The organism is Paraburkholderia humisilvae, assembly GCF_902859855.1.
GTDB classification, from domain to species: Bacteria; Pseudomonadota; Gammaproteobacteria; order Burkholderiales; family Burkholderiaceae; genus Paraburkholderia; species Paraburkholderia humisilvae.
Genome location: NZ_CADIKH010000007.1, coordinates 172340 through 230010, shown reverse-complemented (window position 1 = coordinate 230010; position 57671 = coordinate 172340). Strand labels below are relative to the sequence as shown.

The 57671-nt window shown below is 63.8% G+C and carries 53 protein-coding genes (2 of these 53 running past the window's edge); 40 read left to right on the top strand and 13 right to left on the bottom strand.

Features of this window, described 5'->3' with window-relative positions; translation table 11 throughout:
• Nucleotides 1-518 carry the final stretch of an amidase gene (locus tag HV796_RS09485; protein WP_175226214.1) on the top strand. The gene continues 988 nt to the left of window position 1, outside the view, so 518 of the gene's 1506 nt are visible here — the last part of the coding sequence; the start codon falls outside the window, past its left edge; the stop codon is at nt 516-518.
• Between the two features lie 173 nt (nt 519-691).
• Here the strand turns inward: HV796_RS09485 and HV796_RS09480 are convergent, their stop codons facing one another.
• From HV796_RS09480 to HV796_RS09470, 3 genes are all read right to left on the bottom strand, one after another.
• Nucleotides 692-1003 (bottom strand): high-potential iron-sulfur protein, encoded by a 312-nt coding sequence (locus tag HV796_RS09480; protein WP_175226213.1) that lies wholly within the window; start codon nt 1001-1003, stop codon nt 692-694.
• A gap of 199 nt (nt 1004-1202) precedes the next feature.
• Nucleotides 1203-2309: an NAD(P)/FAD-dependent oxidoreductase gene (locus HV796_RS09475; RefSeq protein ID WP_175226212.1), complete on the bottom strand. Its 1107-nt coding sequence runs from the start codon at nt 2307-2309 to the stop codon at nt 1203-1205.
• A gap of 482 nt (nt 2310-2791) precedes the next feature.
• Nucleotides 2792-3769 (bottom strand): AAA family ATPase, encoded by a 978-nt coding sequence (locus HV796_RS09470; RefSeq protein ID WP_175226211.1) that lies wholly within the window; start codon nt 3767-3769, stop codon nt 2792-2794.
• Nucleotides 3770-4044: 275 nt separating this feature from the next.
• Here HV796_RS09470 and HV796_RS09465 point away from each other — a divergent pair, with 275 nt between their 5' ends.
• The 17 genes from HV796_RS09465 (at nt 4045) to HV796_RS09385 (ending at nt 22440) form a co-directional block, all read left to right on the top strand.
• Complete coding sequence (locus tag HV796_RS09465) at nt 4045-4557, top strand: hypothetical protein (RefSeq protein WP_246355779.1); 513 nt, start codon at nt 4045-4047, stop codon at nt 4555-4557.
• Between the two features lie 19 nt (nt 4558-4576).
• Nucleotides 4577-5449 (top strand): endonuclease/exonuclease/phosphatase family protein, encoded by an 873-nt coding sequence (locus HV796_RS09460; RefSeq protein ID WP_246355778.1) that lies wholly within the window; start codon nt 4577-4579, stop codon nt 5447-5449.
• Nucleotides 5450-5526: 77 nt separating this feature from the next.
• Entirely contained in the window at nt 5527-6192 is a 666-nt protein-coding gene (locus HV796_RS09455; protein ID WP_175226210.1) for a LysE family translocator, read from the top strand.
• Between the two features lie 590 nt (nt 6193-6782).
• Nucleotides 6783-7553 carry a ferredoxin--NADP reductase gene (locus tag HV796_RS09450; protein WP_175226209.1) on the top strand — a complete coding sequence of 257 codons (771 nt, stop codon included), beginning with the start codon at nt 6783-6785 and terminating at the stop codon, nt 7551-7553.
• Between the two features lie 535 nt (nt 7554-8088).
• The gene (locus tag HV796_RS09445) at nt 8089-9015 is read left to right on the top strand and encodes a sensor histidine kinase (RefSeq protein ID WP_175226208.1); all 927 of its coding nucleotides are present in this window, start codon (nt 8089-8091) and stop codon (nt 9013-9015) included.
• Nucleotides 9016-9035: 20 nt separating this feature from the next.
• Nucleotides 9036-9692: a response regulator transcription factor RqpR gene (rqpR, locus tag HV796_RS09440; protein WP_175226207.1), complete on the top strand. Its 657-nt coding sequence runs from the start codon at nt 9036-9038 to the stop codon at nt 9690-9692.
• 215 nt (nt 9693-9907) lie between these two features.
• A complete protein-coding gene (bcaP, locus tag HV796_RS09435) occupies nt 9908-11311 on the top strand; it encodes a branched-chain amino acid transporter BcaP (protein WP_175226206.1) in 1404 nt (467 codons plus the stop codon).
• A 364-nt stretch (nt 11312-11675) separates the two neighbouring features.
• On the top strand, nt 11676-12185 hold the full coding sequence (locus tag HV796_RS09430; protein WP_175226205.1) for a (2Fe-2S)-binding protein: 510 nt from the start codon (nt 11676-11678) through the stop codon (nt 12183-12185).
• Nucleotides 12186-12196: 11 nt separating this feature from the next.
• Nucleotides 12197-14587 carry a xanthine dehydrogenase family protein molybdopterin-binding subunit gene (locus tag HV796_RS09425; RefSeq protein WP_175226204.1) on the top strand — a complete coding sequence of 797 codons (2391 nt, stop codon included), beginning with the start codon at nt 12197-12199 and terminating at the stop codon, nt 14585-14587.
• 14 nt (nt 14588-14601) lie between these two features.
• On the top strand, nt 14602-15399 hold the full coding sequence (locus HV796_RS09420; protein ID WP_175226203.1) for an FAD binding domain-containing protein: 798 nt from the start codon (nt 14602-14604) through the stop codon (nt 15397-15399).
• A 91-nt stretch (nt 15400-15490) separates the two neighbouring features.
• On the top strand, nt 15491-16378 hold the full coding sequence (locus HV796_RS09415; RefSeq protein WP_175226202.1) for an AAA family ATPase: 888 nt from the start codon (nt 15491-15493) through the stop codon (nt 16376-16378).
• 131 nt (nt 16379-16509) lie between these two features.
• Nucleotides 16510-17739, top strand: a complete 1230-nt coding sequence (locus HV796_RS09410) for a vWA domain-containing protein (protein ID WP_246355783.1) — start codon at nt 16510-16512, stop codon at nt 17737-17739.
• Nucleotides 17730-18320 carry an SRPBCC family protein gene (locus HV796_RS09405; protein WP_175226200.1) on the top strand — a complete coding sequence of 197 codons (591 nt, stop codon included), beginning with the start codon at nt 17730-17732 and terminating at the stop codon, nt 18318-18320. The genes HV796_RS09410 and HV796_RS09405 overlap by 10 nt, the downstream gene beginning before the upstream one ends.
• Entirely contained in the window at nt 18293-19342 is a 1050-nt protein-coding gene (locus tag HV796_RS09400; protein WP_175226199.1) for an XdhC family protein, read from the top strand. The genes HV796_RS09405 and HV796_RS09400 overlap by 28 nt, the downstream gene beginning before the upstream one ends.
• 213 nt (nt 19343-19555) lie before the next feature.
• The gene (locus tag HV796_RS09395; protein ID WP_175226198.1) at nt 19556-19933 is read left to right on the top strand and encodes a type II toxin-antitoxin system RelE/ParE family toxin; all 378 of its coding nucleotides are present in this window, start codon (nt 19556-19558) and stop codon (nt 19931-19933) included.
• Nucleotides 19914-20234, top strand: a complete 321-nt coding sequence (locus HV796_RS09390; RefSeq protein ID WP_175226197.1) for a helix-turn-helix domain-containing protein — start codon at nt 19914-19916, stop codon at nt 20232-20234. Before HV796_RS09395 ends, HV796_RS09390 begins: the two co-directional genes overlap by 20 nt.
• A 160-nt stretch (nt 20235-20394) precedes the next feature.
• Nucleotides 20395-22440, top strand: coding sequence for a DUF3857 domain-containing transglutaminase family protein (locus HV796_RS09385; RefSeq protein ID WP_175226196.1), 2046 nt, complete (start codon nt 20395-20397; stop codon nt 22438-22440).
• 34 nt (nt 22441-22474) lie between these two features.
• Here the strand turns inward: HV796_RS09385 and HV796_RS09380 are convergent, their stop codons facing one another.
• Both HV796_RS09380 and HV796_RS09375 read right to left on the bottom strand, forming a co-directional pair.
• Nucleotides 22475-23497 carry a serine/threonine protein kinase gene (locus HV796_RS09380; RefSeq protein WP_175226195.1) on the bottom strand — a complete coding sequence of 341 codons (1023 nt, stop codon included), beginning with the start codon at nt 23495-23497 and terminating at the stop codon, nt 22475-22477.
• 247 nt (nt 23498-23744) lie between these two features.
• Nucleotides 23745-23957: a hypothetical protein gene (locus HV796_RS09375; protein ID WP_175226252.1), complete on the bottom strand. Its 213-nt coding sequence runs from the start codon at nt 23955-23957 to the stop codon at nt 23745-23747.
• A gap of 389 nt (nt 23958-24346) precedes the next feature.
• Between HV796_RS09375 and HV796_RS09370 the strand changes: the two genes are divergently transcribed.
• The 4 genes from HV796_RS09370 to HV796_RS09355 all read left to right on the top strand — a co-directional run bounded on the left by HV796_RS09370 (nt 24347) and on the right by HV796_RS09355 (nt 31113).
• Nucleotides 24347-27529: an efflux RND transporter permease subunit gene (locus HV796_RS09370; protein WP_175226194.1), complete on the top strand. Its 3183-nt coding sequence runs from the start codon at nt 24347-24349 to the stop codon at nt 27527-27529.
• 37 nt (nt 27530-27566) lie between these two features.
• Nucleotides 27567-28835 (top strand): efflux RND transporter periplasmic adaptor subunit, encoded by a 1269-nt coding sequence (locus tag HV796_RS09365; RefSeq protein WP_175226193.1) that lies wholly within the window; start codon nt 27567-27569, stop codon nt 28833-28835.
• Between the two features lie 5 nt (nt 28836-28840).
• Nucleotides 28841-30436, top strand: coding sequence for an efflux transporter outer membrane subunit (locus HV796_RS09360; RefSeq protein WP_175226192.1), 1596 nt, complete (start codon nt 28841-28843; stop codon nt 30434-30436).
• Nucleotides 30437-30930: 494 nt separating this feature from the next.
• Nucleotides 30931-31113, top strand: coding sequence for a hypothetical protein (locus HV796_RS09355; RefSeq protein ID WP_175226191.1), 183 nt, complete (start codon nt 30931-30933; stop codon nt 31111-31113).
• 78 nt (nt 31114-31191) lie between these two features.
• Here the strand turns inward: HV796_RS09355 and mgrA are convergent, their stop codons facing one another.
• On the bottom strand, nt 31192-32235 hold the full coding sequence (mgrA, locus tag HV796_RS09350) for an L-glyceraldehyde 3-phosphate reductase (RefSeq protein ID WP_175226190.1): 1044 nt from the start codon (nt 32233-32235) through the stop codon (nt 31192-31194).
• 250 nt (nt 32236-32485) lie between these two features.
• Between mgrA and HV796_RS09345 the strand changes: the two genes are divergently transcribed.
• A complete protein-coding gene (locus HV796_RS09345; RefSeq protein ID WP_175226189.1) occupies nt 32486-32689 on the top strand; it encodes a DUF3185 family protein in 204 nt (67 codons plus the stop codon).
• Between the two features lie 101 nt (nt 32690-32790).
• On the opposite strand, the gene HV796_RS09340 is transcribed toward HV796_RS09345, so the two are convergent.
• Nucleotides 32791-33552 (bottom strand): phytanoyl-CoA dioxygenase family protein, encoded by a 762-nt coding sequence (locus tag HV796_RS09340; protein WP_175226188.1) that lies wholly within the window; start codon nt 33550-33552, stop codon nt 32791-32793.
• 453 nt (nt 33553-34005) lie between these two features.
• On the opposite strand from HV796_RS09340, the gene HV796_RS09335 reads away from it, so the two are divergent.
• A complete protein-coding gene (locus HV796_RS09335) occupies nt 34006-34380 on the top strand; it encodes a hypothetical protein (RefSeq protein ID WP_175226187.1) in 375 nt (124 codons plus the stop codon).
• 195 nt (nt 34381-34575) lie between these two features.
• On the opposite strand, the gene metK is transcribed toward HV796_RS09335, so the two are convergent.
• Nucleotides 34576-35763, bottom strand: coding sequence for a methionine adenosyltransferase (metK, locus tag HV796_RS09330; protein ID WP_175226186.1), 1188 nt, complete (start codon nt 35761-35763; stop codon nt 34576-34578).
• A gap of 274 nt (nt 35764-36037) precedes the next feature.
• On the opposite strand from metK, the gene HV796_RS09325 reads away from it, so the two are divergent.
• The 9 genes from HV796_RS09325 (at nt 36038) to hslU (ending at nt 45811) form a co-directional block, all read left to right on the top strand.
• Nucleotides 36038-36922, top strand: a complete 885-nt coding sequence (locus HV796_RS09325; RefSeq protein ID WP_175226185.1) for a lipid A biosynthesis lauroyl acyltransferase — start codon at nt 36038-36040, stop codon at nt 36920-36922.
• Nucleotides 36923-37072: 150 nt separating this feature from the next.
• Nucleotides 37073-37954, top strand: a complete 882-nt coding sequence (gene dapF, locus HV796_RS09320) for a diaminopimelate epimerase (RefSeq protein ID WP_175226184.1) — start codon at nt 37073-37075, stop codon at nt 37952-37954.
• 53 nt (nt 37955-38007) lie between these two features.
• Complete coding sequence (locus HV796_RS09315) at nt 38008-38754, top strand: DUF484 family protein (protein WP_175226183.1); 747 nt, start codon at nt 38008-38010, stop codon at nt 38752-38754.
• A 69-nt stretch (nt 38755-38823) separates the two neighbouring features.
• Nucleotides 38824-39747 carry a tyrosine recombinase XerC gene (xerC, locus tag HV796_RS09310; RefSeq protein WP_175226182.1) on the top strand — a complete coding sequence of 308 codons (924 nt, stop codon included), beginning with the start codon at nt 38824-38826 and terminating at the stop codon, nt 39745-39747.
• A gap of 179 nt (nt 39748-39926) precedes the next feature.
• Complete coding sequence (locus tag HV796_RS09305) at nt 39927-41129, top strand: class I SAM-dependent rRNA methyltransferase (RefSeq protein WP_175226181.1); 1203 nt, start codon at nt 39927-39929, stop codon at nt 41127-41129.
• Between the two features lie 318 nt (nt 41130-41447).
• On the top strand, nt 41448-42515 hold the full coding sequence (locus HV796_RS09300; protein WP_175226180.1) for a CobW family GTP-binding protein: 1068 nt from the start codon (nt 41448-41450) through the stop codon (nt 42513-42515).
• A gap of 552 nt (nt 42516-43067) precedes the next feature.
• Nucleotides 43068-43487, top strand: coding sequence for an RNA polymerase-binding protein DksA (gene dksA, locus HV796_RS09295; protein ID WP_175226179.1), 420 nt, complete (start codon nt 43068-43070; stop codon nt 43485-43487).
• Between the two features lie 437 nt (nt 43488-43924).
• Nucleotides 43925-44461 (top strand): ATP-dependent protease subunit HslV, encoded by a 537-nt coding sequence (gene hslV / locus HV796_RS09290; protein WP_175226178.1) that lies wholly within the window; start codon nt 43925-43927, stop codon nt 44459-44461.
• Between the two features lie 9 nt (nt 44462-44470).
• Nucleotides 44471-45811: an ATP-dependent protease ATPase subunit HslU gene (gene hslU / locus HV796_RS09285; RefSeq protein ID WP_175226177.1), complete on the top strand. Its 1341-nt coding sequence runs from the start codon at nt 44471-44473 to the stop codon at nt 45809-45811.
• 153 nt (nt 45812-45964) lie between these two features.
• On the opposite strand, the gene HV796_RS09280 is transcribed toward hslU, so the two are convergent.
• The 3 genes from HV796_RS09280 to HV796_RS09270 all read right to left on the bottom strand — a co-directional run bounded on the left by HV796_RS09280 (nt 45965) and on the right by HV796_RS09270 (nt 48186).
• Nucleotides 45965-46507: a response regulator transcription factor gene (locus HV796_RS09280; RefSeq protein WP_175226176.1), complete on the bottom strand. Its 543-nt coding sequence runs from the start codon at nt 46505-46507 to the stop codon at nt 45965-45967.
• Nucleotides 46504-47805 carry an ATP-binding protein gene (locus HV796_RS09275; RefSeq protein ID WP_175226175.1) on the bottom strand — a complete coding sequence of 434 codons (1302 nt, stop codon included), beginning with the start codon at nt 47803-47805 and terminating at the stop codon, nt 46504-46506. Before HV796_RS09275 ends, HV796_RS09280 begins: the two co-directional genes overlap by 4 nt.
• Nucleotides 47806-47922: 117 nt before the next feature.
• Nucleotides 47923-48186 (bottom strand): cysteine-rich CWC family protein, encoded by a 264-nt coding sequence (locus tag HV796_RS09270; RefSeq protein ID WP_175226174.1) that lies wholly within the window; start codon nt 48184-48186, stop codon nt 47923-47925.
• A gap of 219 nt (nt 48187-48405) precedes the next feature.
• Between HV796_RS09270 and argB the strand changes: the two genes are divergently transcribed.
• The 7 genes from argB to HV796_RS09235 all read left to right on the top strand — a co-directional run bounded on the left by argB (nt 48406) and on the right by HV796_RS09235 (nt 56060).
• The gene (gene argB / locus HV796_RS09265) at nt 48406-49305 is read left to right on the top strand and encodes an acetylglutamate kinase (protein WP_175226173.1); all 900 of its coding nucleotides are present in this window, start codon (nt 48406-48408) and stop codon (nt 49303-49305) included.
• A 371-nt stretch (nt 49306-49676) separates the two neighbouring features.
• On the top strand, nt 49677-50465 hold the full coding sequence (locus HV796_RS09260; RefSeq protein ID WP_175226172.1) for a pyrimidine 5'-nucleotidase: 789 nt from the start codon (nt 49677-49679) through the stop codon (nt 50463-50465).
• On the top strand, nt 50432-51256 hold the full coding sequence (slmA, locus tag HV796_RS09255) for a nucleoid occlusion factor SlmA (protein ID WP_175226171.1): 825 nt from the start codon (nt 50432-50434) through the stop codon (nt 51254-51256). The genes HV796_RS09260 and slmA overlap by 34 nt, the downstream gene beginning before the upstream one ends.
• A gap of 294 nt (nt 51257-51550) precedes the next feature.
• Nucleotides 51551-52696, top strand: a complete 1146-nt coding sequence (gene metX, locus HV796_RS09250; protein WP_175226170.1) for a homoserine O-succinyltransferase MetX — start codon at nt 51551-51553, stop codon at nt 52694-52696.
• Nucleotides 52693-53301 (top strand): methionine biosynthesis protein MetW, encoded by a 609-nt coding sequence (gene metW, locus HV796_RS09245; protein WP_175226169.1) that lies wholly within the window; start codon nt 52693-52695, stop codon nt 53299-53301. Before metX ends, metW begins: the two co-directional genes overlap by 4 nt.
• Before the next feature lie 12 nt (nt 53302-53313).
• Nucleotides 53314-54708 (top strand): AmpG family muropeptide MFS transporter, encoded by a 1395-nt coding sequence (locus tag HV796_RS09240; protein WP_175226168.1) that lies wholly within the window; start codon nt 53314-53316, stop codon nt 54706-54708.
• 104 nt (nt 54709-54812) lie between these two features.
• The gene (locus HV796_RS09235) at nt 54813-56060 is read left to right on the top strand and encodes a M48 family metallopeptidase (RefSeq protein WP_175226251.1); all 1248 of its coding nucleotides are present in this window, start codon (nt 54813-54815) and stop codon (nt 56058-56060) included.
• 62 nt (nt 56061-56122) lie between these two features.
• Here HV796_RS09235 and HV796_RS09230 read toward each other — a convergent pair whose 3' ends face one another.
• Both HV796_RS09230 and HV796_RS09225 read right to left on the bottom strand, forming a co-directional pair.
• On the bottom strand, nt 56123-56902 hold the full coding sequence (locus HV796_RS09230) for an exodeoxyribonuclease III (protein WP_175226167.1): 780 nt from the start codon (nt 56900-56902) through the stop codon (nt 56123-56125).
• A gap of 66 nt (nt 56903-56968) precedes the next feature.
• Nucleotides 56969-57671, bottom strand: the 3' portion of a protein-coding gene (locus HV796_RS09225; protein ID WP_175226166.1) for a PPK2 family polyphosphate kinase. Its footprint extends 137 nt past the window's final position; only the last 703 of its 840 coding nucleotides appear in the window; its start codon lies off the right edge, out of view — the gene reads right to left on this strand; its stop codon occupies nt 56969-56971.

The window sequence follows — 57671 nt, the reverse complement described above, 5'->3', positions numbered from 1 at the left end:
TCACCGGACGCAAGCCGACGCGTGACGAGTTCGAAGTGACGACCTGGACGATGGCGCACATCGGCCGCAAGTTCGGCGAACGTTCGCTGCCGGCTGCGCTCGACGAACAGCGCAGACTGACCGCGAAACTCACCGATCTTCTGAACCGCTATGACGTGTTGCTGTGCGCGACACTCGCGTCCGCGCCGATCAAGATCGGCGAGATGCAGCCGAGCGCATTCGAGGCGCTGCAGATGCGCGTGGTGAGCACGCTGCGCATCGAAGCGCTGATGAGGAAGCTGCTGAACGAAACCGCGGACAAGGCCTTTGCATGGGCCGGCTGCACCGAGCTATTCAATCTGACCGGACAGCCGGCGATGTCGGTGCCGCTCTACTGGAACACGCGCGGATTGCCGATCGGCGTGCAATTCGCCACGCGCAATGGCGGCGAAGCGACGTTATTGCGGCTGGCCGCGCAACTCGAAGCGGCGCGCCCATGGTTCAACCGCCGGCCGCCGCTGATGTACGCGCGCGAGTGAACCGCAACATCGGGACCCAACGGATGTGCGTGTACGCGGGGCACGGGTCGTCCCCGGCCGGCCTGCGTTCACAGACAAAAACAATCCGCCGCGAACCACGCGGCGGACTTTCGTCGATGCATCGGCCAGTCAGCGCGTAACCGGCTGACCCTCGCCGGACACTGCGCTGTCCGTTACGCCTTCTTGTTATACGCGCTGCACCAGCCCGTCGCGGCAACCTGCTTGCCGGCGAACATCGGGCAGGGCGCGAACGCGTCCGTGGGTTTGCCCTGGTAGAAGCTGCAGTTGCCACACGCTTCACCGGCTGCGTATTTGGCGAACTTGGCCTTGTCGACCTTCGTCGCATCCGCCTTGTAGCCAAGCGCTTGTGCAGTCGGGTCGGTTTCGGCAACCTTCGGTGCGTCGGCCAGCGCCTCGCGCGACAACGCCAGCGCCGACACGGCGCCGATACTCGTGATCAGAAACGTACGACGGGATGATTTCATGGGGACTCGCTCCGTTTTGTCTTGATCGGTCCGCCGTTCTATCGACAGCGGTGTCCAAGCATATCAACGAAGCCGGCCGGCGTGAGCCTTCAATGCTGGTCATAAGCGAATCCGCAGCGTGGGACGCGCAGGCGCGCCGTGGTTGCCGCGTCGTTTTCCGGTACGGCGCGGCCTGCGACACTTGGACGCAGCGGCTCGCCTAAGCGCGCCCCGCCAGTTCACAAACGCGCTGCGCGATCGCGAGCGAAGCCGTCAGCCCAGGTGACTCGATGCCGAACAGATTCACCAGCCCGCGCACACCGTGCGCGGCCGAGCCCTGGATCAGGAAGTCGGCGGCAGGTTCGCCGGGACCGGACAGCTTCGGCCGGATACCCGCATATGCGGGCTGCAGCGCGTGATCGGGCAATGCCGGCCAGTACGCGCGGATTGCCGCATAGAACGAGTCGGCGCGATGCGGATCGACGTCGTAGCTGATCGAGTCCACCCATTCCACGTCCGGGCCGAAGCGCGCCTGGCCGCCGAGATCGACCGTCAGGTGCACGCCGAGACCCGCCTCGTTCGGCATCGGATAAATGAGCCGGCTAAATGGTGCGCGCCCCGACATGCTGAAGTAGTTGCCGCGTGCGAAATAAAGCGGCGGCACATAACGCGGATTGAGGCCGCGAATCTTGCGAGCAATCGCGTTCGCGTGAAGCCCCGCGCTGTTGATCACGCAACCGGCACCGATCGTGGTCGGCGCGGAGCCGCCGACCTTCACGATAAAGCGCCCGCTCGACGCCTCGATCGATTCGACTGGCGCATGAAACGCGATGACCGCGCCGTCGCGCTCGGCATCGCCTTGCAGCGCGAGCATCAATTGATGGCTATCGACGATGCCGGTTTGCGGTGAAAACACCGCGTCGACACATTGGAGCGCGGGCTCGAGTTCCTGCGCTTCCGCGCCGGTGATCCGCATCAGGTCGAGCACACCGTTTTCCCTGCCGCGCGCGAGAATGCTCTCGAGTTGCGGAACCTGGTTGCGCGCGGTCGCAACGAGAAGCTTTCCGCAGCGCTGATGCGGCACGCCGCGCGCCGCGCAGTATTCGTACAGCAGCTCGCGGCCACGCACACATAGCGCGGCCTTTTGCGAGCCGCGCGGATAGTAGATGCCGGCGTGAATGACCTCGCTATTGCGCGAGCTCGTTCCGACGCCGATCGCCTCGGCCGCTTCGAGCACGATCACTTCGCGCCCGCGCGCCGCCAGCGCGCGCGCCACAGCCAGACCGATCACGCCCGCGCCGACCACCACACATTCGATTTGATCCATATCCGTTGACACGGCCTGCGCCGCGCCGCGTTCTGTCTCGTCCACCCGGTGAAGATGAAGATCGCGCACGGTCGACCGGGTATTGCCGATACTTGCCGATATCCTTCGCCGTCGCACGCATCATAGGGACACTGCAAAATTGTACGACGGCTCCAGAGACGCAAATGCCCGAAGCCGGAACGGCTGCGGGCATGGCGATCTTCAACGCGTACCGCGTCGCTGGAGTGTACGCCGTCGAAGCGCTCGCTGTGTGGGAAAGCGGACCAATCCGATCATTTACGACGCGCGTCGATCCACATGACCGGCATCACGGCTGGCGTCAATCGTTTGCGCAGCCACGCGTTTGTGCACAAACGCATCGCATCACTATCGCGATTTGGCGTCAATAAACGGAATTTACCGTTGATGGGCAGTCTTTCATTCGCTTTTCCGACCGATGTTTCGCGTGTTCCCGCTTGCGCGGAAGATCGTACGTGACGGGTTTAGAATCCGATCGGCTTGCGCCGCGTCTGGTAATCAAGCCGGATGTCGCCCGCTTCGATTTCGTCGCGCCCATCAATACGCGCCGCGCCGAATCCATTCAGAATCGCGCGACGCATCTCGCGAGGCGACGCGCGCTGCAACTGCTCCAGCGCCGACTCGCACAGACGCGCCGGAAAGCGCTGGCCCCAGCCATGCGCACCGCGGATCTCGTGGTAGATCGACTGCGCGATGCAGCGCGCGCCGTCGCGGTCCGGCGCGGGGATTTCGTAGACGTTCATCCGGTTCAGAATCGGCTCCGGAATCGCGCGCGCGTCATTCGCGGTCGCAATCCAGATCACATGGCCGGCGTTGATCGGAATCTCGGCGAACTCGTCGATAAACGTCTGCGCGGTATCGTGTTCGAGCAATGCGTACAGCGCGCCGAGTGGGTCGTACTGCGAATCGCCGCTCGCCTTGTCAATTTCATCGACCGCGATCACCGGGTTCGCATAGCTGCCGTGCACGAGCGCATCGAACACCTTGCCCGGCTTCGCGTTCTTCCATTGCGACGACGCGCCCGACAGAATCCACCCCGCCGTGAGCGCGCCCATCGAGACGTAGTGGTAAGAGGTGCCCAGCAAGCGCGCAAGTTGCTTCGCGAAATGCGTCTTGCCGATGCCAGGGTCGCCGAGCAGCAGGATCGGCATCAACTCGAGCCGGTCGTCGGTTTCGATGCATAGCGCGACCTGCTTGCGCACGTCATCGAGCGGTTCCGCGAAATTGGGCAAGGTGCCGATCAGATCGTCGACCGACGGCATCCGGTTCGGCTTCACGCAAAACCGCAGGTTGCCGATCTTCAGCATCTTTTCGTAGGTCGCGCGCAGTGCTTCGTTTGCGCCATCGCCGAGGTCGTTGAGCGCGGTTTCGACCTGATCCAGGTCGTAGACCTTGCTGAAAGACGCTACCGCGATCTCCTGTTTGACCATCGCCGTTGTCATCGCTCACCCCGTCGTGCAAGTGTTGCTCGTTGTTGCGCACGGCGCCCGCCGGCGCCGTTCCGATTTCAGTGTAACGATGTGCAACGGGCTTGCAAGCCAGCAGCGACACGGGGTTGCTGCTAATACTGCTTGATTGCGGGCGACTGCGTCACAATGTGCAGCACACCGTTGCTGAACCCCGAGACGGGATCGGGGGTCAGAGAAGTTCCCGCCATCCGGCGTAAGATGATTGGCTGTCGGAGCAACGCGGCCGCACGATTCCGGAGACTTCGCTCATGTGGAAAGCCCGCATCGCCGCCGTACTGGCATTCATGCCGCTGTTGACGTTCGCGCAGGAGCCCGGGCCCGGTACGCCCGCACCCGTCGTGCAATGGCAGTTGCAGGTGATGGAAAACGGCCAGCAGATCGATGCCTTCGAGGGCACCACGGCGGTCGGCCAGGCGCGCACCGACACGCACCATCATGTCGTCCAGCACGACGTAGGGTGCAAGGACCAGCCGGCCGGCAGCATCGACTTGCAGCGAACGGTGAGCGTCACGCCGATCGCGGCGGATGCGAGCGGCGTGACGCTGGCGATCGATGTGCAGGACACGCTCGAAGATACCGGTGCGCAGCAGGCGTCGCCAAGCGGTTGCAAGCTGCCGCCGCAACCACGTCAACTGAGCGCGAGCCATCCTGGCCTCAAGGTGCCGCCCGGCGATTGGGGGAGCTGGCAGATTGTGGACAAGGATCCACAACTCGTCTATCGCGTACGCGCAAGCGTCGCGAGCAACCCGGCACAGCAATGAACAATGTGGACAACGCGGCATGCGAAACCCCGAAGAATTGATACGCGACACTGCGCGACAAGCCGATTCCGAACGGACCGACGCGCAGCAGGATGACAAGCGGGAAGCACCCGGACCGCAAATCGCGCTACCCAGCCGCGACTTCATCGCGGTGAGCTGGAACCTGCACAAAGGCCGCTCGCCGCTCGGATTCCAGGCGTGGCAAGCGATGCAGCGCTGGGTGCAGTCGACGCACGCCGACGCCTATTTCCTGCAGGAAGCGATGGCGCGCCGGATGCCGGCGCCCGTGCTGACCAGCAACTTCGGTGCGCCGCTCGGCGAGCCCGCCGACGACATCTGGCATTGCCAGGCGACCGAAATCGCACGCGCGCTCGAGATGCAGATCGCACTCGGGCCGAATGTGTTCAAACCGTCGTGGCGGCACGGCAATGCGATCCTGTCGCCGCATCCGCTGGATCTCGGCGGACGCTGGGATATCTCCGCGCACCGGTTCGAGCGGCGCGGCCTGCTGGTCGCGCGCGCGACCTTCGCCGGGCACTCGGTCACGCTGCTGTGCGCGCACCTCGCGCTGACCCGCCAGGCGCGTCTACGGCAGATGAACTGGATCGCGCATTGGATCGTCAAGGAAGCCCCCGACGGGCCGCTCGTGCTCGCTGGCGACTTCAACGACTGGCGCAACGACTCGGTGCCGCTTTTCGGCGAACTCGGCCTGAACGAGGTCGCGACCTTGCTCGGCGAATCCGGGCGCACGTTTCCGGCGTTTTCGCCCGCGCTTGCGCTGGACAAAATGTTCGTACGCGGAATGAGACCGGTCGAATGGATCCAGCCGGCGCAGGAAACCGCGTGGCTTTCCGATCACTTGCCTTATATGGCGCGCCTGCGTATCGACTGATCGACGGGACGACGGGACGCGCGGCGACAGGTAAGATCGCGGTTCGTCGATCCTCCTGTCGCCCCCCCCTCATCAAAATGGATAGCCATCCGTATCTTCCTGTGCTGCTGCAAATTGCAGTCGTCTACATGCTCGCGGCCATGAGCCCCGGCCCCAACTTCTTCATGATCACGCAGCTGTCGCTGGCGGGCCGGCGCCGGCTCGGCGCGGCGTCCGCGCTCGGCGTCGGAACCGCGTCGACGATCTGGGCGACGCTCGCGATGCTCGGATTCGCGACAGTGCTGCAAAGAATCGACTGGGTGTACAACGGGATTCGCATCGCTGGCGCGCTGTATCTGGTCTGGTTCGGGTTCAAGCTGTTGCGCTCGAGCATGACGCGCAACGGTGATGGCGCCACAGCGGCCACAGCCGACACACCGGACACGCCACTGCCCGCGGACGATGCCGGCGCTCACTTTCGCGCATGGCGCACCGGGCTCGTCACCTGCCTGACCAATCCGAAGTCCTGCGCATACTGGACCAGCGTGTTCGCGACGATGATGCCGGCGCACGCGCCAGTCTGGTTCTGCGGCATCGTGATCGCGATGATTTCGTTGCTGTCGGCCGGGTGGTACGGCAGCGTCGCCCTGATGTTTGGCACCGAGCGCACGCAGCGCGGTTACCGCAAGCTGCGCAGGCCGTTCGACGCGCTGTGCGGCGCGGCGCTGATCGGCCTCGGCGCGAAGCTCGCGGCCGAGCGCTAGGCGACAGGCGGCAACGAGCCGCACAGGCGGTCGGCCCGCGCACGTCGCTGCCGTTTCCTCCGTTGAAGCGGGTTCCAGTTTCGCGAGCAGGGTCAATACTGCGGCGCGTGGCCGGTTTCGGTATCATCGCGTGACCCGTTGGCCGCGCCGGCGCCCATGCAGTCAGCGCCGCGGCTTCGAACGCGGTCTGCCGTTTCAACCTGAGTTTGAACCCGTCTTTGAACCCGAGCGGCAGCGCGTACCGTCGCGCGTGTGCCGCATGTCCGCAAGCCTGTGCCGCGACCATCATTGCGCGTACCGGTTTTTGCGTCTCATGCGTCACTGCATCGCCGTGGTCCCCACGCACAGCCCACGCGATCGCACCATGAGTGCGGTAGCCGGCTGCAGCCGTATCGACGCGACCGCACCGGTCGCTGCGCGTCCTTGTGACCCGCCAGCGGCCTGCGAATCGGTATCGCGGTAAAATAGCGGATTACGCAGCATTTTTTTGCGCGGCATGTCCCCGTTAGGTCTATCAGGGGGTCGCGCGCCGACGTGTCGGCCGTTAAGTTCGACCAGGCCGTCGCAGTTTTCGCCTCATCCAAGAAGCCATGAGCAACCTGAACACACAAACCGTCCTGAGCGTCCATCATTGGACCGATACGCTTTTCAGCTTCACCTGCACGCGCGACGCGTCGTTCCGCTTCGAAAACGGCCAGTTCACGATGGTCGGCCTCGAGGTGGACGGCAAACCGCTGATTCGCGCTTACAGCATGGCAAGCGCGAACTACGAAGAGAACCTCGAATTCCTCAGCATCAAGGTGCAGGATGGCCCGCTAACGTCGCGCTTGCAGCATCTGAAGGTCGGCGACCAGGTCCTGATCGGCAAGAAGCCGACCGGCACGCTGATGGCCGACAACCTGCTGCCCGGCAAGACGCTGTGGCTGCTGTCGACCGGCACCGGCCTCGCGCCGTTCATGTCGATCATCAAGGACCCGGACATCTACGACCGCTACGAAAAAGTCGTGCTCACGCATACGTGCCGCTTCGTCGACGAACTCGCGTACAAGGAGTACATCACTGACCATCTGCCGGAGCATGAGCACATCGGCGAACTGATTCGCGACAAGCTCGTGTACTACCCGACGGTCACCCGAGAGGCATTCCAGAACCGCGGCCGGATCACCGAGCTGATCGAAACGCAAAAGCTGTTCGCCGACCTCGATCTGCCGCACTTCTCGAAGGACGACGACCGCGTGATGCTGTGCGGCAGCCCGCACATGCTGCGCGACACGCGCGAGTTGCTCGACGACATGGGCTTCGAAGAAGGCAGCAACAATGCACCGGGCCACTACGTGGTCGAAAAGGCGTTCGTCGGCTGACGTTCGTCAAGCCGCAAACGCATCGGCCGCGCGACACTCAGCGTAAAAACAACAAGACCGGGACATTCCCGGTCTTTTTTTGCGTCGACGCTTTTCCCTTCAATTCACCTTCTGCATCATGCGATCTGGTTAAGCCAAATCGCATGATGTCCCGCTACGTGGCGTCGCGCGGGCAAACGTTACAATTTGACACACGCTAACGCCGTCGTCTTGTAAGCATTTTTCCTACAAATCCCGCCCCGATAAATGGGATGCGCGAGGTGAAATTTACGCGCGGAGCCTTGCTCTGCCTGCATATTTTTCTCTTTTTAGGATATCATCGCGGCGCAGTACCCCTACACGGCACCTACGATTTGTAGGCCGTCGACTTGTTACCGAATGTAAATTTCGTTACGCCTTCGCGTAGCGATTGTCCGTCACGGCGATACCGCGGCGGACACGTCTGGGAGGCTGAGGGTTCGCATGCGTTGTTCTGGATTTGCACTGTCGACGCACAGCCGGCTAGCCGGCCAGGCAATTTTCTGACAGGGAAAGCATGGATACGTCGACCGTGGTACCGATCGGCGCACACACGCCGAACTCGATCGCACGCGATGCTGACGAAGCGCTTGCCGCCTCGCGAAACCTTGCCGACACGCAATCCGGTGCCGGCGGCACAGATGCCACCCTCTGCGGCGAGTCGGACCGCGCCCTCCCGTCAGCCGAACAAGCCGAGATTGCCCGTCTGCGCGCCCGCGTGCGCGAACTGGCAAGCGAAGTCGTGCACGCGCAGGAAGCCGCGCGCTGCCTTCTCGCGCAGGAACTGCACGACAACGCCGGCGCCGAACTGACCGCTGCGCGCTTTGCGCTCGCCAATATCGAAACCTGGCTGCCCGCCGATGCGACACCGCAATGCGCGGCGTCGCTCGCGGTCGCCGCCCGCTCACTCGATGCGGTCTCTAGCGCGACACGCGATGTGATCGACGAACTTCACGCGCCGTCGCTCGAAAGCGGAATCGTGCACACACTGTCGCAATGGACCGGCAGTTTCGCGGCGCGCACCGGCCTGCGCACGAGCTTTGTGTGCGCCGCCGATGCACGTTTGACGCGCCTGCCAGGCGATGCCGCGCTCGCGATTTTCCGTGTCGCGCAAGAGGCACTGAACAACGTCGCCAAGCACGCGCGCGCGTCGGGCGCGGACGTGCGGATCGAGACCGACGCCGAACATCTGATTCTTGTCGTCGCCGACGACGGGATTGGCCTTAAGCGCGCAGTCCGTGAGCGTGACCGGCGCTTCGGTCTGTCGGGCATGCGGGCGCGCTGCGAAGCATTTGATGGTGAGTTCAGCCTCGCAAACGCGTCCCGGCCGAAGCAGCACGTGCGCAGCGCACGACCCGGCACCGCGATTCACGCGCGGTTCGCGTGGCGCGCGTTGCTGGCCACCCCCGAACCCAACGTGCGGCGCCGCGCCGCACTCCGATGACCTGACAGTCGAAAGCGACGATGAACCTGCGCATTCTCCTCGCCGAAGATCACGCCGTGGTTCGCCAGGGCGTGCGCCAGCTGCTGCTCGACCGTGGCGTCGCACATGAAGTCGCGGAGGCCCAGACGGGCGCCGAAGTGCTGATGCAAGCCAGCCGGCACCCATACGACGTGATCCTGCTCGACATCTCGTTACCCGACCTGAACGGCGTCGAGGTACTGAAACGCCTGAAACGCAAGGTGCCGCGCGTGCCGGTGCTGATGTTTTCGATGTATCGCGAGGACCAGTACGCGGTGCGCGCGCTGAAGGCCGGCGCGGCCGGCTATCTGTCGAAGACGATCGACGCCGCGCAGATGATCGCCGCGATCCAGCAGGTCGCCGCCGGCCGCAAGTACGTGAGCCCGGCGATGGCCGAAGCGCTCGCGAACTACGTGTCGTTCGACGGCGAGCAGATGCCGCACGAGAAACTTTCCGACCGCGAATACCAGACACTGTGCATGCTCGCGTCGGGCAAGCGCCTCACCGATATCGCGATCGCGCTGTCGCTATCGGTGAAGACGGTCAGTGTGTACCGCACGCGGCTGCTCGAAAAAATGAAGCTGCGCAACAACGCGGAGCTGACGTTCTACGTGATGACGAACCGGCTCGTCGATCTGAATCCGGCGATGACCGCCTGAGGTTTCACGTCGCCCGCCAAGCCGGCGCGGCGCATCGCACCGCATGCCATTCCTAAAGTTCTCCTAAGCCTCTGGAAGTCACCCAATCCGCATCGGCTAAAATTAAAGGTTCCCCGGCATTCGGCGCGTGGAGCGCGTGCTTTGCCTCGCATGGGACTGGGGCAAGCGCCAACGCGCCAACTCCGGCCGACTCGCTGCACAGGAGACCTTGATTAATGTCTGTATTCCGCAAGAAAAACGTCGAGCATATGATCGCAGGCGCGCAAAGCGCCGGGCTGAAGAAGGCGCTCGGCGCGCTCGATCTGACGTTTCTCGGCGTCGGCGCCATCATCGGCACCGGCATTTTTGTCTTGACCGGGACCGGTGCGGTTCAGGCGGGCCCCGCGCTGATGATCTCCTTCCTGATCGCCGCGATCGCATGCGGCTTCGCGGCGCTTGCCTATGCGGAGTTCGCATCGACCATTCCGGTCGCCGGTTCTATCTATACCTACTCTTATGCGACGCTCGGCGAGCTGGCCGCCTGGATCATCGGCTGGGACCTGATGCTCGAATACGGGCTGGCGACGTCGGCGGTGTCGGTCGGCTGGTCCGGCTATCTGCAGTCGCTGCTCGAAGGCTTTGGCATTGCGCTGCCGGTCGCGCTCACCGCGGCGCCGGGTGCGCTGCCCGGCCACCTCACGCTGTTCAATCTGCCCGCGTTCCTCGTGATGATGGCAATCACCACGCTGCTGTCGGTCGGCGTGCGTGAATCGACGCGTGTGAATAATCTGATGGTTGCGATCAAGGTGATCGTCGTGCTGCTCGTCATCGCGGTCGGCGTGTTTCATGTGACGCCGGCGAACTGGCATCCGTTCATGCCCAATGGCTGGCGAGGCGTGTTTGGCGCCGCGGCGGTAATGTTCTTTGCGTTTATCGGCTTCGACTCGGTATCGTCGGCGGCCGAGGAAGTGAAGGATCCGAAGCGCGATCTGCCGGTCGGCATCATTGCGTCACTGGCCGTATGTGCGGTGCTGTACGTCGCGGTGGCCGGGGTCGTCACCGGCATCGTGCCGTCCGCGAAGTTCGCGCATATCTCGCATCCGGTGTCGTATGCGTTGCAGGCGGCCGGTCAGAACTGGGTCGCGGGCCTGATCGACCTCGGCGCGGTGCTCGGCATGCTGACCGTGATTCTCGTGATGGCCTACGGTCAGACACGCGTGATCTTCGCGATGTCACGCGACGGCCTGCTGCCTGCCGCGCTGTCGCGCGTGCATCCGCGTTTCGCGACGCCGTTTCTGACCACCTGGCTGTGCGGGCTTTTCTTCGGGCTGATCGGTGCGCTGGTGCCGCTCGATGTGCTCGCGGAGCTGATCAATATCGGCACGCTTGCGGCATTTTCGATGGTGTCGATCGCCGTGTTGATCCTGCGCCGTACGCACCCCGAACTGCCGCGCGCGTTCCGCTGTCCTGGCGTGCCGGTCGTGCCGGTGCTCGCGGTCGCATCGTGCCTGTTCCTGATGGTGAACCTTGCCGGCGTCACATGGATCGCCTTCGTGGCCTGGGTCACGCTTGGCATCGCAATCTACTTTGGTTACTCGCGCCGCCGCTCGAAGCTCGCGCATGGTGTGCAACCGCACTAAAGCGAGCCGCACACCTACCCGCCCCTTTCAATCGATTCCGCCCAGCGCAAACGGCATGCAGGCTTGCAGCAGCGTGCCGTCGCACGCCGCGCCCGTCGCCCGTTCGATCACATCAGCCGCGCCATTGTCGCGGCCGCGACGATTTCCCCCGATAGCCGCCCCCGACGATTTGTGCTTTACTTTTCGTCACAAATCGTAGATAGCACCAACCGAACCGGACCCTCACAGCAGGTAGGCGGTAGGTAGTGAACGTGGGCCCGTGCCGGTCTCAATCCCCACCAGCAAGCATCTTGCCTGGCCCGCGAAAGTGCACGGGACCGGAGTCAGCGCTAAAGCGCCAACCGGTCCACCTAGGAGACAGTTCATGGCGATCAGCATCAGTCTGACGGTGAACGGCGCACCCGTTACCGCGAACGTCGAGCCCAACACGCTACTTGTTCAGTTTCTGCGCGATCAGCTGCGGCTGACGGGCACGCACATCGGCTGTGATACCGCGCAGTGCGGCGCGTGCACGGTTCATCTGAATGGCCGCGCGATCAAGTCGTGCAACATGCTCGCGGCGCAGGCCGATAGCGCGGACATCACGACCATCGAAGGGCTGTCGAAGAACGGCGAACTGCATCCGATGCAGGCCGCGTTCAAGGACTGTCACGGGCTGCAATGCGGTTTCTGCACGCCCGGCATGGTGATGAGCGCCACCGCGCTGGTCGCGACCCACCCGCAGTTGAGCGAGGCCGATGTCCGCGCCCAGCTCGACGGCAATCTGTGCCGCTGTACGGGCTATCACAACATCGTCAAAGCGATCGTAGAAGGCGCGGCCGCGATGCAGTCCGGTGCGGGTTCCACGCAAAACGCCGCCAAGGCCACCGCCTGAGGAGCCCGACCATGAACGCACCCGAAACCCATCGCATGATCGGCGCCTCCGTCAAACGCAAGGAAGACGCCCGCTTTCTGACCGGCAACGGCCAATACACGGACGACCTGATCCTGCCGCAACAGTCGTATGCGGTGTTTCTGCGCTCGCCTCACGCGCACGCGCGCATCAAAAGCATCGATACGACCGCCGCGAAGCAGTCGCCCGGCGTCGTCGCGATCTTCACCGGCGCGGACCTCGCGGCGGACAAGGTCGGCGGGCTGCCGTGCGGATGGCTGATTCATAGCGTCGACGGCAAGCCGATGAACGAACCGCCGCATCCGGTGATCGCGCATACGAAGGTGCGCCATGTCGGCGACCAGGTGGCGCTGGTGATCGCCGATTCGGTCAATGCGGCCAAAGACGCGCTCGAACTGATCGAAGTCGACTACGACGAGCTGCCGGCGAACGTCGATACCGCGCACGCAGCCGACCCAGGCCAACCGGCGGTGCACGACGAAGTGCCCGATAACACCTGCTTTACGTGGGGCCACGGCGACAAGGCCGCGACCGACGCCGCGTTTGCGAAGGCCGCGCACGTGACAACGCTCGACATCGTCAACAACCGGCTCGTGCCGAATGCGATCGAGCCGCGCGCGGTCAATGCCGCATGGTCGCCGCACGACGACAGCTATACCGTGTACGTCGCGAACCAGAATCCGCACGTCGAACGGCTGCTGATGGCCGCGTTCGTGCTCGCGCTGCCCGAATCGAAGGTGCGCGTGATCGCGCCCGACGTCGGTGGCGGCTTCGGCTCGAAAATCTTTCTGTATGCGGAAGACGTCGCGGTGACATGGGCGTCAAAGAAAGTGCGGCGCCCGGTCAAATGGACGGCCGAGCGTTCCGAAGCCTTCCTCTCCGACGCGCACGGCCGCGACCATGTGACGAAAGCCGAACTCGCCATCAACAAGGACGGCACGTTCCTCGCGATGCGCGTCCATACGATCGCCAATATGGGCGCGTATCTGTCGACGTTCGCGTCGAGTGTGCCGACCGTGCTGTACGCCACGCTGCTCGCCGGTCAGTATGCGACGCCGGCGATCTACGCGGAAGTGAAAGCGGTGTTCACGAATACCGTGCCGGTCGACGCCTATCGCGGTGCGGGGCGTCCGGAAGCGACGTATGTGGTGGAACGCCTCGTCGAAACGGCGGCACGCGAACTGAATATCAATCCGGCCGACCTGCGCCGTCGCAACTTTATCCGCTCGTTCCCGTATGCGACGCCGGTCGGCCTCACCTACGACACCGGCGACTACGAACCGATTCTTGCGCGCGCCATCCAGCTCGCGGATGTCGAAGGCTTCGCCGCGCGCAGACAGGCGTCGGAGCAGAAAGGCAAGCGGCGCGGCCTCGGCTATTCGTGCTATATCGAGGCGTGCGGACTCGCGCCTTCGAACGTCGCCGGCGCGCTCGGCGCGCGCGCGGGCCTCTTCGAAGCCGGCGAAATCCGCGTGCATCCGACGGGCTCGGTCACCGTGTTTACCGGCTCGCACAGCCACGGCCAGGGTCATGAGACGACCTTCGCGCAGGTGGTCGCCGACCGGCTCGGCATGTCGATCGACAACGTCGAAGTCGTACACGGCGACACCGGCCGGATTCCGTTCGGCATGGGCACCTACGGGTCGCGCTCGATCGCGGTCGGCGGCTCGGCGATCATGAAGGCGCTCGACAAGGTCGAAGCCAAAGCGAAAAAGATCGCCGCGCATCTGCTCGAAGCATCGCCCGACGATATCGAGTTCAGGGACGGCACGTTTCGCGTCGCCGGCACCGACCGCACGAAGAGCTTCACCGACGTGTCGCTCGCCGCGTATGTGCCGCACAACTATCCGCTCGACAAGCTCGAGCCGGGCCTCGACGAAAGCGCGTTCTACGACCCGACGAACTTCACGTATCCGGCCGGCGCGTACATCTGCGAGGTCGAGGTCGACATCGACACGGGTGAGACGCGGATCGAACGCTTCACCGCGGTCGACGATTTCGGCAACGTGATCAATCCGATGATCGTCGAAGGGCAGGTGCACGGCGGGCTCGGCCAGGGGATCGGCCAGGCGATGCTCGAGCGCTGCGTGTACGACAACGAAACCGGGCAGCTGCTGTCCGGCTCGTATATGGACTACGCGATGCCTCACGCGTCCGATCTGCCGGACTTCACGGTGGAGACCGCGAAGGGCACGCCCTGCACGCACAATCCGCTCGGCGTCAAAGGTTGTGGCGAAGCGGGCGCGATCGGCTCGCCGCCGGCCGTGATCAACGCGATCATCGATGCGCTCGCGCCGCTTGGCGTCACCGACCTGCAGATGCCGGCGACGCCGCATCGGATCTGGTCCGCGCTGCGAGCGGCCCATCCATCACAACGCGCCTGAGCGAAGGAGCCCACATGTATACGTTCGACTACCAACGCGCGGCTGATCCGAAAGCCGCGGTGTCGGCGCTCGCGGCGGACAGCGAAGCCAAATACCTGGCCGGCGGCCAGAGCCTGCTGCCGACGATGCGCCTACGCCTCGCACAGCCTTCGAAGCTAATCGACGTCACGCGCATTCCGGCGCTGAAGGAAATCCGCGCGGACGGCACGACGCTGTCGATCGGCGCCGCGGTCTGTCACGCGGACGTTGCAAGCCATGCGGACGTGCGCCGCATGCTGCCTGCGCTCGCCGACCTCGCCGCGCATATCGGCGACCGCCAGGTGCGCGCGCTCGGCACGATCGGCGGCTCGCTCGCGAACGACGATCCGGCTGCGTGCTATCCCGCGGCAGTGCTCGGGCTCGGCGCGACCGTCGTCACCGATCGCCGGCGAATTAGCGCCGAAGACTTTTTTGTCGGCATGTACGAGACCGCGCTCGCGCCCGACGAGCTGATCGTAGCGGTCGAGTTTCCGCTGGCGGAACGTGCCGCCTATGAAAAGTTCAGGAACCCGGCGTCGCACTTCGCGCTCGTCGGTGTGTTCGTCGCGAAACAGGCGAATGGCGTGCGCGTGGCGGTGACCGGCGCGGCGCCGTCGGTGTTTCGTATGCCCGAGCTCGAGCGGGCGCTGTCGGCTGACTTCTCACCGGCGGCGGCCCGCACGGTGACGGTTTCGGCGGATGGTCTCAACACGGATCTGCACGCGAGCGCAGAATATCGTGCACATCTGATTCCGATCCTGGCTGCGCGCGCGGTCGAGCGGGCCAAGGGTTAGACGCGCTCGCGCGTGACCGCCTGGCGGTTCGTGGCCCGGCGCGTCCGGGCCGTTCCGTTTCAGCGCCGCGCGCCGCGCGCCCGAGAAAACCATGCAACCCGCTTCGATCGACGACACCCTCGCGCAACTCACGGACCAAGGCTATTTTGCGAGCCGCGAGCTCGCGACCGCGCTGTTTCTCGCGCTGCGGATGGAGCGGCCGCTCTTCGTCGAAGGCGAGCCCGGCGTGGGCAAGACCGAGCTTGCGAAGGCCGCGGCCGGCATGCTCGGCACGTCGATGCTAAGGCTGCAGTGTTACGAAGGCCTCGATAGCGCGAGCGCATTGTACGAATGGGACTACCCGCGGCAGATCATGGCGCTGCGTCTTGCCGAAGCGGCCGGCGAGAAACCCGGCAACGACACGCTGTATCGCAGCGAGTTTCTGTTGAAGCGTCCGCTGCTGCAAGCACTGATGCCCGATGAGCGGCACCCCGGCGCGCGCCGCGTGCTGCTGATCGATGAAATCGACCGCGCCGACGAACCATTCGAAGCGTTCCTGCTCGAGCTGCTGTCCGACTTTCAGGTGTCGATTCCGGAGTACGGCACCGTGTGCGCGCAACAGCGGCCGCTCGTCGTGATGACGTCGAATCGCACACGCGAAGTGCACGATGCGTTGAAGCGCCGCTGCCTGTATCAGTGGATTGGCTATCCGGAGCGCGAGCGTGAACTTGCGATCGTCGCCGCGCGAGCGCCGGAAACCAGCTACGCGCTGCAACGGCACGCAGTGGGCTTCGTGCATCAGTTGCGCGGCATGGACCTGTTCAAGGCGCCGGGCATCGCCGAAACGATCGACTGGTGCCGCGCACTTGCTGCACTGAGTGTCGTCGAACTCGATCCGCAATCGGTGCAGGATACGCTGGGGGTCCTGCTGAAGTATCAGGACGATCTGGCGCGAATGGACCCGCAGCAGATCGCCCAATGCCTTGCCGCAGCGGAGTGACGCCGATGGACGCCACGCCGGACACGGATGCCGCTTCGAACCCCGCGCGGTCCACGCGCGGCGCAGCGCAAGACCCATCGCAGACCGAACCGTCCACGACAACGAACCTGTGCCGCATCGAGGGATTCCCGATGCTCGCCCGCAACGTCGTGCACTTCGTGCGCCTGTTGCGCGCCGCGGGCCTGCCGATGTCGCCGGCACAGGCGGTCGATGCGCTCGACGCGTTGCACTGGGTCGGCCTCGCACGTCGCGACGACGTGCGGGCGGCCTTAGCCACGCTGCTCGTGCGGGCGCCTGACGAACGGGAGCTGTTCGACGCCGCTTTCGAGCTGTTCTGGCGCGACCCCGACTGGGCCGGCAAGATGCGCTCCCTCCTGCTGCCGAAAGTGGGCAATGCGATTCCGCCACCCAAACGCAACAACCGCCTCGCCGACGCGCTCGCAGCGCGTCCACCTGCGCAGCACGGCGATCGTCACCCACCCACGATGGAACAGCACGAGTTGCATGCGCACGTGACGTTCAGCGCCGAGGAACGGCTGCGCCACCGCGACTTCGATACGCTCACCGCGGACGAGTGGCGCACGCTGCGCCACGTGATCCGCAGCCACAGGCTGCCGCTCGCGATGGAACGCACACGCCGGCTCAAGGCCGCGTCGCGCGGCGCGCACGCGGACCTGCGCGCGAGCGCGCGCCACGCCGTGCGCGCGGGGGGCGACTGGACGATATGGAAATATCGCGCCGCGGTGGAGCGCAAACCGCCGCTCGTGCTGCTGCTCGACATTTCCGGCTCGATGAGCAGTTACTCGCGCGCGGTACTGTACTTCTGCCATGCGCTGCTGCAATCGCGCGAACGGCTGCAGGTGTTCCTGTTCGGCACCCGTCTGACCAATGCGACCCGCGCATTGCGCGAGCGCGACCCGGACGTGGCAATCGCGACGCTCGCGGATCAGGTGGTCGACTGGTCCGGCGGCACGCGGATCGGCGCGGCGCTCGCCGAATTCAACCGGCGCTGGGCGCGCCGCGTGCTGACCGGCAGGGCCACGGTGCTGTTCGTCACCGATGGGCTCGATCACGAGGCAATCGATCTGCTGGCCGCTGAAATGAGCCGCCTGCGGCGCTTCGCACATCGCATCGTCTGGCTCAATCCGCTACTGCGCTATAGCGAGTTCGCGCCCAAAGCCCGCGGCGTGCAGGCGATCCTGCCGCATGTGGACGCGCACCGGCCGGTTCATAATCTCGACAGTCTGTGCGCATTTGGCCGCGATCTGGCGCAAATGTCGCACCTGGGCGACACGGCGGCGCCGATGACCCGCAGCGCCTCGCACCCGACGATATCCGCAGGAGGCACGCGATGGAATTGACCGAAACTTATAAGCTGCCCATCTCGCAACAACGCGCGTGGGAAGCGTTGAACGATACCGAAGTCCTGCGTGCGTCGATTCCTGGCTGCGAGAGTATCGACGCGGACGGCGAAAACGCGTACGCGGTATCGATGAGTGCGTCCGTCGGTCCCGTTAAGGCGCGCTTCAAAGGGCGTATGCTGCTGACCGATATCGACGCGCCGCATACGTATACGATCGTGTTCGAAGGCCAGGGCGGCGCCGCGGGTTTCGGCAAAGGTAACACGCATGTCAAGCTCGAGCCGGACGGCGATGACGCAACCACGCTTACCTATACGGCGAGCGCGCAGGTGGGCGGCAAGCTCGCGCAGATCGGCTCGCGGCTCGTCGATGGCGCCGCGCGCAAGATCGCCGGCGAATTTTTCAAGCGCTTCAGCGCGCAGGTGACGGGGGGCGGCGCAGACGCCGCAGCGGCTGAGAACGGTGCCGCACCGGAAGCTGACAAGCAGGCGGATGAACCAACCGGCGTCACGCAAGCCACATCGGACGGCGCCGAACCGAAGAGGAAGAAATCATGGACAGCGTGGATCTCGAAGTCCTGAAATCCAGTGCACGCTGGCTCGACGAAGGTCACCGTGCGCTGCTGGTCACGGTCGTCAAGACGTGGGGCTCATCGCCACGCCCGGAAGGCGCGATGCTCGCCGTGCGCGACGACGGGCTGGTGGTCGGGTCGGTGTCGGGTGGCTGCATCGAAGATGATCTGATCGACCGCGTGCGCCGCCAGGGCATCGAGCAGACGCATCCGGAAGCGGTGAAGTACGGCATCACCGCCGAAGAAGCGCACCGCTTCGGTCTGCCATGCGGTGGCACGATCCAGCTGGTGCTCGAACCGCTCGACCAGCAAAGCGGCATCGCCGAACTGTGCCACGCGGTTGAGGAAGGGCGGCTGGTCGCGCGCACGCTCGACATGACGACCGGCGCGGTTCGCTACAGCGCGGCGCAAGCCACCGATGGGGTCGACTTCAACGACCGGCGCCTGCTCACCATTCATGGGCCGCGCTACCGGATGCTGGTAATCGGCGCCGGTCAGCTGTCGCGCTATCTGTGCAACATCGCGGTCGGGCTCGACTATCAGGTCACGGTTTGCGATCCGCGCGAAGAGTACACCGACGAGTGGAACGTGCCGGGTACGAAAATCGTGCGCACGATGCCGGACGATACCGTGCTGGAGATGAAGCTCGACGAGCGCTGCGCGGTCATTGCGCTGACACACGACCCGAAGCTCGACGATCTCGCGTTGATGGAAGCGCTCAAGACCCCGGCGTTCTACGTCGGCGCGCTCGGGTCGCGGCGCAATAATGCCGCGCGCCGCGAACGGCTAAAAGAATTCGATCTGACCGAAACCGAACTCGCGCGCTTGCATGGTCCGGTCGGCATCTACATCGGCAGCCGCACGCCGCCTGAAATCGCGGTGTCGATTCTGGCCGAAGTCACGGCGGCGAAGAATGGCGTGTCACTGCCCACGTTGCTGCAAGTCGAAGGTGCAAAGGCCGCGCGCGAAATCGCGGCAAACGGCGCTACCGTTTGCGGCCTGCCTGCCGAATTTGGCGAGCGCCACGCGTAACGCGCAGTTCAATCCGGCCGCGCGCCACGCCGCGGCCGGATATCTTCTGTTCCGTGTCCTGTTGTTCTTCCCTTCAACGTTAGCCATTCGGCTGACTGCCTCTTTCCTCGCAACCTCCATAGCATGAGCCTCTGTGCATCGGGACTGCCGCACGCAGGCATCCCGGCATAGTAATTCCGTTGACGGAATATTCTTTGGAGGCTATATTTGTCTATGAACTGGGACGTTGAATACACCGATACTTTCGGTGACTGGTGGAGCGATTTGAGCGAATCGGAACAGGAGTCGGTCGCGGCGTCAGTGCAGTTGCTCGAAGAATACGGTCCGTATTTGCGACATCCGCATTCGAGTCAGGTCAACGGCTCGGGTTACGGAAACATGCGTGAATTGCGCATCCAGCATGACGGCAGGCCGCTGCGCGTGCTGTACGCGTTCGATCCCGCCCGCGTCGCCATTTTGCTGATGGGGGGTGATAAGACCGGCGACGGGCGCTGGTACGACCGGAACATCCCGCGCGCCGACGCGCTGTATCGCGAACATCTCGCGCAATTGAAACAGGAGGAAGCCGATCATGGCCAGGAAGTTTGCTGAACTGCGGGCGAAAATGTCGCCCGAATCTCAAGTCCGCTCGAATGACAAGGCGCACCGTCTGATGGCGGAAATGGCATTGAACGAACTGCGCCGGGCGCGAGGCATGTCACAGGAAGAACTGGCAATCGTGCTGCACGTGAAGCAGCCGAGCATTGCGAAGGTCGAGCAGCGCACGGACATGTATATCTCGACATTGCGCGAGCACATTCGTGGGCTCGGCGGTGAACTGGAAATCATCGCGCGCTTTCCCGAAGGGGAAGTGAAGATCAGCAACTTCGGCGTGTTGAGCGGCAAGGCATAGCCAACGCCGCGGGTCGCGCGACCGTCGGCATGCATCGAGCATCGCCACGATCCTTGTCGTCGCCATTACGTACGTTCCCGGCTTGACAACCGATTTGTGGGCCTTTTAAGTGTGAAGTCCGCTCATCCCGCAAACCGTCATCGCGGTCACGTACGATCCCATGCGCCCTCTCGTGCTCGTCTTCATCGTGGCCTCCGTCTGGACTGCCGGCGCGTCGGCAGCCGGCGCCAGCAGCAACACTGACGGTCTGCGCCCAGGCGTCGGCATAACCCAAGGCATCGCGAACGACCCGGCGTTGCGCTCCGCCGTCGGCCCGGCCAATCCTGTCGAACCGTACACGAACGAGCAGGAGACCCAAACCTTCACCGTCAACGCCGACGGCTCGTATGTGAAGCTCGACGACCTGACGCTGCGCGTGAACACCGAGGCCGGCGTCGCGCGCGTGGCGCAGCACTACATCTGGTACAACCGCAACATGGCGAGCGTCGACGTGATCGACGCTTACACGATCGGCGCCGACGGCGTGCGCCACGACGTGCAGCCCGAGCAGATTCACGACGTGCAGGAAGAGCGTTCGTTCGACGCGCCGATGTTTCAGGACATCCTCGAAAAGGTCATCGTGTTCCCTGCTGTGGAAGCCGGCGCCCAGATTCACCTGACGTACCGGAAAACGCAGCAGGTACCGATCGTGCCTGGCTATTTCAGCGATTTCACACCGCCCGATCTCGCGCCGACCCACAACTTTCGCCTGATCTACGACTTGCCCGCCGACGTGCCGCTTTACGCGGACGCGCGCGGCTTCGTCACAGAGCCGCCGCGCACCCAGGCTGGACGCACGCGCTACGAGTTCCGTTATGACAAGGCGCGCTTTGGACGCCTCGAATACGGTTCGATTTCATACGTGAGCTACGGCGACCGGCTGATGGTGTCGACCTACCGCGACTACGCGGCCTTTGCGGCCACCTATAAAGCGTCAGCGGTCGACCCAACCGCATCGGACCCGGCCATCGTCGGTCTCGCACGCACGCTAACCGAGGCGGACAGCACACCGCAAGCCAAAGCGAAATCGCTTTACGACTGGGTGCGCAAGAACATCCGCTATGTCGCCGTCAACGTCGGGCGGGGTGCGGTCGTGCCGCATCGCGCCGCCGATATCCTCACGCTGCGCTATGGCGACTGCAAGGATCACGTCGCCCTTTACGGCGCGCTGCTCAGCGTCGTCGGCATTCGCAACGAGCCGGCGCTGATCAATAGCGGCACCGTCTATACGCTGCCTTCGGTGCCCGGTTTCGGCGTACTGAATCACGTGATCACGTGGCTGCCGGACCTGCGGCTCTATGCGGACTCGACCGCGCCGAACGTCGAATTCGGCTATCTGCCGTCAACCGATATGGACCGGCCCACCGTGCTCGTCGATCAGGGCACACTCGGCCACACGCCGACGACCGCGTCGATGGTGCGCGACACCGACCTCACGATTACCGTCGCGCCGGACGGCTCGGCCAATTTCGTCTATCGCCTGCAAGCGACCGGCTGGGCAGCCGAGCAGGGGCGTACGATGCTGCGTCTGCAAACACCCGCGCAGCGCGAAGAAGCGATTCAGGGCGAGTTGCGCGCGACCAACCTGAACGGCAACGCAACGTTGTCGACCAACGCGCTTGATGCCGCCAGCGGCCCGCTGATCGTCACGATGAAGGGCTCGCTCGACGACTTCGTCGTGCCCGGCGCGGCCGCGTCGATTCCCGCTCTGACGAGCTTCGTCGGCGGCTTTCAATCGGACGCCCGCTACTGGCTCGGCGAGCGGCAGCGCACGCAGCCGTTCGTCTGCCGCAACGTCGAACTTCACGAGCGTGCACGCATTGCACTGCCCGCGAATTTTCGCGTGCTCGACATGCCGGAGGCCGCGCACACCGAAGACCGTTTCGTCGAGTTCCATTCGACCTATCAGTACGATCCGAAAACGAACGTCGTCACGATGACGCGCGACGGCAGCACGCGCTTTAGCAGCGAAGTGTGCTCACCGGACGAGTTTGCGCAGATGCGCGCGGGCATCGAGACGATCGGCCGCGACGTACGCGCAGAGGTGATCGTCAAATCGACGCTGCCCGGCATCGCGCAGGCAGGCGCCGCCAGTGCTGCCGGCGCCGCAGGCGCGCGCGGCCGGGTGTCTCAGGCCGCGAAAAAAGTCGTCGCCGAAGCGCCGTGAACGCACCGCGCGGTGCGGGCTCGCGCGACGCGGATCAAACCGGCCACAATGGCCCTTCCTGCATCGCGCCGATCTGCTCGCGCAGTTCGAGAATGCGGTCTTCCCAGTAACGCTGCGTGTTGAACCATGGGAACGCGACCGGAAACGCCGGGTCGTTCCAGCGCCGCGCGAGCCACGCCGAATAGTGAATCAGCCGCAGCGTACGAAGCGCCTCGATCAGATGCAATTCGCGCGGCTCGAACTCGCAGAAGTCCTCATAGCCGCCCAGCAGATCGGTCAACGCGCGCGATGCGTCGCCGCGGTCGCCCGGCAGCAACAGCCATAGGTCCTGCACGGCGGGTCCCATCCGGCTGTCATCGAAATCGACGAAATGCGGGCCGGCGTCGGTCCACAGCACGTTGCTCGGATGGCAATCGCCGTGCATGCGCAGCGGCGCGATATCGCCCGCACGTTCGAACGCGCGTTCGACACCCTCGAGCGCCAGGTTCACGACAGTGAGCCACGCTTCGCGCAGGTCTTCTGGTACGAAGCGTTGCGTCAATAGAAAATCGCGCGACTCGTAGCCGAACGTGCCGATGTCGAGCGTGGGCCGCTCCGCGTAGCGCTGCGTACGACCGACGGCGTGAATCCGTCCGATAAAGCGGCCGAGCCACTCAAGCGTGTCGCGCTGCTCGAGTTCAGGCGCACGGCCACCGCGCCGCTCGAAAAGCGCGAAACGAAAGCCGTCGAATGTGTGTAGCGTGCGGCCTTCGAATGCGCGCGCCGGCACGGCGGGAATCTCGCGTGCGGCAAGCTCGGCGACGAACGCGTGTTCTTCGAGGATCGCGGCGTCGGACCAGCGTTGCGGCCGATAGAACTTCGCGACCAGCGGTGCACCATCCTCGATGCCGAGCTGGTAGACGCGGTTTTCGTAGCTGTTGAGCGGCAGCATGCGCCCGTCGGTACGCGCGCCGGTGCTCGCAAGCACGCTGTCGATCGCGTCGAGCACGCATTCCGGCGTCAGCCGGGTAAACGGAACGGCGGCGCCGTCCCCGAGGTCGGGAGTGTGTTCGTTCATGCCCGCATTGTGCGCCGCGCCGCCGTCAAAGACGAGCGTTTGCCGCGCCTACGCGGACACGGGCGTGAAGGCAGGGGTGACGACGCTCAACAGGTGAGCCGCGACGCGCGTCCGTAACGTGCGTTGTGAAGCACCGTGGTGAGACACGGCTCTGGCACGCGGCTATGAGACACGGTCATGAGACACGGCTATGAAGCGCGCGCGCGAACCGCGCCCGCGAAGCGCAACGGAAAAGCGTCGCTCGCGCTCAGTGCAGCGCGGCGCCAGCCGGACGCACCAGCTCACCCGTGTCGATCAGATCTTCAAGGAAAAAGGGTTCCGTGCTCAATTGCGGCGACGTGCCGGGCTCACCCGCGTACCACGCCACCATGGCCATGTCGCCCAGAATGCGCATGACAATCCCGCGTGCGCCCGCAGGCACAGCGATATGCACGGATCGGACAATAGAACCGACTTGCATGATATTTCCCCGTTCTGCATCTGCCGGCTTCGGAGGATTGCGCCGGTCAATGTGACAATGAAAAACGCCGCCCCGGTCAAAAAGTTGTGCATGCACCTGATCTTCGTCGCGGGGCGAATCCATTGTTACCACTTTACCCGCACCGCCAAAAGCCGAAAAAAGAGGCATATGTACCGCTGTTTCGATCGAATCAACTTACGAAACGCTAACTGTAACGTGCTGTAAACGGCCCATCATAAACCGTTCGCGCGGCAACTCTCAAAATTGGACATGTACACTACGATACGCGTTATATTCCTGTCGCGCGCGGTGGTCTGCAGCCACACTTGCGCACACGCCCGCCGCCCTCGGCGGCGCCGTCCTTTCGGCCCCAACGGACCGCACCGTACATGTGGATTGTTCGCCTTGCGCTGCGGCGCCCGTATACGTTTGTCGTTCTCGCCCTGCTGCTGCTAATCGTCGGGCCGCTGACGATCCTGCGCACGCCTACCGATATCTTCCCGAACATCGACATTCCGGTGCTGTCGGTTATCTGGACATTCCAGGGTCTGCCCGCCGACGAGATGGAAAAGCGCATCGTGCTCAACTACGAGCGCGGGCTCGCGACGACGGTCAACGATATCGAGCACATCGAATCGACTTCGCTATACGGCGTTGCGGTCGTGAAGATCTTTTTCCAGCCGCACGCGAACATCCAGGAAGCGCTCGCGCAAGTCACGGCACTGTCGCAATCGCAACTGCGTTCGCTGCCGCCCAGCATCACGCCGCCGAACATTCTGCGCTACAACGCGTCGACCGTGCCGATTCTGCGGCTCGCGCTGTCGTCGCCGTCGCTCACCGAGCAGGAGCTGTACGACTTCGGTAACAACTTCCTGAAGACGCAGCTCGCCACCGTGCCCGGCGCTTCGGTGCCGCTGCCGTACGGCGGCAAGCAGCGCCAGATCATGGTCGATATCGATTCGCGCAAGCTGCAGGAGCGCAATCTGTCGCCGATGGATGTGGTGAACGCGATCAGCGCGCAGAACCTGATCGTGCCGACCGGCACCGCGAAGATCGGCTCAACCGAATATTCGGTCCAACTGAACGCGAGCCCCGATTCGCTGGCTGGCCTGAACAACATTCCGATCAAGACGACCGCGAACGGCACCATCTATATTCGCGACGTCGCGCACGTCCGCGACGGCTACCAGCCGCAAACCAATATCGTGCGTGTGAACGGCCAGCGCGCATCGCTGCTGACCGTCAACAAGAGCGGCAATACGTCGACGCTGGAGATTGTCAACGACATCAAGGACATGATGCCGACGCTGCGCAACCTCGTGCCCGCGTCGCTGAAAATCGATCCGGTCGCAGACCAGTCGCTGTTCGTGCGCGCGTCGGTGCAGGGTGTGCTGCGCGAAGCGTTGATCGCCGCGTGCCTGACCGGCCTGATGATCCTGCTCTTTCTCGGCAACTGGCGTGCGACGCTGATCATCGCGGTCTCGATTCCGCTGTCGATGATCACGTCGATCATCGCGCTGTCGGCGCTCGGCGAGACGATCAACATCATGACGCTCGGCGGCCTCGCGCTCGCGGTCGGGATCCTGGTCGACGATGCGACGGTCGCGATCGAAAACATCAGCCACCAGCTCGAGCAGGGGAAAAATCTCGAACAGGCGATTCTCGACGGCGCACAGCAGATCGCGGTGCCGACGCTGGTGTCGACGTTATCGATCTGTATCGTGTTCGTGCCGATGTTCCTGCTGTCGGGCGTCGCGCACTATCTGTTCATTCCGCTTGCCGAAGCGGTCGTGTTCGCGATGCTCGCGTCATATTTCTTCTCGCGCACACTCGTGCCGACGCTCGCGAAGTATCTGCTGCGCCATCAGCATCAATCTGCCGACCCTCATCACGCTCGCGCACCGACGCGCAATCCGTTCATGCGCGTGCACCTCGCGTTCGAGCGCGGCTTTGCGAACCTGCGCGAACGCTACCGGCGGTTTCTGGTCGCGCGCGTAGCGAAACCCGGCGTGTTCACCGCCGGGTTTCTCGTTTGCTGTGGCCTGTCGTTGCTGCTGATCCCGTTCCTCGGTCGTGACTTCTTCCCATCGGTCGACGCGGGTACGATCGCGCTGCATCTGCGTGCGAAAACAGGGATGCGGGTCGAAGAAGCCGCCGCTGTCACCGACCAGGTCGATGCGCGCATTCGCCAGCTGATTCCGCCGAACGAACTGCACTCGATCATCGACAATATCGGCTTGCCGGTTTCAGGTATCAACCTGTCGTACAGCAACACCGGCACGATCGGCACGTCGGACGCGGACGTGCTGATCACGCTGAACGAAGACCATCATCCGACCGCCGACTACGTGCGCACACTGCGACACACGCTGACTGACGAGTTTCCTGGTGTCCAGTTCTCGTTCCTGCCCGCGGATATTGTCAGCCAGACGCTGAACTTCGGGATGCCGTCGCCGATCGATATCCAGATTGTCGGGCGCAACGTGGACGCTAATCGCGCGTTCGCGGCCAATCTGCTGAACAAACTGCGCAGCGTGCCCGGTCTTGCCGATGCGCGCATCCAGCAGCCGGCGGACCTGCCGCGCATCTTTATCGACGTCGACCGCACGCGCGCGCAGCAGGCCGGCTTCACGCAGAACGACGTTGCGCGCAACCTGCTGATCACACTATCCGGCAGCCAGCAAACGACGCCGACGTTCTGGCTCAATCCGCGCAATGGCGTGAGCTACAACGTGATTACCGAAGCGCCGCAGTACACAATGGACTCGCTGCAGTCGCTGGCCAATATTCCGCTCAACGCGAACGGCCACACGAACATTCTCGGCGCGCTGTCGACCATGCGGCGCGAGGCCGGCAACGCCGTGCTCACGCACTACAACGCGCAAACCACTATCGACATTTACGGCACCGCCGACGGCCGCGACCTCGGCGCCGTCTCCGATGACATCAACAAGATCATCAAGGCATCGAAAGCCGATCTGCCTCAGGCATCAACGATTGAGGTGCGGGGCCAGGTGCAAACGATGAATGCGTCGTTCAGCGGTCTGTTCGCGGGACTGGTGTTTGCAATCGTGCTTGTGTATCTGTTGATTGTCGTGAACTTCCAGTCGTGGCTCGATCCGTTCATCATCATTACCGCGCTGCCCGGCGCATTGGCGGGCATCGTCTGGGTGCTATTCCTGACGCATACGACGCTGTCGATTCCGGCGCTGACCGGCGCCATCATGTGTATCGGCATCGCGACTGCGAACTCGATTCTGGTGGTCAGCTTCGCGCGTGAGCAACTCCTCCTGCACGGCGATGCGGCGCGGGCGGCCATCGAAGCCGGTTTCACGCGCTTTCGTCCGGTGTTGATGACCGCGCTTGCGATGGTGATCGGCATGGTGCCGATGGCGATTGGTCTTGGCGAAGGCGGTGAACAGAACGCGCCGCTCGGCCGCGCGGTGATCGGCGGTCTGACGATCGGCACGCTCGCGACGCTGGTATTCGTGCCGGTCGTGTTCTCGATGATTTACCGGCGGCTGGCCGACCGGCGGCATCGGGCCGCCGGGCATGTCGTCCAGAAACCCTGATGCGCGCGAGCGCCTGGCCGTTGATAATGGAGCGTTGATGGAAGGAAAGCCTCTTGATGAATCCGCGGTCAGCCGCGGCGCCACGCCCGCGGCGGCAACGAAGCGCGGGCGCTGGATCGCCGTGCTCGCGGTCATCGTCGTGCTGGCGCTGGCGGTGCAGGGCATCTGGTCGCGCCGCGACGCGCATGCGACGCTCGAGCGTGACGCCGAGCATGCGGCGAAGCTGCCGGTCGAGGTCGTGCATCCGCAGAAGTCGAATGCGGCGCTCGATCTCGTGCTGCCCGGCAACGTCCAGGCCTATCTCGACACCCCCATCTACGCACGCACGAATGGCTATCTGAGGAAGTGGTACGCCGACATCGGCGCCCACGTGAAGGCAGGGCAACTGCTTGCCGAAATCGATACGCCGGAGGTCGACGATCAGTTGCGGGCCGCGCGCGCGGACGTCACCAATGCACAGGCGAACTACGAGCTCGCGAAGACAACCGCCGACCGTTGGACCGACATGCTGAAGACCAAGTCGGTGTCGAAGCAGGAAACCGATGAGAAAGTCGGCGACATGCTCGCGAAGAAGGGCACGCTCGATGCGGCGCGCTTTAACGTCGCGCGGCTCGAGAAGACGCAATCGTTCCAGAAAGTCTATGCACCGTTCGACGGCATCGTGACGGCGCGCAATGTCGACGTCGGCGCGCTGATCGACGCGGGCAGCGCGGGCGGACCGGCGAAGGAACTGTTCCACGTCGCGCAGGCGGACCGGCTGCGTGTGTATGTGAATGTGCCGCAGGCGTATTCGCAGCAAATCCGTGCGAATCAGGCCGCTTATCTGACGCTCACGGAAACGCCGGGCAAACATTATCCGGGCACCGTCGCGCGCACGTCGGGCGCCGTGGACCCGACGCAGCGGACGATGCTCGTCGAAGTCGCCGTCGACAACCGCAACGCCGAGCTGTTGCCGGGTGCGTATGCGCAGGTCCATTTCGCACTGAACTCGCAGGCCACGCCATACACGCTGCCCGGCAACGCGCTGCTGTTCCGTCCGGACGGCGTGAAAGTCGCCATCGTCGACGATCAGCAGCGCGTGAAGCTTGTGACGGTGTCGCTCGGTACCGACTACGGCACGCGCGTCGCGATCGCGTCCGGTCTGTCGGGCAACGAGCAGGTCATTCTGAATCCGCAGGACTCGATCGTCGACGGCGCGCCGGTGCGTATCGTGCAAACGAAGGCTGGTCGCGCGAAGCCCGCGAGTGGCGCGGCGGGCGGTGAAGCAAGCGGCACCGCCAGCGCACAAGCGGCGGCAGCGGGGTAGTGCGCATGCGTCCTGTTCGTCCGTGCCCGCCCGCACTCGTAACGCTTGCCGCTGCCGCCGTTCGTGCGGGCGCCGGCGTCGGCTCGGTCATCCGATCGGTCGCCGGTGCGGGGCCGGCGAGTGCCGCGGCCGCCATCGCGGCGGCCGCGCTGCTGACCGCGTGCGCGGTCGGCCCCGACTACGTGCGCCCTGCCGCGCCAACGCCCGCGACTTACAAGGAGCTCGAAGGCACCGGCTGGAAGCCTGCCGAGCCCGCCGATACCCAATTGCGCGGCGCGTGGTGGGAGGTTTATCAGGATCCCGCACTGAACGCGCTCGAAGAGCAGGTCGCCAAAGCTAACCAGAACGTGAAGGCGGCCGAAGCGAGCTTCCGTTCGGCTCGTGCGGCCGTCGCGGGATTCCGCTCGCAATTCTTCCCGGTCGTGACGTACTCGGCCGACTACTCGCGCACGAGATCGTCCGAAAACATCGAATTCAAGTCGACTGCGGGACGCACGCTGAACGACTACCTGGTCGGCGCCGACGCGACGTGGGAGCCGGATCTATGGGGCCGCGTATCGCGCAGCGTCGAAGGTGCGAAAGCCAATGCGCAGGCGAGCGCCGCTGACGTGCAGAGCATCCTGTTGTCGATGCAGGCCGAGCTCGCGACCGACTACTTCGAGCTGCGCGGGATCGATCGCGAACAGCAACTGCTCGACGATACGATCCTTGCGTACAAGGACGCCGTCGAACTCACGCAGAATCGGCTGAACGGCGGCATCGCGACCGACGCAGACGTCGCGCAGGCGCAAACGCAGTTGCGCACCACCGAGGCGCAGCAAATCGACCTCGGCGTGCAACGCGCGCAACTCGAACACGCGATCGCGATTCTGACCGGCCAGCCGCCGGCCACGTTCTCGCTGCCGGTCGCCCCGCTCGCCGCCGTGCCGGTGGTCGCGCCGACCGGCGTGCCGTCGGCGTTGCTCGAGCGGCGCCCGGATATCGCATCGGCCGAACGGCAGATGGTCAACACCAATGCGCAGATCGGCGTCGCGACCGCGGCGTTCTTCCCGAATCTGCTGCTATCGGTGACGGGCGGCCTCGAAGCCACCAACTACAGCCAGTGGCTGCTTGCGCCGAGCCGCTTCTGGTCGCTCGGGCCGACGATCGCGGGCACGCTGCTCGACTTTGGCGCACGCTCGGCCCAAAAGGCACAGGCGCAAGCGAACTACGACGAGAGCGTCGCGCAATATCGGCAAACGGTACTGAACGCGTTCGGCCAGGTCGAAGACAACCTCGCCGCGTTGCGCGTGCTTGAACGGGAAGCGAAGGCGCAGGATGAAGCGGTATCCGCGGCGCAGCGCTCGCTCGCGATCCTCAACGACCGCTACAAGAACGGCGCGATCACCTATCTCGACGTGGTCGTTGCGCAAACCACCGCGCTGACGAACGAAGTGCAGGCGGTCACGATCGCGCGCCGCCAGATGGCCGCGAGCGTCGCGCTGATCAAGGCGCTCGGTGGCGGCTGGGACGTGTCGCAGTTGCCCACCGACGAGCAGATCGTCCATCCTCCCGACGCAGACGACAAACCTGCGAGCGTAACGCAAGCACCGCGCGGCTGACGATAGACATGTGCGGCGCAACCGGCTGCTCGCCGCACGTGTCGACTCCGTTCGTGACCGCACTGCCGGAATGCATGCGAGGCGCGAGTTCACCTGCTCCTTGCTCGTCAGCGTCATCCGCCTCGACACCCGGCATTCCGTTCGCCGAACGCGACACACGCGCTTACTGGCGAGCGAGCCTCACGTTACTTTTCGCTGGGGCTACGCAGCGTTTTCCCTGCTCTACTGCGCGCGCAACCACGTCAACCCGCATATTCCGAAAGGTGGTTGCAAGCGGGCGCCGCGGTTTTCGTGACCCTGCGAAGACCGCTGAAGAATGTCGCTCAGCCCTGTCCAGCTTCACTTTGGCGTCGATGCCGATAGGTGCTTCGTACGCCTGCACGACCTTCCGGCATCCGCAACGTCACCTATACTCAAATCGAGCGCTACTGCCGCAAGATATGTGCTAGAACGACCACGCGGCCGCTCGACAAGTAATAGAGAAGGAGACGAACATGGCCTATTTCACGATCAGTGATTTTATTTTGGTCATCCCGATGGCGCTCGCCGGCGCGCTTTTTCTTGGCGCCATGCCATGCAACTCGGCCCTCAAGCATAACTCGCTACGCGTACTGGGCGCGCTGCTCGGCGTCGTGTTTGCGGTGGTGCTAGTCGAAGGTTTGCCTGCGTTGGTATAGCGGCGCACACCGGGTGTTCGGAAAGTAAAAAGCCGCCTTACGGCGGCTCGGGTGATCGACGGGCTGAGCGTATCGCGCTCAGACTCGCTGATCCGTCGACGGTTTTTCCCACAGATTGACCCCGCCCTCGATCGCGTGCCGATCGATTTCCGCCAGTTCTTCCTTCGTGAACGACAGGTTGGCAAGCGCGCCGACATTCTCGCGCACCTGCTCGGGTTTACTCGCGCCGATCAGCACGGAGGTCACGCGCGGGTCACGCAGCGCCCATGCAAGCGCCATTTGCGCGAGGCTCTGACCGCGTCGCCGCGCAATCTCGTTCAGCTTGCGCACATGTTCGGTGTTTTGCGCGCTCAGATGCTCCTGGCTGAATGATCCGCCGCCCGCCTTGTTGACGCGCGCGTCCGCCGGTACGCCGTTCAGGTACTTGCCGGTCAGCAAACCTTGCGCGAGCGGCGTGAACGCGATGGTGCCGGCGCCGGCTTCTTCGAGCGTGTCGAGCAGTTCGTGCTCGATCCAGCGGTTCAGCATGTTGTACGCCGGCTGATGGATCAGCAGCGGCACCTTGTACTCGCGCAACAGCTTCACCATCTCACGCGTCTTTGCGGCCGAGTACGACGAAATGCCGATATAGAGCGCCTTGCCCTGCTGCACGGCGCTAGCGAGCGCGCCGGCCGTTTCTTCGAGCGGCGTGTCAGCATCGAATCGATGCGAGTAGAAGATGTCGACGTAGTCGAGCCCCATGCGCTGCAGACTCTGGTCCAGACTCGCGAGCACATACTTGCGCGAGCCGCCGCCCTGGCCGTACGGACCCGGCCACATATCCCAACCGGCCTTCGACGAGATCAGCAGTTCATCGCGGTAAGGTTTGAAGTCTTCCTTCAGCAGGCGCCCGAAGTTGATTTCCGCGCTGCCGTACGGCGGCCCGTAGTTATTCGCAAGGTCGAAGTGCGTGATGCCGAGGTCGAACGCGGTACGGAGAATTTCACGTTGCGTCGAAAGCGGCGTCGTGTCGCCGAAGTTGTGCCACAGACCGAGCGACAACGCCGGCAGCTTGAGGCCGGATTTGCCGCAAAAACGGTACTGCATGTCGGAATAGCGTGCTGAAGCTGCTTCGTAAGCCATGGCTCGAATCCTTGATTCTCGATGAAACCCGCCGGGGAAACCTCTGGGAACAGAGCGCAGCATCGCGTTTGCGACGCGCTGCCGGTATTCGTACGAAAGTTCGTACGACGAATACGTTATGTTAGCGAATCGGCGAGAGCGCTGCACACCGGTTCCGCGGCGGCCCACACTGCGGGACCACGCGGAATTGGACGCGCCAGCGCCGCTCCCCTACACTGCGGCGGCAAATAACATCCGGGAGGATTCTGCAATGACCAAGGCGGTTTCAGTCGCGTTGCTCGTCGGTGGCATCGTGTTGCTGTATTTTGGCGGACAGTCGTTTCACTCGTTCAGTAACGACGTCTCGCGCGTGTTCACCGGCGCGCCGACCAACAAGACAATCTTCCTGCTGGCAGGCGGCGTGGTCGCGACCATTGCCGGGCTGATCGGGCTCACGCTGTCAGGCAGACGCTAGAAACGATCGTCGGTCGCCCGGTCACGGCTTTGCCGGCGCTCGGCCGTCAGCGTAACGTTCGCACATGATGCGCAACGGTTCCCGCGCGTGCCGCCACCGGCTCAAAACGCCACTTCGGGCTTGGATGCCGAGCGCGAGCCGGGCAACGGCACATTGCTCGCACCGTGATACGTGAACACGAGCGAGAACTTCACATCGTTTGTCACGTTCTTGCCAGCCGAATGCAGCGTATTGCAGTGGAAGAACACCACGTCTCCGGGATTCAATTCGGGCGACACCGCGGTCTGGATCAACGCCTGGTTTTCAGGCAGATCCGAGCGAAAAAATTTCGCGTCGTCGAAACGCCCGGACGTGAGCGCCGCCGTGTGCGAACCCGGCACGAACCACAGCGCGCCGTTGTCGGCGCTCTCCCGGCCGAGTGCAAACCACACCGACACCAGATCGTCGCGCTCGAACGACCAGTAACGCGCGTCGCGATGCCAGCCGGTCAGGCTGCCGTACGCAGGGTGCTTCGTCATCATGCAGTTGTGATGCGCGCGCGAAAGACGCGGCTCTTCGCCGAAGTACAACTCCATCCAGCCGCGAATATCCGGTGACGTCGCCGATTCCCGGAAGCGCTCATGGCGCGCGTAGGCATCGAGTAACCGGCGCACCGTGTGACCGCCGGGGGCGTGCTTCGAATCCGGCGCACCGGGATAGCGCAAATCCGCCTCGAACTCGATTGGCGCCGCCGCTTCCCGTAACTGCTGTTGCGCGATCTGCTTCAATTCGCCGCAACGTTCGGGCGACAGAAGCCCCGGCACGATGACGAAACCCTGATTGCGCAGTACCTCTATCTGTTCTTTCTTCGATTGGACGGACATGGATGTTTCCGATAGCGTTCGACGGCCGAAGTTCGATTGTAAAGCGCGCCGGATCGTGCGGGGCAGTATCGGATCAGGGCACGCCGCACGTTGCGGATGCAATCATGCACAGGGTTCGAACCTGGCAAACGTAAAAGGCGGGAAGGAAGGGAAAGGGCGCGATCCGCGCGCAATGTGAAACGTGCGGACGGCCTTTTTCGCATCGTGCAAGCGATACCCGCAAGGGTAAAAACCCGACTTCCGAGCGTCATCGATCGCGTGTAGCCTGCAGGCATGTCGATTGCGATCATCGATGTCCTGTTGCGCACGCGGCTTAAAATGGCTGTCTGCGCAGTCTTTTGTCATTCGTCAGGCTTTTGCGACCGGGATGCACGTGCCCGCTTTTACACAAAAACGCTGGCACGGTTGCTGCATTTCCCGTGCGCGCACAACACCGCCTGAAAAACACACGCCATGCACACACTTCTGAGCACTCGACTCACTCGAGCAGCATTGACGGCCGCGCGTCCGGCGCGCCGCCGTGTCGTGCGCGCGCTGCGCCACCACTCAGCGCGCACACGCGCGCTCACCGAACAATGGCGCGATGCTCGTCCCGTCGATAGCGTCCGCACGTGGTTTCGCACTTTCTTTTCGACGTTGAGAATGCAGGGCGCATCGCGTCGTTTCTCGCTGCGCACGCTGCTGCTGCGCCGGCCGACGCCATTGCGCGTCGCGGGTATGGCAGGCGGGCTCAACCTCGTGCGTGGACTGAACGTCGCGCGCGGCATGAGCCGCAAGCCTCGGCGCACGTCGACGACCAGCACCGGCTGGTTCGCGTTCGCCCGCTAGCTCCGGCTAGCTCGCTACTCGTTCGCGCCCGCTTACTTCGATTCGTTTGACGCGGCCGGGCCGCAAACGAAAACACCCTGCAAACGCAACGTCCGCAGGGTGTAGAACAACCTTGAACAGCAAACCTTGAACCGCGCCGAATGGTTTCGCGTTACGCACCAACGCAACGCGAAACCATCGAGCCGTCCCGCTCCGTTACGCGATCGCGACAACCGGCTCCGTGCCGGCGGCTTCGGCCAGCACAAGCGCCTTGTCGGTCGCCTCCCACGAGAATTCCGGCTCTTCACGGCCGAAGTGGCCATACGCAGCCGTCTTTTCGTAGATCGGACGCAGCAGGTCGAGCATCTGGATGATGCCCTTCGGACGCAGGTCGAAATGCTCCAGCACGAGACGCTGGATCGTCGCATCCGACACACGGCCCGTGCCGAACGTGTTGACCATCACCGACGTGGGCTGAGCGACGCCGATCGCATAGGAAACCTGAATCAGTGCACGCGACGCCAGGCCTGCCGCCACGATGTTCTTCGCGACATAACGGCCCGCGTACGCGGCCGAGCGGTCGACCTTTGACGGGTCCTTGCCCGAGAACGCGCCGCCGCCGTGGGGCGCCGCGCCGCCGTACGTATCGACGATGATCTTGCGGCCCGTCAGACCGCAATCGCCCTGCGGACCGCCGATCACGAAGCGACCAGTCGGGTTCACGAGGAACTTGATATCGCCCTTGATCAGATCGGCCGGCAGCGTCGGCTTGATGACTTCTTCGATCACGGCTTCACGCAGCGTCGACAGTTCGATTTCCGGCGCGTGCTGGGTGGACAGCACGACGGTGTCGATCGAATGCGGCTTGCCGTCGACGTAACGGACCGTGACCTGCGATTTCGCATCCGGACGCAGCCAGGGCAGACGGCCGTCGCGGCGCAGATTCGCCTGACGCTCGACGAGGCGGTGCGACAGGTAGATCGGCAACGGCATCAGTTCCGGCGTTTCGCTGCACGCATAGCCGAACATCAGGCCCTGGTCGCCTGCGCCCTGATCGAGGTTGTTGTCGTGCGCGCGATCCACACCTTGCGCAATGTCCGGCGACTGCTTGTCGTACGCGACGAGCACCGCGCAGCCCTTGTAGTCGATACCGTAGTCGGTGTTGTCGTAGCCGATGCGCTTGATGGTCTGGCGCGCCACCTGGATGTAGTCGACGTTGGCGGTCGTCGTGATTTCACCCGCCAGCACGACGAGACCCGTGTTGCACAGCGTTTCCGCGGCTACGCGCGAGTATTTGTCCTGCGCGAGAATCGCATCGAGAATCGCGTCGGAGATTTGATCCGCGACCTTGTCGGGATGGCCTTCGGAAACCGATTCCGAGGTGAAAAGAAAGTCGTTTGCCACGTTGCAGACTCCTTGTTATGTGGTTACGGTTGAGTTTCACGTAGCCAACTTCTTGAGTCTGAAGCGGCGACGCTTTAGCGGATTTCCCTTCCGGTCGCGCTTTGAAATAAAACGCTCCGGCTTCGCCCCGCAAGTTGTCTATTAACTCGGCGAAGCCCTTATTATAGCGACTTCTTCCAATCGTCACAGAGTAACCACGCGTGCTGCATTCCTATCCGCTTTCCGCCCACCCGCGCCGCGCGCGTTCCACTGCAGGTCTGCGTCGAGGAACTGCATGCTGAGCCGCCTTGGGCCGAAACTGGCCATCGGGCTGCTGAAGTTCTTCGCGCTGTTGCCTTACGGGCTCGTCGCGCGGCTCGGCGACGGCCTTGGCTGGCTGCTCTACCAGATTCCGAGCCGGCGCCGCCGCATCGTCCATATCAACTTGAAATTGTGCTTTCCCGAATGGAGCGACGAGGTGCGCGAAGACATCGCGCAAAAGCACTTCCGGCACGCGATTCGCAGCTACCTGGAACGTAGCGTCCAGTGGTTCGGCTCCGCGAAAAAGCTCGAAAAGCTGGTGCAACTCGATAGCGAAATCGACCTGACCGACCCCAACCTGCCGCCGACGCTCTTTCTCGGCTTTCATTTCGTCGGCATCGAGGCGGGCTCGATCTTCCTCAACTACTCGCTGCGGCGGCCGTGCGGGTCGCTGTATCAGCCGATGTCGAATCCGGAACTCGAAGCGGTCGCGAAAGCGGCACGTGGCCGTTTTGACGCGGAAATGGCCAGCCGCGCCGACAGCGCGCGCATCGTGCTGCGGTGGTTGCGCGAGCGCAAGCCCGTAATGCTCGGCGCCGACATGGACTACGGCATGCGCAATTCGGCGTTCGTGCCCTTTTTCGGCGTGCCGACCTGCACACTGACCGCGGTCGGGCGTCTGGCGAAGGTCGGGCGCGCGCAGGTCGTGCCGTTTATCGGCGAAGTGCTGCCGGACTATAAAGGCTACCGGCTCCGGGTGTTCAAGCCGTGGGACAACTATCCGACGGGCGACGACGCGCTCGACGCGCGCCGCATGAATGCGTTTCTCGAAGAGCAGATTCCTCGCATCCCCGAGCAGTATTACTGGGTGCACAAGCGCTTCAAGACCCGTCCGCCCGGTGAACCCAGCTTTTACTGAGCAAGCGTTTGAACGGCGGTCGTGGCGGGCAGGGTAAGCCGAGCCGTGCGCCAACCGTCCGCGCAATCGCCTGCCCGGGCCCGGAGGCGCACCGGTCAACGGCGCCACATCGCATACAGCGATGGTTCCGCAGTCACTTACAATAGCGGCATGAAACTGAAATTCACCAAAATGCATGGAGCGGGCAACGATTTCGTCGTGCTCGACGGCTATACGCGTCCGCTCAAGCTGAGCGCGGAACAGGTGCGCGCACTCGCGAACCGCCATTTCGGCATCGGTGCGGATCAGCTGCTGCTGGTCGAAAAGCCGACCGTCGACGGTGTCGACTTCCGCTATCGCATCTTCAATTGCGACGGCGGCGAGGTCGAACACTGCGGCAACGGCGCGCGCTGCTTCGTCAAGTTCGTACGCGACACCGGCCTCACCGATCAGCGCAGCGTGCGCGTGCAGGTGCAAAACGGTGTCATTACGCTGACGATGCAGGAAAACGGCGAGGTGATCGTCGACATGGGGACACCGGTGTTCGAGCCGGCACGGGTGCCGTTCGATACGAACGGCCTTGACGGTCGCCCCGGTGGTGGCCTCGAAGGCCGCCGCGAGGGCGCCGACACGCTGTGGCCGATCGACGTGAACGGCGCGACACGCTGGGTATCGGTGGTATCGATGGGCAATCCGCATGCGGTGCAGGTCGTCGACGATGTCGACGCATTTCCGGTTGCCGCTGACGGCCCCGTGATCGAATCGCATGCGCGCTTTCCACAGCGAGTGAACGTGGGCTTCATGCAGATCGTGTCGCGCCACGAACTCAAACTGCGCGTCTACGAGCGGGGCGCCGGCGAAACGCTCGCGTGCGGCACCGGCGCGTGTGCAGCGGTGGCCGCGGGCATCCGGCGCGGCTTGCTGGAAACGCCTGTCACCGTGCACACTCACGGCGGCGTATTGACCATCTCGTGGGCGGGTGGCAACACGCCGTTGCTGATGGCGGGCCCGGCCGCGACCGTGTTCGACGGCGAAATCGAGCTCGCCGACTGATTACCCTGACCGCCGCGCGGCAACGAGGCTTGCGCGGCTTTTTGGCTGAAACCATGAACGATCGCGAAGTCGCCGACTACCTGCTCGCCAACCCCGAATTCTTCGCGGATCACGCGGAACTGCTCGCCACCATCCGTCTTGCGAACCCGCACGGCAAGGCCGCAGTGTCGTTGCAGGAGCGGCAAATGGAAATGCTGCGCGAGAAGAACAAGCTGCTCGAGCGGCGCCTCGCCGAACTGCTTCGCTACGGCCATGAAAACGACAGCATCTCGGCGAAGTTCAACCGCTGGACCGCGCGTGTGATGGCCGAGCGCGATCCGTACGCGCTGCCGCGCACGATCTCATATGGCTTGCGCGAGGTGTTCGACGTGCCGCAGACCGCGCTGCGCGTCTGGGATGTCGCAGAGCAATATCTGCAAGCGGACTTCACGCGCCAGGTCGGCGAAGAAGTGCGCATCTTCGCCAACAGCCTCGCGACGCCGTACTGCGGCACAAACACCGGGTTCGAGGCCGCGCAGTGGCTCGGTCCCGTGGTAGCCGGCGCGCCGGGCGAAGCATCGGACACGGTCGAAGCGGCGAACGGCGCAAACGGAACAAGCGCAGCAAGTGGCGACACGATCGAATCGATCTCGCTGATCGCACTGCGCGACCCGGAACGGGACGAAACCGGCAGTGTGTTCGGCCTGCTCGTGATGGGCTCGACCGACCCCCGGCGCTTTCACGACGGGATGGCGACCGACTTCCTGACGCAGATCGGCACACTCGCCAGCGCGGCGTTAAGCCGGCTGCTGCCGCGCTGATCGTGTGCCGGCCATGCGTTCGTCTGCGCCGATGACACGCCGATCGCGCGCTGACGCAAGGAGTTCATCGTGACGCTGACTGACCCGGTCGCCGTTTATCTGTCGAATCTCGACCACGAGCGGCGGCTGTCCGCGCATACGTTGCGCGGCTACACGCACGAGCTCGACGAACTGAAAAAGCTCGCGAACGGCCGCCCGCTCGAAAGCCTGACCGCTATCGATATTCGCGGCGCCGTTGCGCGCGCACATGCCGGCGGGCTGACCGCGCGCTCGATCGCACACCGGCTGTCGGCCTGGCGCGCGTTCTATCGCTGGCTCGCGGGGCGCGTCGCGTTGCCGGCGAACCCGGTCGCGACCGTCCGTGCACCGAAGCAGGCGAAAACCTTGCCGAAGGCGCTGTCAGTCGACGATACGCACAAGCTGATGGAAACGCCGGCTGCGGCGAACACCGAAGGCCTGCGCGATCACGCGATGCTCGAACTGTTCTACTCGTCGGGCTTGCGCCTCGCGGAACTGGTCGGCCTCGACGTCCAGTTCGCCGAGGGCGACGGCTATCGCTCCGCGGGATGGCTCAAGCTCGATGCGGCGGAAGTCGAAGTGCTGGGCAAGGGCAACCGCCGGCGCATCGTGCCGGTCGGCAGCAAGGCGCTCGATGCGCTGCGCGCATGGCTTGCGGTGCGCGGCGAGTTCGTCAGGCTTGATCCGCACCCGCTGTTCCTGTCCGCGCGAGGCAAGCGGATGTCGCCCAATGTGGTGCGCGAGCGCGTCAAGCGCGCGGCGCTTATCGCCGGCATCCCGGCCAACGTGCATCCGCACGTGCTGCGCCACTCGTTCGCGACGCATGTGCTGCAGTCGAGCGGCGACTTGCGCGCGGTGCAGGAGCTGCTCGGCCACGCAAGCATTACGGCGACGCAAGTCTATACGGCGCTCGATTTCCAGCATCTCGCACAGGTTTACGATCAGGCGCACCCGCGCGCAAAGAAGCGGGGATAGCGGCGATGCCAACCGCCAGTCAAACAGCGCGCATCGGAACCGGGCACGTGCAATGGGCCGCATCGCCCGCGCCAACCGGACTCGGTCTGTACCGTGCCCGCCACGCTGGCAATCCCTGACCAGGCTCCGCGATGACACGCGCTCCAAAAAGAACATTGTTCTGCTGAATACTTCTCTTAATGAATACCGTCACGCTGAAACCGTCGAAGGAAAAATCGCTGTTGCGCCGTCACCCGTGGGTCTACGCGAACGCGATCGACCGGGTCGACGGCAAGCCGGGCGGCGGCGCCACCGTGCTCGTGCGCGCCCACGATGGGCGCTTTCTCGCGCGCGCCGCATGGAGCCCGCATTCGCAGATTCGCGCACGCGTGTGGAGCTTCGACGAAGCGGAACCGATCGATCATGCGTTCTTCAAGCGCCGCGTGCAGCGCGCGCTCGCGCACCGGCAGGCGATGGTGCGCGACACCGGCGCGGTACGGCTGATTTTCGGCGAAGCGGACGGGTTACCGGGCCTGATCGTCGACTACTACGTCGCCGACGATCAAACGGCGCGCGGCCAGTTGGTCTGCCAGTTCATGGCGGCCGGCGTCGAAGCGTGGAAGGACGCGATCGTCGCCGCGCTGACGGGTGCAACCGGTTGCCCGAACGTCTACGAACGCTCCGACGTGTCGATCCGCGAGAAGGAAGGGCTCGAGCCGATCACCGGCGTGCTGGCCGGCGACGCGCCGCCCGATACGCTGATTGCGAGCGAAAACGGCGTCCGGTACCACGTGGATGTGCGCAACGGCCACAAAACGGGCTTCTATATCGACCAGCGCGATAACCGCGCGCTCGTGCAGCAGTTCGCCCATCAGCGGCACGTGCTGAACTGCTTCTGCTACACGGGCGGCTTTTCGCTAGCCGCGCTAAAAGGCGGCGCGCAGCGGGTCGTTTCGATCGATTCGTCGGGCGAAGCACTGGCGCTCGCGCGGGACAATGTCATCGCGAATGGCTTCGATGCGGGCCGCGCCGCGTGGCTCGACGCGGATGCGTTCAAGACACTGCGGCGCCTTGCCGACGACGCCGAGCGCTTCGACCTGATCGTGCTGGATCCGCCGAAGTTCGCCCCGTCGCGCGAACACGTCGACCGTGCGGCGCGCGCGTACAAGGACATCAATCTGAGCGGCTTCCGGCTGCTGCGCCCGGGCGGGCTGCTGTTCACGTACTCGTGCTCAGGCGCGATCGATGCTGATCTGTTCCAGAAGATCGTCGCCGGCGCCGCTGCCGACGCGCGCGTCGACGCGCGCATCCTGAAACGGCTGGGCGCCGGCGTCGACCATCCGCTGCTCACGGCTTTCCCGGAGGGGGAATACCTGAAGGGCCTGTTGTTGCAAATCGCGTGATCGCCCATAGGTGGCAGTATTTCCGGCGGGCGACCGCAGGTGGCCTGGCGCAGGCAGGGGCGGCGGGCTGGGGCGGCGCCGGCTCGGGTTCGGTCGGGTCGGGTAGATTGCGGGCCGGGTTCCAGCCGATCCCGGCGCCGGGCAGGATTCGGCTCAGACTGGCGCGCCTGGCAGCGTGCCTGCAGATATGCTTCAATATTCGGCTTGTTCCGCCCGGCTGCGCCCGGCGGTTCCCGCCCCCGATTTCACGTGTGGGCCTCATTTCAATCCGATGAATCCACGCACAAACAGGACAGGCGAAACGATATGGCGACCAACATGATTCCCGTCACAATCCTCACCGGCTTTCTGGGCAGCGGCAAAACCACGCTGCTCAAACGCATCCTGAACGAGCCGCACGGCATGAAAATCGCCGTGATCGAAAACGAGTTCGGCGAAGAGAACATCGACAACGAGATCCTCGTGCAGGAGTCCAATGAGCAGATCATCCAGATGAGCAACGGTTGCATCTGCTGCACGATCCGCGGTGACCTGGCGCGCGTGCTCGCGGATCTCGCCGCGCAAAAGCAGGCAGGCAAGCTCGATTTCGATCGCGTCGTGATCGAGACCACCGGACTCGCGAACCCGGGCCCGGTCGCGCAGACGTTCTTCATGGATGACAGCATCGCCGACGAATTCCTGCTCGACGCGATCATCACGCTCGTCGACGCGAAGCATGCGAATCATCAGCTGGACGAGCACGAGGTCGTGCAACGCCAGGTCGGCTTCGCGGACCGGCTGTTCGTCACGAAGTCCGATCTGGTCGATGAGGGGGTGCTCGGCGATCTGCGGCATCGGCTGCTGCATATGAACCCGAAGGCGGCGATCAAGGTCGTGAATTTCGGCGATGCGGACATCAAGGAAATTTTCGATCTGCGCGGCTTTAACCTGAACGCGAAGCTCGAGATCGACCCGGACTTCCTCGCCGAAGACGACCACGACCACGCGCACCACGACCACGACCACGCGAACTGCGATCACGAGCACGGTCATTGCGATCACGAAGGCCACGATCACGGTCACGCTCACCATCATCACGCGCATCACGACGACAAGATCAAATCGTTCGTGTATCGCAGCGACAGGCCGTTCGATCCGAACAAGCTGGAAGACTTCCTTGGCGGTATTCTGCAAATTTACGGTGAGCGGCTGTTGCGCTACAAGGGCGTGCTGTATATGAAGGGCGTCGATCGCAAGGTGGTATTCCAGGGCGTGCATCAGATGATGGGCAGCGATCTCGCGGCGAAATGGCAACCGGCCGAGAAGAAGACCAACAAGATGGTCTTTATCGGTATCGAGCTGCCGCAGGACCTGATCACCGATGGCCTCGACGGATGTCTTGCTTGACTCTGCGCGAGGTTGTGCGCGGTTGCACCCGTTTGCCGTGTCTGAAGTGCGGCGCGGGTGCGAAGAAAGCGGTGGCCCGAATCGCGCGAAGATCCTGCGGTCTAACGTACGCAGGACCATCGCTTTTTGACGACTGCCGCGTTATATTTTGACGATATCCGGGGTCGTGACAGAGATTGCCACGGATTGCGGGGCCGTACTGTGATTCAGTTACAATACAGCCCCGCTGGAGAAACAGAACGAATCGCCCGGTCAGCGCGCAAACGTGCCGGGCAAGCAACGGCGCCGGAAAACCTTATCCGGGCAACACGCCGATATGCCGGCAGGCACGCCGGCTCATAACGCGCGCTGCAAGGGAGCATTGCCTCGGGAGTATCTGTATCTGTGGATCGGTTTCCAGAGGAGTTCGGCCCCGCATCGGCGCTTCGGCGTCACGACAGCCCACCGTCCGTGTTCGTCGGCGCAGATTGAGCGTCTTTGACGCGCCTATGCGGGCAACAGGAAAGTGCGGGCAAATCTCACCGTTTGCCTCACATTGAAGAAGCAAGCCAGATGACGACGAAACGACTCTTGACTGAAGCCGAAATCCTGAAGATGAGCGACAAGGATTACATGAACGAGGATCAGCTCGCTTTCTTCAAGAACCGGCTCGAACAGCTGCAGGCGGAAATTCTCCGCAATGCCGGCCAGACCACCGAAAATCTGCGCGAAACCGTGATCGTGCCGGACCCGGCGGACCGCGCAACGATCGAGGAAGAGCATGCGCTCGAACTGCGCACGCGCGACCGCGAGCGCAAGCTGCTGAAGAAGGTGCAGCAGTCACTCGCGCGGATCGAATCGGGCGAGTACGGCTGGTGCGAAGAAACCGGCGAGCCGATCGGCATCCCGCGTCTGATCGCGCGGCCGACCGCCACGCTGTCGCTCGAAGCGCAGGAGCGCCGCGAGCTGCGCCAGAAGCTGTTCGGCGACTGACCGTCGGCAAGGCGCGGCCCGGGGCCCGCGTCCTTATCGCTGCTTCTTCAGGAGGCGCACGGGTTCGTGCGCCTCTTTTGTTTTGTGGTCCTGCAGTGGTCCCGCAATGGTCCTCAGTTGAGTCCCTGGTGGTCGCGCCGCGCGGCGAAAGCGCGGCGCGCATGTCAGCCGGTAAGCTTCGCCCGTACCGGTTCGTGATATCACGCACGATTTACCGGACCATTCAGATTCTTCTGTCGAAACTCTCGGATATTGCGCACAGAGTTTTCCAGAGCGCCTGCCGCGGCAGCCCTTGATATGGGCTCGCAAGCCCTAAAATAAACCGAATGCGTTGCACGCGCGCACCGCGAAGCGGTCGCGCGCCGTCCGCTGTCACGGATTTTCGCGGTGACGCAGCGCCGGCACCGCGTCTTATCAGTTTTGCAAAAGGAACGCATATGGAGCAATTTCACGGCACGACAATCGTCTCCGTGCGCCGCGATGACCAGGTCGCGCTAGGCGGCGATGGCCAGGTGACACTCGGCAACATCGTCATGAAAGGCGGCGCCAAGAAGGTCCGCCGCATCTACAGCGGCAAGGTGCTGGTCGGGTTCGCCGGCGGCACGGCCGACGCCTTTTCACTGCTCGATCGCTTCGAAGCGAAGCTGGAAAAGCATCAGGGCAACCTGACGCGCGCCGCCGTCGAGCTCGCGAAAGACTGGCGCACCGACCGCATGCTGCGCCGGCTCGAGGCGATGCTGATCGCTGCCGACGCGCAATCGACGCTTGTCATCACCGGTAACGGCGATGTGCTCGACCCGGAAGGCGGCATCTGCGCAATCGGCTCGGGCGGCGCGTACGCGCAAGCCGCGGCCAAGGCGCTCGTGGACAACACGGCATTGTCGGCGCGTGAAATCGTCGAAAAATCGCTGGAGATTGCCGGCGACATGTGCATCTACACGAACCACAATCGCGTCATCGAAACGATCGAGTAAGGACCCACGATGAGCACCATGACTCCCGCCGAGATCGTCTCGGAACTCGACAAGCACATCATCGGCCAGGACCGCGCGAAAAGGGCCGTCGCGGTCGCGCTGCGCAATCGCTGGCGACGCCAGCAAGTCGCCGACCCGTTGCGGCAAGAAATTACGCCCAAGAACATTCTGATGATCGGACCGACCGGCGTCGGCAAGACGGAAATCGCGCGGCGTCTCGCGAAGCTCGCGGATGCGCCGTTTATCAAGATCGAAGCGACCAAGTTCACCGAAGTGGGTTACGTGGGCCGCGATGTCGACAGCATCGTGCGCGACCTGATGGAGATTTCGGTCAAGCAGACGCGCGAAACCGAAATGCGCAAGGTGCGTACGAAGGCGCAGGATCAGGCCGAAGACCGCATCCTCGATATCCTGTTGCCGGGCGCGCGCCCGGTCGGCTTCGGTTCGGGCGGCACCGATCACCACGACGAACCGAATTCGACACGTCAGACATTCCGCAAGCGGCTGCGCGAAGGTCAGCTCGACGATAAGGAAATCGAACTGGACATCGAGGCGCCCGCGACCGGCATGGACATCATGGGGCCGCCGGGCATGGAAGACATGACCGAGCAGATCCGCTCGATGTTCGCGAATCTGGGCGGTGGCAAGAAGACGCGCCGCAAGCTGAAGGTGAAAGAAGCGCTCAAGCTGCTGACCGACGAGGAAGCGTCGAAGATGCTCAACGACGAGGAAGTCAAGACGCGCTCGGTGCAGAACGTCGAGCAGAACGGCATCGTCTTCCTCGACGAAATCGACAAGATCGCGTCGCGCAACGAAGCCGGCGGCGGTGAAGTGTCGCGCCAGGGCGTGCAGCGCGACTTGCTGCCGCTTGTCGAAGGCACCACGATCAATACGAAGTACGGGATGGTGAAGACCGATCACATCCTGTTCATCGCGAGCGGCGCGTTCCATCTGGCCAAGCCGAGCGATCTGATTCCTGAGCTGCAAGGGCGTTTCCCGATTCGCGTCGAGCTCGATTCGCTGTCGGTGAAAGACTTCGAAGCGATTCTGGTCGCCACTGATGCAAGCCTCGTCAAGCAATACCAGGCGCTGCTCGAAACCGAAGACGTGCACCTCGAATTCGCCGATGACGGCATCCGGCGCCTCGCGGAAATTGCGTTCTCGGTCAATGAGAAAACTGAGAACATCGGTGCGCGGCGGCTCTATACCGTCATCGAGAAGCTGCTCGAAGAAGTGTCGTTCGCAGCCGGCAATCATGCAGGCAAAAGCGTGATGATCGATGCCACGTATGTCGATCGCGCACTGAACGAGGTCGCGGACGACGAAGATCTTTCGCGCTACGTACTGTAATCGGCGCGGTCCGGCAGCTTGCGCCGGCCATGCGCCCAGCAACGGGCACCGGTAGTAAACAGAACGGGCGGCTTCACGCGAAGCCGCCCGTTTTTCGTTGCTGTCCGCGGATTCGACCGCTGTGAACGCTATGAACGCTTCGTGCGCGCGCCGCTATTGTTTGACCGGCCGCTTGGCCAGCTTGCGCTGCAACGTGCGCCGATGCATGTTTAACGCGCGGGCGGTCGCCGAGATATTGCCGCCGTTTTCCGCCAGTACGCGCTGGATATGCTCCCACTCGAGGCGTGCGACCGACAGCGGCGTCGGATGCTCGAGCGCGTCCTCCGCTTGCACCGCGCTCGCCTCGCTCTGCAGCGCCGCGAGAATCGTCTCGACATTGGCCGGCTTCGCCAGATAGTTGTCCGCCCCGTCCTTCACGGCCTGCACCGCGGTTGCGATGCTCGCGTAGCCGGTCAGCACCAGCATGCGTGCGTTCGGCTGCAACTCACGCAGCGGTGCAACGAGATTGAGCCCGGAGTCCTTGCCCAGATGCAGATCCACTGTGATCTGGCCGAACTTCTGCTGGTTCGCAAGGCGGATCGCGTCGTCGGCGTTGTGCGCCTCGGCCACCGTGTAGCCGCGCCGCGTGAGACCGCGCGCGAGGATGCCGGAGAACACCTCATCATCGTCGATCACGAGGAAATTCATATCGCTCATGCCTGCTTCTCCTTGTTGGACGACGCGAAGCCCGCGCCGGATGAATCGAAAGCCGCCACCGGCAACCGCAGCACCGCGCGCGTGCCGCGCGGCCTTTTTTCCTGCACGTCGGTCAGCTCGATCAGGCCGCCGAGGCGCGCTGCCGCCGAAAACGCGAGATAAAGGCCGACGCCGTGGCCGCCCTGCGTGCTATCGACCGGCGCCGAGCCGAGCGAGCCGCGCAGTGATGCGGGAATACCGGGCCCGGCGTCGCACACTTCGAATTCGATCACGCCTTCGGGCTCGACCAGCGACGCTTTCAGTGTGACGTGATCGCGGCTTGCACGCGCGGCATTGTCGAGAAGAATTGTCAGGATCTGGCCGACCGCGACCGTGTCGTCGAGCACGGCGCCAGCCGGCGCTACCGCGAGCGTATCGAGCTCGACATGCGGGTGGCGCAGCCGCCATTGCTGGACGAACGAATCGAGCCACTCGCCGACCGCCAGGCGTGTACCCGGCGTCGACGCGCGGCTGCGAAGCCGGGCGAGTGCGGACGTGCACATTGACATCTGCTGCTCGAGCAGGTCGAGGTCGGCCGCATACGGTTTCAGTCCCGCGTCGGTACGCGCCGCGTCACGCAATTCTTCGGTGAGCATCGCAATCGTCGAAAGCGGCGTGCCGATCTCGTGCGCGACGGTCGCCGCCTGCACGCCGAGCGCGACCGCACGCTCGTCGCGCAACAGCCGCTGCTGCGCGTCGCCGAGCGCCGCATCGCGCTGGCGCAGCGCCTGCGACATGCGCGCCACGAACCACGCGATCAGTCCGACGCTGACCGTGAAGTTCACCCACATGCCGGCGCGGTAGTAGTCGAACAGGTTCGCGGGGTTGTCCAGGTTCAGCGGCACCGACTCGAAACCGAGCACCGCATAGCATGCGACCGCGAACGCGGCGAGCCATATCATCAAGTGCCACGGCAGCACGGCCGCGGCGATCGCAAGCGATGGCAGATACAGCGACACGAATGGGTTGGTCGTGCCGCCGGACAGAAAGAGCAACGCCGACAGCGCGCCCAGATCGACCCAGATCTGCCCGAACAGTTCGATGCTGGATTCGGGCCGCTGCTGCGCGACACGCAGCCACGTAAAGCCGTTGAAAACGACCTCGAGCCCGATGACGAGCAGCATGGCGGACAGCGGTAGCGTCACGCCGACGAAAATCTGGACGAACGCGATGGTCAGCAACTGGCCGATGATGGCGAGGCTGCGCAGCCAGAAAAGATGTCCGAGATTGACCCGGCCGGTGACCGTGATGCGATGCATCGTGCCAGTTTAACCGCTGAAAGCACCCGTTCGGGCCCCTGAAGGTGCGCCGCGTCATTGTGTCACTGGCGCAACAGGTGACGCCGGTCGACGGCGACGGTGCGGCCTGCCGGATTGTTAACCGTCCGTTGCGGCAGTAGCCGCCGGATCGTCCTGCGCGCGGGCGATTTCTTCTGCGAGGCACTCCGGACACAGGCAGCGGCTGCCCGCTTTCAGCCTTTCGGCGGGCAAGGGCGGCATCGCCCGGCACCAGCAGTCGGTTGCGCGCGCCTCTTTACCGCAGTCGAACGAGCGGCCGCAGCGCGGACAACGCCCGCATTTGGACTCGCGCGATGATGGCCCGTGGGACGTGGCGGCCGATCGGGTAGCAGTCGGATTCATTTCGGCACGATGAAACCGGTCAGGGGACGACGAAATGATGCCACGTCTGTGCGCCGGACAGAACCCGGCGGCGCAGTGGCCAAACGCGCAAATCCCCGATTGCGCAGTGCGCAACGGAGGCTGCGCGCGCCGCAACGGTGCACGCCAAAATCGCTGTTGCAGCGCGCCAGTCCTGTACAATTCGCCCTTGTTTTCACTTGTCCCCGCCGAGCCGCCGCCATGTCCGAGCTTTCCGACCTGTCCCAGATCGCGCCTACGCTGAAGGCCGAAATTCTGGCCGAAGCACTACCGTATATCCGCCAGTACCACGGCAAGACCGTGGTCATCAAATACGGCGGCAATGCGATGACGGAAGAGCGTCTGAAGCAAGGCTTCGCGCGCGACGTGATTCTGCTGAAGCTGGTCGGCATCAACCCGGTGATCGTGCACGGCGGCGGCCCGCAGATCGATCAGGCGCTGAAGAAAATCGGCAAACAGGGCACCTTTATCCAGGGCATGCGCGTCACCGACGAAGAAACGATGGAAGTCGTCGAGTGGGTACTGGGCGGTGAAGTGCAGCAGGACATCGTCACGCTGATCAATCACTTCGGCGGCCACGCGGTGGGCCTGACCGGCAAGGACGGCGGACTCATCCACGCGCGCAAGCTGATGATGCCGGATCGGGACAACCCGGGTCAGTACATCGACATCGGCCAGGTCGGCGAAGTGGAATCGATCAATCCGGCAGTCGTCAAGGCCTTGCAGGACGACGCGTTCATCCCGGTCATTTCGCCGATCGGCTTCGGCGAAGACGGCCTGTCGTACAACATCAATGCGGATCTCGTCGCGGGCAAACTGGCGGTGGTGCTCAATGCCGAGAAGCTTGTGATGATGACGAATATCCCCGGCGTGATGGACAAGGAAGGCACGCTGCTGACCGATCTCTCCGCGCGCGAAATCGACGCACTGTTCGCCGACGGCACCATCTCCGGCGGCATGCTGCCGAAAATCTCGTCGGCGCTCGACGCGGCGAAGAGCGGCGTGCGCTCGGTGCACATCATCGACGGACGCATCGAGCATTCAGTGCTGCTGGAAATTCTGACTGAGCAGCCGTTCGGCACGATGATCCGCTCGCACTGAGCCGCGTCCAGCGACCAAGCCGGCCCGCGCACCGGCCACAGCGTTCCACCCGTCGAGCATCCAGGCCATTGCGCGCCTTCCTCGCATGCTGGCGTTCCGATCGGCCGGCGCGCCCTCATCCGGCTGTATGTCGAGGCCAGGCTCTACCCCCTTCGCCCTCCCTTCCCGTTTATGACGCGCCAGTCCGGCGTCGCCAGAAGCGCAATTCTGGACACGAAGCCCGACGCCGCAACGCGCAAGATACGGGGCATACTGATGAATTCGCGCAACTACGCAGTCGTTCGCGTGTTCGTCTGCCGCGCAAGCCGGCGACCGAACCGCATACCGCTGCGCCCGGCCAACGCTGACCGCCCGGTACACCTATTCAAACCATGCGCCCTGAACGCAAGAAACGCCGCCCGCCGATCGAGGCCGGCAGCCCGGTCTGGCTGTTCGATCTCGACAACACGCTACACCGTGCATCGCACGCGATTTTCCCCGCGATCAACAGCGCGATGACGCAGTACATCATCGACGCGCTGCAAGTCGAACACGAAGAAGCCGACTGGTTGCGCGTCAGCTATACGCAACGCTACGGTGCGACGCTGCTCGGCCTTGCGCGTCATCATCCGGTCGATCCTCACGATTTTCTGAAAGTCGTCCACACGTTCCCCGATCTGCGCACGATGCTGCGTTGCGAGCGCGGCCTCGCCCGCCTGATCGCCGCGCTGCCGGGCCGCAAGATGGTGCTGACGAACGGTCCGCAGGCCTACGCGCACGCAGTGCTCGCGGAGTTGCGCATCGAGCGGCTGTTCGAGCGCGTGATTGCGGTCGAGCATATGCGCGATCGCCGCGGCTGGCGCGCGAAGCCCGACCCGGCGATGCTGCGCAAGGCGATGCGCGATGCGAACGTACGCCTCGCCGACGCGATCCTTGTCGAAGACACGCGCGGGCACCTGAAAAGCTATAAGCGGCTTGGCCTGCGCACCGTGTGGATCGTCGGCCACCTGCCGCGCCGGGCGCGCGCGGACGGCCGCCCCGCGCAGTTGCCGGGCACCGGGCGCCCGCATTATGTCGACTGGCGCATTCGTTCGTTAAAATCGCTACGACTGGGCAACCGCTCGGCGCGACTGAAGGGACGACAGACATGCAGCCGATCCGCAAGCATGACGAGGCCGTAACCGAAGACCAGCCGGACCAATCTGGCGAGCGCAACAGCGCCGCCGACGCGAACGGCAACGGCGGCCGCGCGGCCCGCCTGAAGCCGGGCGAGCGCCGCGTCCACATTCTGCAAACGCTCGCGGCGATGCTCGAAGCGCCGAAAAACGAAAAGATCACGACGGCGGCGTTGGCCGCGCGCCTCGGGGTCTCCGAGGCCGCGCTGTACCGGCACTTTGCGAGCAAGGCGCAAATGTTCGAGGGGCTGATCGAGTTTATTGAGCAGACGCTGTTCGGCCTGATCAACCAGATCGTCACGAAAGAGCCGAACGGTGTGCTGCAGGCACGCGCGATCGCGCTGACACTGCTGAATTTCTCCGCGAAAAACCCCGGCATGACCCGCGTGCTGACGTGCGAGGCGCTGGTCGGCGAGCATGAACGGCTGACCGAGCGCGTGAACCAGATACTGGAACGGATCGAAACGTCGCTGAAGCAATGCCTGCGTGTGGGCATCACCGAAGCGAACGGGCAGAACGGAAACGCCGCGAGTGCGGTTCACCCGGCAAGCACAGTCAGCCTCGTCGATGACGTAGCGGATGGCAAAGACGCGGCCCCGATGCCGCGGCCGGCCGGTCTGAGCACCGCGGCGGCAGCCGACCTCGCAGTGCCGCTGCCCGCCGACTACGATCCTGCGGTCCGCGCGAATCTGCTGCTGAGCTACATCATCGGGCGCTGGCATCGCTATGTGCGAAGCGGCTTCGCGCGTGCACCCGGCGAGCATGCGGACGCGCAGTTGCTGCTGATCCTGCAATAACACGGCGGCGCCCACTACCCCGCCGACGCAGCCGCGGCGGATTTTCCGCTATACTCTTCGCCTGATTGTTGCAGCGAACGAAGTATCGGCGTTGCAACTCGAAAGCTGAGCCTCGCTGTAAAACACGTAGTAACGCGCCGATTTGCTGACTCGATTGCGGGCGCGCGAACCTGGCGGACATGCCCGTCCGCGGTTCACATAAATGCGGCTAAAGAGGTCGTCAGCGCGAACGTCGCTTCTTTTGCGCATCGCCGACACCGTTTAGCCGCCCAGTCGTTGCCACAGGCGGAATAAATGGAATCGATCGGGATCGTCGCTCCACAAAAAATGCATTTCACCGAGCCGCTGCCGCTGCAGAACGGCAGCTCGCTCGCCGACTACGACCTGATGGTCGAAACCTACGGCACGCTCAACCGCGCACGCAGCAACGCCGTGCTCGTCTGCCATGCGCTGAACGCGTCGCATCATGTCGCGGGCGTGTACGCGGACAATCCGCAGGACGTCGGCTGGTGGGACAACATGGTCGGCCCCGGCAAGCCGCTCGATACGAACCGCTTCTTTGTGATCGGCGTGAACAACCTCGGCTCGTGCTTCGGCTCGACCGGACCGATGAGCATCGATGCATCGACCGGCCGGCCCTATGGCGCGCGGTTTCCGGTGCTGACCGTCGAAGACTGGGTGAACGCCCAGGCGCGCGTCGCGGACGTGTTCGGCATCGAATGCTTCGCTGCGGTGATGGGCGGCAGCCTCGGCGGCATGCAGGCGCTCGCATGGAGCACGATGTATCCGGAACGCGTCGCGCACTGCATTGTCGTTGCGTCCACACCCAAACTGTCCGCGCAGAATATTGCGTTCAACGAAGTCGCGCGTTCGGCGATTCTGTCGGACCCGGACTTCCACGGCGGCGACTACTACGCGCACGGCGTAAAGCCGAAGCGCGGTTTGCGCGTCGCGCGAATGATCGGCCACATCACGTATCTGTCCGATGACGACATGGCCGAGAAATTCGGCCGTGCGCTGCGACGCGCGGAAGGCGCGCTCGACGCATACAACTTCAGTTTCGACGTCGAATTCGAAGTGGAATCCTACCTGCGCTACCAGGGCGACAAGTTCGCGGACTACTTCGACGCGAACACCTATCTGCTGATTACCCGCGCGCTCGACTACTTCGATCCGGCCAAAGCGTTCGACGGCGACCTCACCGCGGCACTCGCGCACACGAAAGCGAAATACCTGATCGCAAGCTTCACGACCGACTGGCGCTTCGCGCCTGCGCGCTCGCGCGAGCTCGTCAAGGCGCTGCTCGATCACAAGCGCCATGTGACCTATGGCGAAATCGACGCGCCGCACGGTCACGATGCGTTCCTGCTCGACGACGCGCGCTATCACAACCTGATGCGCGCCTACTATGAACGCATCGCGCTCGAGGTGAACGCATGAACCAGCAAGCCTTCGACATCCTCTCGACACGCGCGGACTTCCGCGCGATCGCCCGCTGGGTCGAGCCGCGCGCGACGGTGCTGGACCTCGGCTGCGGCGACGGCTCGCTGCTGTCGTTGCTGACCGAAGAACTCGAAGTGCAGGGCTACGGCATCGAGATCAACGACGCGGGCGTCCTTGCCGCGACGAAGAACGGCGTCAACGTCATTCAGCAGAATCTCGAAGACGGACTGCGTCTGTTCGAAGACGGCAGCTTCGATTTCGCGATCCTGTCGCAGACGCTGCAGACAATTCATCAGACCGCGGCGATTCTGCGCGAGACGGTGCGGGTCGGCAGGCAGTGCATCGTGTCGTTCCCGAACTTCGGCTACTGGCCGCATCGTCTGTCGGTGGTACAGGGTCGGATGCCCGTGTCGAAGTCGCTGCCTTATCAATGGCACAACACACCGAACGTGCGCGTGCTGACGATCAAAGACTTCGAAGCGCTCGCCCCCGAAGTGGGCATCGAAATTCTCGATCGCGTCGTGCTGCACGACGGCCAGACGGTGCGTTGGGGCGTGAACTGGCGTGGTAGTCTTGCGGTCTATCGCGTCAAGAAAATCTAACGCCATCCGCACATGTCGAACCCGCCACACGAGGCGCCCGCACTTAACGCTCACGAAGAACATCCCGGCTGGCGCGCGTTCCTGAACGCGCGCATGCTGATCTGCGTCTTTCTCGGTTTCACGTCGGGCCTGCCGCTTTTCACGCTCGTCTATCTCGTGCAGGCGTGGCTTCGTTCCGAAGGCGTCAACCTGAAGGAAATCGGTCTCTTCGCGCTCATCCAGTTTCCCTATACGTGGAAATTCGTCTGGGCGCCGCTGATGGACCGCTTCGTGCCGCGTCTGCCCGGCTGGCGACCAGGGCGGCGCCGCGGCTGGATGCTCGTCACACAAATTCTGGTGGCTGGCGCGATCGCATCGCTCGGCATCGTCTCGCCACGCGAATCGATCTGGACCGTCGCCGCGCTCACTGCGCTCGTTGCGTTCTTCGGCGCGAGTCAGGACATCGCGATCGATGCGTACCGGCGCGAACTGCTGCACGACACCGAGCAAGGACTCGGCAACGCGGTGCACGTGAACGCATACAAGATCGCCGCGCTGATACCCGGGTCGCTGGCGCTGATCCTGTCGGACCATTTGCCATGGGCGACCGTGTTCGCGTTCACCGCGGCGTTCATGGTGCCGGGCATGGTGATGACGCTCGTCGTGCGCGAACCCGAAGTGCACGGCGCGCCGCCAAAGAACCTGCGCGAGGCGGTCGTCGAACCGTTTCGCGAGTTCATTGTGCGCGACGGCTGGCGCGGCGCGCTCTTCGTGCTGGGCTTTATCTTCCTGTACAAGCTCGGCGACGTGATGGCAACCACCCTGTCGACGTCGTTCTTTCTGGACATCGGTTTCTCGCGCACCGATATTGGCGTGATCGCGAAGACCACGGCATTCGGCGCGAGTCTCGCAGGCGGCATTATCGGCGGTATCTGGCTGATGAGAATCGGCATCGGCCGCGGGCTGTGGATCTTCGGATTCCTACAGATGATGTCGACGCTCGGCTTTGCGTGGCTCGCCCATTTCGGCCAGGCTGCGCCAGAACTTGCACCGACCTATCACGTCGTCGCATCGATCAACCAGAACGTCACACAGCTGATGTCGTCGCTCGGGTTCAACTGGACGATGCAGCTCGATCCGAAGCTGTTTGCACTCGCACTGGTGTACGGGTTCGAGACATTCGCAACCGGTCTGACGTTGGCCGCGTTCACCGCGTACATCGCCAGCACGACGGACCCGCGTTATACGGCCACGCAGTTCGCTCTCTTCACGAGTCTCGCGTCGGTGCCACGCACACTTGCGTCGGCCGCGAGCGGCTTTGTCGTCGCGCAGTTCGGCTGGTTCCATTACTTCATTGCCTGCACGCTCCTCGCTGTGCCCGGTATGCTACTTCTGTTCCGGATTGCTCCGTGGAGGAGACCGTCGTGACGAACGTCGTTCGGCGACGTGCGAAAGGCCGACTGCATCGGCCGTATTGGCCGCACGTCTCCGTCAGGCTGCACACGGATGTGCGCCAAAGCCGTTTTCATCTGATGCATGTGATGTGGGTTCTGCTGTGCGCGGGTGGCCTATATGCCGCATCGCCCGCTGCGCTTGCGGCGGATGCGTCCGCTGGGCCCGCTGCGAGTACGGGCGTAGCTCCCGCACCGAACACGACACCGAACGCATCACCCAACGCAACACCTAACACCGCGACTGGATCAGCACCCAATGCAGCATCCAGTCCTGCGGCAAAGGCGCCCGGTGCGGCTAACAGCACCGCAAACAGCGCCGCCAGCAACGCACCCGGCAGCGCCCCTAGTGCCTCCACGGCCCCGGCCGCGAACGCACCCACGAGCCCGGCGAACGGCACAAGCGCGCCCGCCGTACCCAGGTCCGAAGCCGCCGTGGCCTCGGGTGCGTCCGCTGCCAATGCTGGCTCCGCACCCGCCGCGTCCAGCACGAGTGCAATCTCGACGCCTTTCCAGCCAAGCCCGCAACTGCGCTATGGCGACCTCGGGGTATTCCGCAATCTGATTCCGTCGTCGATGCTCGAGGGCCAGGCGGCGGAAGAGTTCGATCAGATCGCGCAAGGCGCCGAGCACGCGCACCGTCTGTATCCGCCCACCGACACCCGCGTGATACGCGTACGGACGATTACCGACAAGCTGATCCCGTACTCGCTGAAGTGGAGCGATCGCACGAAGCACTGGAAATGGGATGTCGCGGTGATCCGTTCGCCGGACATCCGCATGTACTGCCTGCCGGGCGGGAAGATCGTCGTCTACAGCGGGATACTCGATCGCGTCAAACTCAACGACAACGAGCTCGGCATGCTGATCGGCCATGAAATTGCCCACGCGCTGCGCGAGCATGCGCGCGAACGTCTGGGCGAACAGCAGGCCGTGCAACTGGGCTCGGGCCAGATTCCGCAGCTGTTCGGCCTTGCGGATCTCGGCGCATCGCCGCTTGGTATCGGCTCGCAACTGCTCGAGATGAAATACGAAGCTGCGGATGAAACCGAAGCGGACGTGATCGGCAGTGAAATCGCGTCACGCGGCGGATACGATCCCCGCGCGGCGATCACGTTATGGGACAAGCTTGCGGTCGCGACGCGCAGCAACCGCGATCAGGGCTTTATCTACGTGCACCCGTACACGGCCGCGCGTCGCCAGGACATCATGAAGCGGCTCTCCGACATGTTGCCGCTGTACGCGAAGGCGATCGGCAAGACTGTCGATACGTTGCCCGATTATCAGGGAGCGGGGCGCGCGCGCCGCACGGAATCGGCGCGCGAATAACGCGGCGGACCCCACTCAGGTCCGCACGCGGCGGGACAGTAGACCGACGCGCCGATTGCCGGTCAGCTCGCGAGCGTGTGATCGTAGTCGATCGTTAGTGGTGCGTGATCGCTGAACTTGATATCGCGGAAAATCCCGACCCGCTTCGCCTTGGCCGCGATGCCCGGTGTCGCGATCTGATAATCGATCCGCCACCCGACATTCTTCGCATACGCCTGCCCGCGATTGCTCCACCACGTGTACTGCTCGGGCCGCTGGTCGAGTGTGCGGAACACGTCGACATAACCGACTTCGTCGAAGAGCTTCGTCAGCCACGCGCGTTCCTCCGGCAGACAACCGGAGTTTTTCTGATTGCTCTTCCAGTTCTTGATGTCGATCTCCTTGTGCACGATGTTCACGTCACCGCACAGGATCACTTCACGTTTCTTGCGCAGCGCGGCGAGATGCGGCATGAAAAGGTCCATGAAGCGATACTTCGCCTGCTGTCGGTCTTCGCCGCTCGAACCCGACGGCACATACACCGACACCACCGACAGTTTGCCGAAGCGCAATTCGACATAACGCCCTTCCGCGTCGAACTCTTCGCTGCCGAAACCGATCACGACTTCGTCGGGCTCATGCCGCGTGTAGACGCCCGCACCGCTGTAGCCTTTCTTCACCGCATGCTGGAAATAGCCGGTGAAATCGTGCGGCGCGAGGAATTCCGGTGTCATGTCGTCCTGCGAGCATTTGATTTCCTGCACGCACAGCACGTCGGCATGCTGCTCGCCGAACCAGTTGAAAAAGCCTTTGCTTGCCGCGGAGCGGATGCCGTTCAGATTGGCGGTGATCACGCGCAACATGTCGTTCCTTTATTGTCGATTCAATGGGTGTTTTTCATGCCGCAGGCGGCTAACCGGCTAGCGCGATCATTCGATGATCACGCCCTTCAACGATGCCTTCGGCGGCGGAAATTCAAGCTTCAGCGACTCCATCGCACGCACCAGCAGTTCGCCGATCATCACGTTGCGATGCGTTTTCGAATCGGCGGGAATCACGTACCACGGCGCGTAGTCGGTCGATGTCGCGGCCAGCGCGTCGCAGTACGCGTCCTGGTACTTGTCCCACAGCTTGCGGGCGTCGAGGTCGGACACGTCGAACTTCCAGTGCTTGGTCGGATCGTCGATGCGCGACTGCAACCGCTCGCGCTGCGCGTCCTTCGAGATGTGCAGCATGCACTTGATGATCGTCGTGCCATTGTCAGCCAGCATCGCTTCGAAGTCGCGGATATGGCGATAGCGGCGCTCGCGTTGCGTTCTGTTCAGTTCGCCGAGCACGACCGGCACCAGTACATCCTCATAGTGGCTGCGATTGAAGATGGTCAATTCGCCCGCGGCCGGCGCTTGCGCGTGCACGCGCCACAGGAAATCGTGTGCGGCTTCGGCGGGCGTCGGCGCCTTGAATGGCACGATGCGCAGCCCGAGTGGATCGACCTCGTGAAAGACCGCGCGAATCGTGCCGTCCTTGCCGCTCGTATCCATCCCCTGCAACACCAGCAGTACACGTTGCAGGCGTTGCGCATGCAGCCGTTCCTGCTGCGCATCGAGTTTCGTGCCGAGTTCGAGCAGACGC

Bases quoted from the DNA above. Each gene is read 5' to 3' on its own strand.
- HV796_RS09480 (WP_175226213.1), bottom strand. From the start codon at position 1,003: ATGAAATCATCCCGTCGTACGTTTCTGATCACGAGTATCGGCGCCGTG.
- HV796_RS09475 (WP_175226212.1), bottom strand. From the start codon at position 2,309: ATGGATCAAATCGAATGTGTGGTGGTCGGCGCGGGCGTGATCGGTCTG.
- HV796_RS09470 (WP_175226211.1), bottom strand. From the start codon at position 3,769: ATGACAACGGCGATGGTCAAACAGGAGATCGCGGTAGCGTCTTTCAGC.
- HV796_RS09465 (WP_246355779.1), top strand. From the start codon at position 4,045: ATGTGGAAAGCCCGCATCGCCGCCGTACTGGCATTCATGCCGCTGTTG.
- HV796_RS09460 (WP_246355778.1), top strand. From the start codon at position 4,577: ATGCGAAACCCCGAAGAATTGATACGCGACACTGCGCGACAAGCCGAT.
- HV796_RS09455 (WP_175226210.1), top strand. From the start codon at position 5,527: ATGGATAGCCATCCGTATCTTCCTGTGCTGCTGCAAATTGCAGTCGTC.
- HV796_RS09450 (WP_175226209.1), top strand. From the start codon at position 6,783: ATGAGCAACCTGAACACACAAACCGTCCTGAGCGTCCATCATTGGACC.
- HV796_RS09445 (WP_175226208.1), top strand. From the start codon at position 8,089: ATGGATACGTCGACCGTGGTACCGATCGGCGCACACACGCCGAACTCG.
- rqpR (WP_175226207.1), top strand. From the start codon at position 9,036: ATGAACCTGCGCATTCTCCTCGCCGAAGATCACGCCGTGGTTCGCCAG.
- bcaP (WP_175226206.1), top strand. From the start codon at position 9,908: ATGTCTGTATTCCGCAAGAAAAACGTCGAGCATATGATCGCAGGCGCG.
- HV796_RS09430 (WP_175226205.1), top strand. From the start codon at position 11,676: ATGGCGATCAGCATCAGTCTGACGGTGAACGGCGCACCCGTTACCGCG.
- HV796_RS09425 (WP_175226204.1), top strand. From the start codon at position 12,197: ATGAACGCACCCGAAACCCATCGCATGATCGGCGCCTCCGTCAAACGC.
- HV796_RS09420 (WP_175226203.1), top strand. From the start codon at position 14,602: ATGTATACGTTCGACTACCAACGCGCGGCTGATCCGAAAGCCGCGGTG.
- HV796_RS09415 (WP_175226202.1), top strand. From the start codon at position 15,491: ATGCAACCCGCTTCGATCGACGACACCCTCGCGCAACTCACGGACCAA.
- HV796_RS09410 (WP_246355783.1), top strand. From the start codon at position 16,510: ATGCTCGCCCGCAACGTCGTGCACTTCGTGCGCCTGTTGCGCGCCGCG.
- HV796_RS09405 (WP_175226200.1), top strand. From the start codon at position 17,730: ATGGAATTGACCGAAACTTATAAGCTGCCCATCTCGCAACAACGCGCG.
- HV796_RS09400 (WP_175226199.1), top strand. From the start codon at position 18,293: ATGGACAGCGTGGATCTCGAAGTCCTGAAATCCAGTGCACGCTGGCTC.
- HV796_RS09395 (WP_175226198.1), top strand. From the start codon at position 19,556: ATGAACTGGGACGTTGAATACACCGATACTTTCGGTGACTGGTGGAGC.
- HV796_RS09390 (WP_175226197.1), top strand. From the start codon at position 19,914: ATGGCCAGGAAGTTTGCTGAACTGCGGGCGAAAATGTCGCCCGAATCT.
- HV796_RS09385 (WP_175226196.1), top strand. From the start codon at position 20,395: ATGCGCCCTCTCGTGCTCGTCTTCATCGTGGCCTCCGTCTGGACTGCC.
- HV796_RS09380 (WP_175226195.1), bottom strand. From the start codon at position 23,497: ATGAACGAACACACTCCCGACCTCGGGGACGGCGCCGCCGTTCCGTTT.
- HV796_RS09375 (WP_175226252.1), bottom strand. From the start codon at position 23,957: ATGCAAGTCGGTTCTATTGTCCGATCCGTGCATATCGCTGTGCCTGCG.
- HV796_RS09370 (WP_175226194.1), top strand. From the start codon at position 24,347: ATGTGGATTGTTCGCCTTGCGCTGCGGCGCCCGTATACGTTTGTCGTT.
- HV796_RS09365 (WP_175226193.1), top strand. From the start codon at position 27,567: ATGGAAGGAAAGCCTCTTGATGAATCCGCGGTCAGCCGCGGCGCCACG.
- HV796_RS09360 (WP_175226192.1), top strand. From the start codon at position 28,841: ATGCGTCCTGTTCGTCCGTGCCCGCCCGCACTCGTAACGCTTGCCGCT.
- HV796_RS09355 (WP_175226191.1), top strand. From the start codon at position 30,931: ATGGCCTATTTCACGATCAGTGATTTTATTTTGGTCATCCCGATGGCG.
- mgrA (WP_175226190.1), bottom strand. From the start codon at position 32,235: ATGGCTTACGAAGCAGCTTCAGCACGCTATTCCGACATGCAGTACCGT.
- HV796_RS09345 (WP_175226189.1), top strand. From the start codon at position 32,486: ATGACCAAGGCGGTTTCAGTCGCGTTGCTCGTCGGTGGCATCGTGTTG.
- HV796_RS09340 (WP_175226188.1), bottom strand. From the start codon at position 33,552: ATGTCCGTCCAATCGAAGAAAGAACAGATAGAGGTACTGCGCAATCAG.
- HV796_RS09335 (WP_175226187.1), top strand. From the start codon at position 34,006: ATGCACACACTTCTGAGCACTCGACTCACTCGAGCAGCATTGACGGCC.
- HV796_RS09325 (WP_175226185.1), top strand. From the start codon at position 36,038: ATGCTGAGCCGCCTTGGGCCGAAACTGGCCATCGGGCTGCTGAAGTTC.
- dapF (WP_175226184.1), top strand. From the start codon at position 37,073: ATGAAACTGAAATTCACCAAAATGCATGGAGCGGGCAACGATTTCGTC.
- HV796_RS09315 (WP_175226183.1), top strand. From the start codon at position 38,008: ATGAACGATCGCGAAGTCGCCGACTACCTGCTCGCCAACCCCGAATTC.
- HV796_RS09305 (WP_175226181.1), top strand. From the start codon at position 39,927: ATGAATACCGTCACGCTGAAACCGTCGAAGGAAAAATCGCTGTTGCGC.
- HV796_RS09300 (WP_175226180.1), top strand. From the start codon at position 41,448: ATGATTCCCGTCACAATCCTCACCGGCTTTCTGGGCAGCGGCAAAACC.
- dksA (WP_175226179.1), top strand. From the start codon at position 43,068: ATGACGACGAAACGACTCTTGACTGAAGCCGAAATCCTGAAGATGAGC.
- hslV (WP_175226178.1), top strand. From the start codon at position 43,925: ATGGAGCAATTTCACGGCACGACAATCGTCTCCGTGCGCCGCGATGAC.
- hslU (WP_175226177.1), top strand. From the start codon at position 44,471: ATGAGCACCATGACTCCCGCCGAGATCGTCTCGGAACTCGACAAGCAC.
- HV796_RS09280 (WP_175226176.1), bottom strand. From the start codon at position 46,507: ATGAGCGATATGAATTTCCTCGTGATCGACGATGATGAGGTGTTCTCC.
- HV796_RS09275 (WP_175226175.1), bottom strand. From the start codon at position 47,805: ATGCATCGCATCACGGTCACCGGCCGGGTCAATCTCGGACATCTTTTC.
- HV796_RS09270 (WP_175226174.1), bottom strand. From the start codon at position 48,186: ATGAATCCGACTGCTACCCGATCGGCCGCCACGTCCCACGGGCCATCA.
- argB (WP_175226173.1), top strand. From the start codon at position 48,406: ATGTCCGAGCTTTCCGACCTGTCCCAGATCGCGCCTACGCTGAAGGCC.
- HV796_RS09260 (WP_175226172.1), top strand. From the start codon at position 49,677: ATGCGCCCTGAACGCAAGAAACGCCGCCCGCCGATCGAGGCCGGCAGC.
- slmA (WP_175226171.1), top strand. From the start codon at position 50,432: ATGCAGCCGATCCGCAAGCATGACGAGGCCGTAACCGAAGACCAGCCG.
- metX (WP_175226170.1), top strand. From the start codon at position 51,551: ATGGAATCGATCGGGATCGTCGCTCCACAAAAAATGCATTTCACCGAG.
- metW (WP_175226169.1), top strand. From the start codon at position 52,693: ATGAACCAGCAAGCCTTCGACATCCTCTCGACACGCGCGGACTTCCGC.
- HV796_RS09240 (WP_175226168.1), top strand. From the start codon at position 53,314: ATGTCGAACCCGCCACACGAGGCGCCCGCACTTAACGCTCACGAAGAA.
- HV796_RS09235 (WP_175226251.1), top strand. From the start codon at position 54,813: ATGCATGTGATGTGGGTTCTGCTGTGCGCGGGTGGCCTATATGCCGCA.
- HV796_RS09230 (WP_175226167.1), bottom strand. From the start codon at position 56,902: ATGTTGCGCGTGATCACCGCCAATCTGAACGGCATCCGCTCCGCGGCA.